The sequence below is a fragment of the Lysobacter sp. Root76 genome (genome assembly GCF_001428685.1).
Taxonomy (GTDB): domain Bacteria; phylum Pseudomonadota; class Gammaproteobacteria; order Xanthomonadales; family Xanthomonadaceae; genus Lysobacter.
The window spans coordinates 358,782-408,468 of the sequence record NZ_LMIK01000008.1; the positions used below are offsets into that span (position 1 = coordinate 358,782).

At 66.6% G+C, this 49,687-nt stretch carries 51 protein-coding genes; 20 read left to right on the forward strand and 31 right to left on the reverse strand.

Going from position 1 to position 49,687, the window contains the following annotated elements:
- Positions 1-522: 522 nt before the first annotated feature.
- The 3 genes from ASE10_RS17080 to ASE10_RS17090 all read right to left on the reverse strand — a co-directional run bounded on the left by ASE10_RS17080 (position 523) and on the right by ASE10_RS17090 (position 4,085).
- Positions 523-1,947: a pitrilysin family protein gene (locus tag ASE10_RS17080; RefSeq protein ID WP_055901218.1), complete on the reverse strand. Its 1,425-nt coding sequence runs from the start codon at positions 1,945-1,947 to the stop codon at positions 523-525.
- A 10-nt stretch (positions 1,948-1,957) separates the two neighbouring features.
- Positions 1,958-3,343 (reverse strand): pitrilysin family protein, encoded by a 1,386-nt coding sequence (locus ASE10_RS17085; RefSeq protein ID WP_055901221.1) that lies wholly within the window; start codon positions 3,341-3,343, stop codon positions 1,958-1,960.
- 127 nt (positions 3,344-3,470) lie between these two features.
- Entirely contained in the window at positions 3,471-4,085 is a 615-nt protein-coding gene (locus ASE10_RS17090) for a hypothetical protein (protein WP_055901224.1), read from the reverse strand.
- Between the two features lie 241 nt (positions 4,086-4,326).
- Between ASE10_RS17090 and bla the strand changes: the two genes are divergently transcribed.
- Both bla and ASE10_RS17100 read left to right on the forward strand, forming a co-directional pair.
- Positions 4,327-5,211, forward strand: coding sequence for a subclass B3 metallo-beta-lactamase (gene bla / locus ASE10_RS17095; protein WP_055901551.1), 885 nt, complete (start codon positions 4,327-4,329; stop codon positions 5,209-5,211).
- Positions 5,211-5,699, forward strand: a complete 489-nt coding sequence (locus ASE10_RS17100) for an 8-oxo-dGTP diphosphatase (protein ID WP_055901227.1) — start codon at positions 5,211-5,213, stop codon at positions 5,697-5,699. The genes bla and ASE10_RS17100 overlap by 1 nt, the downstream gene beginning before the upstream one ends.
- Before the next feature lie 48 nt (positions 5,700-5,747).
- Here ASE10_RS17100 and ASE10_RS17105 read toward each other — a convergent pair whose 3' ends face one another.
- From ASE10_RS17105 to ASE10_RS17115, 3 genes are read right to left on the reverse strand one after another with little or no spacing between them, the layout of a single operon-like run.
- Complete coding sequence (locus ASE10_RS17105; RefSeq protein ID WP_055901230.1) at positions 5,748-6,380, reverse strand: LysE family translocator; 633 nt, start codon at positions 6,378-6,380, stop codon at positions 5,748-5,750.
- 59 nt (positions 6,381-6,439) lie between these two features.
- Positions 6,440-6,904, reverse strand: a complete 465-nt coding sequence (locus tag ASE10_RS17110) for a GNAT family N-acetyltransferase (protein ID WP_055901233.1) — start codon at positions 6,902-6,904, stop codon at positions 6,440-6,442.
- Position 6,905: 1 nt separating this feature from the next.
- Positions 6,906-8,192 (reverse strand): dicarboxylate/amino acid:cation symporter, encoded by a 1,287-nt coding sequence (locus tag ASE10_RS17115; protein ID WP_055901235.1) that lies wholly within the window; start codon positions 8,190-8,192, stop codon positions 6,906-6,908.
- Between the two features lie 139 nt (positions 8,193-8,331).
- Here ASE10_RS17115 and ASE10_RS17120 point away from each other — a divergent pair, with 139 nt between their 5' ends.
- Positions 8,332-10,065, forward strand: coding sequence for an alkaline phosphatase (locus ASE10_RS17120; protein ID WP_055901239.1), 1,734 nt, complete (start codon positions 8,332-8,334; stop codon positions 10,063-10,065).
- A gap of 981 nt (positions 10,066-11,046) precedes the next feature.
- Here the strand turns inward: ASE10_RS17120 and ASE10_RS17130 are convergent.
- Entirely contained in the window at positions 11,047-11,469 is a 423-nt protein-coding gene (locus ASE10_RS17130) for a CopD family protein (protein WP_055901244.1), read from the reverse strand.
- Between the two features lie 102 nt (positions 11,470-11,571).
- On the opposite strand from ASE10_RS17130, the gene ASE10_RS17135 reads away from it, so the two are divergent.
- Together ASE10_RS17135 and phaZ are read left to right on the forward strand one after the other, a co-directional pair.
- On the forward strand, positions 11,572-12,165 hold the full coding sequence (locus tag ASE10_RS17135) for a class I SAM-dependent methyltransferase (protein WP_055901247.1): 594 nt from the start codon (positions 11,572-11,574) through the stop codon (positions 12,163-12,165).
- A gap of 100 nt (positions 12,166-12,265) precedes the next feature.
- Positions 12,266-13,510: a polyhydroxyalkanoate depolymerase gene (gene phaZ / locus ASE10_RS17140; protein WP_056305896.1), complete on the forward strand. Its 1,245-nt coding sequence runs from the start codon at positions 12,266-12,268 to the stop codon at positions 13,508-13,510.
- 101 nt (positions 13,511-13,611) lie between these two features.
- Here phaZ and ASE10_RS17145 read toward each other — a convergent pair whose 3' ends face one another.
- Together ASE10_RS17145 and ASE10_RS17150 are read right to left on the reverse strand one after the other, a co-directional pair.
- Entirely contained in the window at positions 13,612-14,529 is a 918-nt protein-coding gene (locus ASE10_RS17145) for a sensor domain-containing protein (RefSeq protein WP_055901250.1), read from the reverse strand.
- Positions 14,526-14,891, reverse strand: coding sequence for a PadR family transcriptional regulator (locus tag ASE10_RS17150; protein WP_055901253.1), 366 nt, complete (start codon positions 14,889-14,891; stop codon positions 14,526-14,528). Before ASE10_RS17150 ends, ASE10_RS17145 begins: the two co-directional genes overlap by 4 nt.
- Positions 14,892-15,060: 169 nt before the next feature.
- Here ASE10_RS17150 and ASE10_RS17155 point away from each other — a divergent pair, with 169 nt between their 5' ends.
- Together ASE10_RS17155 and ASE10_RS17160 are read left to right on the forward strand one after the other, a co-directional pair.
- Positions 15,061-15,522, forward strand: a complete 462-nt coding sequence (locus tag ASE10_RS17155) for a DUF1579 family protein (protein WP_056306802.1) — start codon at positions 15,061-15,063, stop codon at positions 15,520-15,522.
- Positions 15,523-15,657: 135 nt separating this feature from the next.
- Positions 15,658-16,527: a peptidylprolyl isomerase gene (locus tag ASE10_RS17160; RefSeq protein ID WP_235567575.1), complete on the forward strand. Its 870-nt coding sequence runs from the start codon at positions 15,658-15,660 to the stop codon at positions 16,525-16,527.
- Between the two features lie 24 nt (positions 16,528-16,551).
- Here the strand turns inward: ASE10_RS17160 and speG are convergent, their stop codons facing one another.
- On the reverse strand, positions 16,552-17,100 hold the full coding sequence (gene speG / locus ASE10_RS17165) for a spermidine N1-acetyltransferase (RefSeq protein ID WP_055901263.1): 549 nt from the start codon (positions 17,098-17,100) through the stop codon (positions 16,552-16,554).
- A gap of 115 nt (positions 17,101-17,215) precedes the next feature.
- On the opposite strand from speG, the gene ASE10_RS17170 reads away from it, so the two are divergent.
- Positions 17,216-17,512 carry a hypothetical protein gene (locus tag ASE10_RS17170; RefSeq protein WP_055901266.1) on the forward strand — a complete coding sequence of 99 codons (297 nt, stop codon included), beginning with the start codon at positions 17,216-17,218 and terminating at the stop codon, positions 17,510-17,512.
- A gap of 130 nt (positions 17,513-17,642) precedes the next feature.
- On the opposite strand, the gene ASE10_RS17175 is transcribed toward ASE10_RS17170, so the two are convergent.
- On the reverse strand, positions 17,643-18,458 hold the full coding sequence (locus tag ASE10_RS17175; protein ID WP_082586132.1) for a DUF4349 domain-containing protein: 816 nt from the start codon (positions 18,456-18,458) through the stop codon (positions 17,643-17,645).
- A gap of 299 nt (positions 18,459-18,757) precedes the next feature.
- On the opposite strand from ASE10_RS17175, the gene ASE10_RS17180 reads away from it, so the two are divergent.
- Complete coding sequence (locus ASE10_RS17180) at positions 18,758-20,587, forward strand: DUF885 domain-containing protein (protein ID WP_056305776.1); 1,830 nt, start codon at positions 18,758-18,760, stop codon at positions 20,585-20,587.
- 125 nt (positions 20,588-20,712) lie between these two features.
- Here the strand turns inward: ASE10_RS17180 and ASE10_RS17185 are convergent, their stop codons facing one another.
- The gene (locus tag ASE10_RS17185; protein WP_056305779.1) at positions 20,713-21,063 is read right to left on the reverse strand and encodes a GFA family protein; all 351 of its coding nucleotides are present in this window, start codon (positions 21,061-21,063) and stop codon (positions 20,713-20,715) included.
- A gap of 299 nt (positions 21,064-21,362) precedes the next feature.
- Here ASE10_RS17185 and fdhD point away from each other — a divergent pair, with 299 nt between their 5' ends.
- From fdhD to ASE10_RS17220, 7 genes are all read left to right on the forward strand, one after another.
- Positions 21,363-22,250: a formate dehydrogenase accessory sulfurtransferase FdhD gene (fdhD, locus tag ASE10_RS17190; RefSeq protein WP_056305780.1), complete on the forward strand. Its 888-nt coding sequence runs from the start codon at positions 21,363-21,365 to the stop codon at positions 22,248-22,250.
- Positions 22,247-24,598, forward strand: coding sequence for an FdhF/YdeP family oxidoreductase (locus tag ASE10_RS17195; protein WP_056305782.1), 2,352 nt, complete (start codon positions 22,247-22,249; stop codon positions 24,596-24,598). The genes fdhD and ASE10_RS17195 overlap by 4 nt, the downstream gene beginning before the upstream one ends.
- Positions 24,582-24,836 carry a hypothetical protein gene (locus ASE10_RS17200; RefSeq protein ID WP_157480995.1) on the forward strand — a complete coding sequence of 85 codons (255 nt, stop codon included), beginning with the start codon at positions 24,582-24,584 and terminating at the stop codon, positions 24,834-24,836. Before ASE10_RS17195 ends, ASE10_RS17200 begins: the two co-directional genes overlap by 17 nt.
- A gap of 94 nt (positions 24,837-24,930) precedes the next feature.
- Positions 24,931-25,356, forward strand: coding sequence for a VOC family protein (locus tag ASE10_RS17205; protein WP_056103161.1), 426 nt, complete (start codon positions 24,931-24,933; stop codon positions 25,354-25,356).
- Positions 25,353-26,240 carry a DUF72 domain-containing protein gene (locus tag ASE10_RS17210; protein WP_056305784.1) on the forward strand — a complete coding sequence of 296 codons (888 nt, stop codon included), beginning with the start codon at positions 25,353-25,355 and terminating at the stop codon, positions 26,238-26,240. Before ASE10_RS17205 ends, ASE10_RS17210 begins: the two co-directional genes overlap by 4 nt.
- Positions 26,241-26,363: 123 nt before the next feature.
- Complete coding sequence (locus tag ASE10_RS17215) at positions 26,364-27,347, forward strand: aldo/keto reductase (RefSeq protein WP_056305786.1); 984 nt, start codon at positions 26,364-26,366, stop codon at positions 27,345-27,347.
- A gap of 7 nt (positions 27,348-27,354) precedes the next feature.
- A complete protein-coding gene (locus tag ASE10_RS17220; RefSeq protein WP_056305788.1) occupies positions 27,355-28,677 on the forward strand; it encodes an MFS transporter in 1,323 nt (440 codons plus the stop codon).
- Between the two features lie 7 nt (positions 28,678-28,684).
- Here the strand turns inward: ASE10_RS17220 and ASE10_RS17225 are convergent, their stop codons facing one another.
- The 3 genes from ASE10_RS17225 to ASE10_RS17235 all read right to left on the reverse strand — a co-directional run bounded on the left by ASE10_RS17225 (position 28,685) and on the right by ASE10_RS17235 (position 31,735).
- Positions 28,685-29,317 carry a CatB-related O-acetyltransferase gene (locus ASE10_RS17225; protein WP_056305790.1) on the reverse strand — a complete coding sequence of 211 codons (633 nt, stop codon included), beginning with the start codon at positions 29,315-29,317 and terminating at the stop codon, positions 28,685-28,687.
- Between the two features lie 59 nt (positions 29,318-29,376).
- On the reverse strand, positions 29,377-30,939 hold the full coding sequence (locus tag ASE10_RS17230) for a tetratricopeptide repeat protein (RefSeq protein ID WP_056305793.1): 1,563 nt from the start codon (positions 30,937-30,939) through the stop codon (positions 29,377-29,379).
- A gap of 157 nt (positions 30,940-31,096) precedes the next feature.
- Positions 31,097-31,735 (reverse strand): NAD(P)-dependent oxidoreductase, encoded by a 639-nt coding sequence (locus ASE10_RS17235; protein ID WP_056305795.1) that lies wholly within the window; start codon positions 31,733-31,735, stop codon positions 31,097-31,099.
- A gap of 81 nt (positions 31,736-31,816) precedes the next feature.
- On the opposite strand from ASE10_RS17235, the gene ASE10_RS17240 reads away from it, so the two are divergent.
- Positions 31,817-32,719 (forward strand): LysR family transcriptional regulator, encoded by a 903-nt coding sequence (locus ASE10_RS17240; protein WP_200945822.1) that lies wholly within the window; start codon positions 31,817-31,819, stop codon positions 32,717-32,719.
- 57 nt (positions 32,720-32,776) lie between these two features.
- Here the strand turns inward: ASE10_RS17240 and ASE10_RS17245 are convergent, their stop codons facing one another.
- Both ASE10_RS17245 and ASE10_RS17250 read right to left on the reverse strand, forming a co-directional pair.
- On the reverse strand, positions 32,777-33,688 hold the full coding sequence (locus ASE10_RS17245) for a cyclase family protein (RefSeq protein ID WP_056305796.1): 912 nt from the start codon (positions 33,686-33,688) through the stop codon (positions 32,777-32,779).
- Positions 33,689-33,702: 14 nt separating this feature from the next.
- Positions 33,703-34,599: a DMT family transporter gene (locus ASE10_RS17250; protein ID WP_056305798.1), complete on the reverse strand. Its 897-nt coding sequence runs from the start codon at positions 34,597-34,599 to the stop codon at positions 33,703-33,705.
- Positions 34,600-34,843: 244 nt separating this feature from the next.
- On the opposite strand from ASE10_RS17250, the gene ASE10_RS17255 reads away from it, so the two are divergent.
- Positions 34,844-35,728, forward strand: a complete 885-nt coding sequence (locus ASE10_RS17255; RefSeq protein WP_055901308.1) for a LysR substrate-binding domain-containing protein — start codon at positions 34,844-34,846, stop codon at positions 35,726-35,728.
- A 650-nt stretch (positions 35,729-36,378) separates the two neighbouring features.
- On the opposite strand, the gene ASE10_RS17260 is transcribed toward ASE10_RS17255, so the two are convergent.
- From ASE10_RS17260 to ASE10_RS17270, 3 genes are all read right to left on the reverse strand, one after another.
- On the reverse strand, positions 36,379-36,741 hold the full coding sequence (locus ASE10_RS17260) for a TfoX/Sxy family protein (RefSeq protein ID WP_056305800.1): 363 nt from the start codon (positions 36,739-36,741) through the stop codon (positions 36,379-36,381).
- Between the two features lie 81 nt (positions 36,742-36,822).
- A complete protein-coding gene (locus ASE10_RS17265) occupies positions 36,823-39,237 on the reverse strand; it encodes a TonB-dependent receptor (protein WP_082559573.1) in 2,415 nt (804 codons plus the stop codon).
- Positions 39,238-39,422: 185 nt separating this feature from the next.
- Complete coding sequence (locus ASE10_RS17270) at positions 39,423-40,115, reverse strand: Pr6Pr family membrane protein (RefSeq protein ID WP_200949796.1); 693 nt, start codon at positions 40,113-40,115, stop codon at positions 39,423-39,425.
- A 105-nt stretch (positions 40,116-40,220) separates the two neighbouring features.
- On the opposite strand from ASE10_RS17270, the gene ASE10_RS17275 reads away from it, so the two are divergent.
- On the forward strand, positions 40,221-41,162 hold the full coding sequence (locus tag ASE10_RS17275) for a DMT family transporter (protein ID WP_056305801.1): 942 nt from the start codon (positions 40,221-40,223) through the stop codon (positions 41,160-41,162).
- Between the two features lie 84 nt (positions 41,163-41,246).
- On the opposite strand, the gene ASE10_RS17280 is transcribed toward ASE10_RS17275, so the two are convergent.
- From ASE10_RS17280 to ASE10_RS17310, 8 genes are all read right to left on the reverse strand, one after another.
- Positions 41,247-41,618 carry a VOC family protein gene (locus tag ASE10_RS17280; protein WP_055901318.1) on the reverse strand — a complete coding sequence of 124 codons (372 nt, stop codon included), beginning with the start codon at positions 41,616-41,618 and terminating at the stop codon, positions 41,247-41,249.
- Positions 41,619-41,708: 90 nt separating this feature from the next.
- Positions 41,709-42,053, reverse strand: a complete 345-nt coding sequence (locus tag ASE10_RS17285; RefSeq protein WP_055901321.1) for a hypothetical protein — start codon at positions 42,051-42,053, stop codon at positions 41,709-41,711.
- 999 nt (positions 42,054-43,052) lie between these two features.
- A complete protein-coding gene (locus ASE10_RS17295; RefSeq protein ID WP_055901328.1) occupies positions 43,053-43,475 on the reverse strand; it encodes a hypothetical protein in 423 nt (140 codons plus the stop codon).
- 444 nt (positions 43,476-43,919) lie between these two features.
- Positions 43,920-44,261 carry an excalibur calcium-binding domain-containing protein gene (locus tag ASE10_RS19765; protein ID WP_200944236.1) on the reverse strand — a complete coding sequence of 114 codons (342 nt, stop codon included), beginning with the start codon at positions 44,259-44,261 and terminating at the stop codon, positions 43,920-43,922.
- An 84-nt stretch (positions 44,262-44,345) separates the two neighbouring features.
- Positions 44,346-44,891 (reverse strand): hypothetical protein, encoded by a 546-nt coding sequence (locus tag ASE10_RS20380; protein ID WP_156087822.1) that lies wholly within the window; start codon positions 44,889-44,891, stop codon positions 44,346-44,348.
- A 767-nt stretch (positions 44,892-45,658) separates the two neighbouring features.
- Entirely contained in the window at positions 45,659-46,207 is a 549-nt protein-coding gene (locus ASE10_RS17300; protein ID WP_235565784.1) for a dihydrofolate reductase family protein, read from the reverse strand.
- A 140-nt stretch (positions 46,208-46,347) separates the two neighbouring features.
- A complete protein-coding gene (locus ASE10_RS17305; RefSeq protein WP_055901335.1) occupies positions 46,348-46,734 on the reverse strand; it encodes a hypothetical protein in 387 nt (128 codons plus the stop codon).
- A 121-nt stretch (positions 46,735-46,855) separates the two neighbouring features.
- Complete coding sequence (locus ASE10_RS17310) at positions 46,856-47,188, reverse strand: cupin domain-containing protein (protein ID WP_235565785.1); 333 nt, start codon at positions 47,186-47,188, stop codon at positions 46,856-46,858.
- 104 nt (positions 47,189-47,292) lie between these two features.
- Between ASE10_RS17310 and ASE10_RS21185 the strand changes: the two genes are divergently transcribed.
- Positions 47,293-47,739 (forward strand): hypothetical protein, encoded by a 447-nt coding sequence (locus tag ASE10_RS21185; protein ID WP_235565786.1) that lies wholly within the window; start codon positions 47,293-47,295, stop codon positions 47,737-47,739.
- A 215-nt stretch (positions 47,740-47,954) separates the two neighbouring features.
- Here the strand turns inward: ASE10_RS21185 and ASE10_RS20610 are convergent, their stop codons facing one another.
- From ASE10_RS20610 to ASE10_RS17320, 3 genes are all read right to left on the reverse strand, one after another.
- A complete protein-coding gene (locus ASE10_RS20610; RefSeq protein ID WP_157480996.1) occupies positions 47,955-48,407 on the reverse strand; it encodes a hypothetical protein in 453 nt (150 codons plus the stop codon).
- A 68-nt stretch (positions 48,408-48,475) separates the two neighbouring features.
- On the reverse strand, positions 48,476-48,808 hold the full coding sequence (locus tag ASE10_RS17315; RefSeq protein ID WP_157480997.1) for a hypothetical protein: 333 nt from the start codon (positions 48,806-48,808) through the stop codon (positions 48,476-48,478).
- A gap of 58 nt (positions 48,809-48,866) precedes the next feature.
- Positions 48,867-49,241 (reverse strand): ankyrin repeat domain-containing protein, encoded by a 375-nt coding sequence (locus ASE10_RS17320; RefSeq protein ID WP_055901344.1) that lies wholly within the window; start codon positions 49,239-49,241, stop codon positions 48,867-48,869.
- Positions 49,242-49,687 lie beyond the last annotated feature (446 nt).

Consider the following 49,687-nt stretch of genomic DNA (forward strand, 5'->3'; position numbering starts at 1 on the left):
AGCCCTTCTCTTTGGTTACTTTCTCTTGGGCTAGCAAGAGAAAGTGACCCGCACGCGCAGCGGGCGGAAGCTGTTGCTTAAGAACGAAACCAGCAAAGCCGCCGGAGGTCGCAATCGCGGCTCACGCCGCTCCCACAGAATGCGAAGCCAATCCGAATCGAAGCCAGCGCGCTAGCCGAAGGTCGCGGTCGCGGCTTACGCCGCTCCTACCCCAAGGCGAGAGCGGAACAGGCGCGGCCGCCGCACTGGCGATCGCGACTCACGCCGCTCCCACAGACAGCAGAAAGCGAAGCCGATCCGTATCGAAACTCACGCAGCAGCCGAAGGTCGCGGTCGCGGCTCACGCCGCTCCTACCCCGAGGCCAGAGCGGAACAGGCGCGGCCACTGCCTGGCAGAGCGGGGCGGACGAGCCAAGCGATCGCGGCTTACGCCGCTCCCACAGAAAGCGGAAGCAATCCTCCCTCCTTTCTGAAAGAGGGAGGAAAGTAGGCGCGGCGAACCCAAACCACCACCGCGCCGCCCTACTTCGCCGGCGCCACGAACTCTCCGTAAGCCTTCAACTGCTCGGCCACCGCCTTGCCGTCGCCGACCACCACAATCGACTGATCCGCGGGCACGAAATACTTCTTCGCGATCGTCTGCACCTGCGCGGCATCGACCGCACGGATTCGCGGCACGTACTGGCCGAGGAAATCCGAGGGCAGGCCCATCAGCCATTGGTTTGCCAGCGTCGCGGCGACCGAACCCTGCTGCTGATTGCCGATCATGTAGCCGCCGGCGATGTAGCGCTTGGTGTCTTCCAGTTCCTGCGCCGGCACCGGTTCCTTGCCCAGCCGCTCGAACTCGTGGAAGAACTCCTTGAGCGCCGCGCCGGTGACGTCGTTGCGCACGTCGGCGCCGCCCTGGACCCGGCCGCCGACGCGTCCGGTCTGCAGGCCCGCGCTGGCGCCGTAGGTGTAGCCCTTGTCCTCGCGCAGGTTCTGGTTGACGCGGCTGCTGAAGCCGCCGCCGAGCACGGTGCTGGCCAACTGCATCGGCACGTAGTCGGGGTCGGTGATCGGAATTGCCGGACGCCCCAGGCGCAGGGTCGACTGCACGCTGCCGTCGCGCTGGATCAGCACGAAGCTCGGCTTGGCCTCGCGACGCGCGGGTGCGGTGTCGGCGATCGGCTCGCCGCTGGCCTTCCAGTCCCCGAAGGAACGCTCAGCGAGCTTGAAGCCGTCCTCGGGCGAAACCCGGCCAGTGATGACCAGCAGCGCGCGGTCGGGGCGGAAGCGGCGCGCGTGCTCGGCGCGCAGCTTCTGCGGCGTGATCGCCGCGATCATGCCCTCGGTCGGCTGGGTGCGCGCGTACGGATGATCGCCGTAGCTCGCCGCCAGCAGCGCGCGCGAGGCCTTGAACGAAGGCTGCGCCTCGGCCGCCTTCAAGGCCTGCTGCGCGTTGGCCTGGGCCAGCTTGACCTCGCCGTCCGGGAACGACGGCGTGCGCGCGATCTCGGCCAGCAGGGCCAGCATCGGCGCGGCGTTGGACACCAGCGCGTCGCCATAGAGGTTGATGCCGTCGTTGTTGGCCGAGGCGCCGACGCTGCCGCCATAGCCCTGCGCGGCTTCGGCGATCGCCTTGGAATCGCGCTGCGCAGTGCCTTCGTTGAGCAAGCTCGCCAACTGCGCGGCGAAGCCGGAGGCATCGGCGGCATCGGCGGCGTAGCCGGCGTTGCGCACCGCCAGCACGTAGTCGACGCGCGGCATGCCGTCGCGCGGCAGCACCCACACTTCCAGGCCGTTGGACAGGGTCTTCTTGACGATATTCGGTACCGGCAGCGGCCTGTCGGGCGCGTACGGCGGCAATTGCGCGGGCAGCGCGGCCTTGGGGCCGGCGTGGGCGGCGCCGGCGACGGCGAGCGTCAACGAGATCGCGACGGCGATCAGGTTCGGATGCGTCTTCATCGTCGTCTCCTCAGTTCTTGGCGGCGGCGGGCGCGGCGGCCGGAGCCAGCATCGCTGCGGGCTTGCGGTCGATCACGATGCGGTTGGCGGGGGTCAGATAGGTCTTGGCCGCACGCTGGACATCGGCGGACGTAACGCCGTCGATCCAGCCCGGAATCTTGTTGACCACGGCGGCATCGCCCCACAGGGTCTGCAGCTTGGCCAGCGCGTCGGCGCGGTCGATGAAGGTCTCCAGGCCGTTGTACCAATTGGCCAACAGCTGTGTCTTGACCCGCTTGAGCGTGGCCTCGTCCACGCCTTGCTCGGCGACCTTGGCGATCTCCTCGTCGAAGGCCTTGAGCAATTCGTCGGCGCTGGACGTGGGCTTGTACAGCGCATTGACCACGAACAGAGTCGGGCCGTCGTATTCCCATTCGCTGGTCAGGCCGTACAGCAGCTCCATGTTGAGCGCGAGCTCGCGGCCCTTGACCGTGCCCTGGTAGAAGCGCGACGCGTCGCCGTCGGCGAGCAAGGCGCCCAGCACCGCCATCGGCGCCTGGTCCGGGCTGCCGCGGTCGGGCATCTTCCAACCGACCGCGATCGCCGGCACCTGGGCCAGCGCGTCGGACTGGACGATGCGTTTTTCCTTCGTGTTCAGGCCTTCGCGGTAATCGGGCGCGGCCGGGGCCTTGCGCGCCGGGATCCCGCCGAAGTACTTCTGCGCCAGCGCGAAGCCCTGCTCGGGCGTGATGTCGCCGGCCAAGCCGAGCACGGCGTTGTTGGGGCCGTAGTAGTCGCGGTGGAACGCGGCCACGTCCTCCAGGCTGGCGTTCTCCAGATCCTGGAAACTGCCGTAGCCGTCGTGGTTGTTCTCCCACTTCTGGAACGCCTGCTGGCCGATGTCGATCCACATGAAGCCGCCGTAGGGCTGGTTCTTCACGTTGACCCGGATCTCTTCCTTGACCACATCCTGCTGGTTCTTGAGCGTGGTCGGGTTGAAGTCCAGGGTCTTCATGCGGTCGGCTTCGAGCCAGAGGATCGGTTCCAGCGCCGACGCCGGCGCGACTTCGATGTAGTTGGTGAAATCGGCGCGGGTGGAACCGTTGTTGCGGCCGCCGCCGCCGGTGATCACGCGGTCGAACACGCCTTCCTTCGCGTTCGGCGTGCCTTCGAACATCAGGTGTTCGAACAGGTGCGCGAAACCGGTACGGTTCTTCGGCTCCAGGCGCATGCCCACGTGATAGACCACGCTGACGCCGACGGTCGGCGAGGTATGGTCTTCGGACACGACCACAGTTAGGCCGTTGTCGAGTTTCTTGACCGCGACCGGCAAGGTCCAGCGATCGGCGTCGGTCGCGAGCGCGGCCGAGGTCGTCGTCAGCCCGGCCAGCAGCAGCGCGATGTGGCGCAAGCGCATGGAAGTCTCCATTTTCCAGATAGAGACCCACCCTAACCTTGGGCCGGCGCCGGCATACCGGCCAGAAGTCACGTGAGGGCGCGATCGGGCGTAGCGCGCGGCCGCAGGGGCGGCCGCGCGCCAGGCATTACTTGGCGACGAACTTCAAGGGACCCTTGTAGTTCGGCCAGGCGATCGAGGCGTCGCCGCGTACGTTCAGCGCCTTCTCCGCGCTGGTGCCGGCCTCGGTGGTGACGCTGGCCATCATCGTCGGCATCCAGAAGTCGACCACGAAGGCCCCGTCGCGCTTGATGACCGGGTTGATGTGCAAGGTGGAGGTCTTGCCCGGCTCGACCTGGAACACGACCACGTCGTCGTTCACGAAAGCGCCGCGGTCGAGGATCTTCTGCACGCTGAAGCCGGCGGTCATTTCCAGACCGATGCCGGTGATGCGGTATTCGCCCGCGGGCAGTACCAGGGTTTCGCTCTGGCCGTAGCGGGTCATGTGGCTGATCGGGAAGTCCACGAACTGCTTGCCGACCATCGTGAACACCAACTGCCGGTCGCGGATGCCCCACTCCAGACCGCCGCTGCGCAATTGCTTGTCGACCTTCTTCGGCAGTTCCTTCTCGCTGGTGAAGGGCTTGATATCGACGATCAAGGTGCCCGTCGCCGAAGGCGATGCGACGGCGGCCTCCTGGGCCGAAACCGGCGCGGCGACCAGCGCCGCGGCGCACAGCAGCATGCTTGCGAAAAATTTCATCCTTCCCCCTGTTGCGGTTATGTGCGAATGCCCGCGCATTCTGGCTGCCGCGGCGGTCGCCGACAACGGCAAGCCAGCATTCGCCGCAAGGCTTGATGCGAACCGGTGCGCCGATGCGCGGGACCGCGGTCGTCGCCTCGCAAATCCGACTCGTTGCCGGCGCCGCCGGCCCTGGCTGCGCTGGCCCGAATCGCCGACACTTGCAGGCCCCCAATCCCCTCCATCGCCGCCCATGCCTTCACTGCGCCCCGCCCTGCTCGCCCTCGCCCTGTCCCTGATCGCCGCCAGCAGCGCCACCGCCGCCGAGCCCCTGCTGCCCGAAGCCCGCGCCTATTCGAGCCAGGACGCCTGGCGCCAGCCGGTGGCGCCGTTCCGCATCGGCGAACGCAGCTGGTACATCGGCACCGCCGGCCTCAGCGCGATCCTGGTCAAGACCGACGCCGGCGCGGTGCTGATCGACACCGGTCTGCCGCAGGCCGGCGACATGCTGCTGCAGCGGATGCGCGCGCTCGGCGTCGAGCCCTCGCAGCTCAAGCTGATCCTGCACAGCCATGCTCATATCGACCACATCGGCGCGCTGGCGCAGATCCAGCGCGCGACCGGCGCGCAGGTGGTCGGCAACGCCGAAGCCGCCGTGCTGCTGGCGCGCGGCGGCAGCGACGACATTCATTTCGGCGAGGGCATGCTGTTCCCGCCGGTGCAAGTCCAACGCATCGTCATGGACGGCGAGACGGTCGAGCTGGGCGGCATGCGCTTCACCGCGCATTTCACCCCCGCGCATACGCCCGGCAGCACTAGTTGGACCTGGGACGACCGCGTCGACGGCAAGACCGCGCACATCGCCTACGCCGACAGTCTCAGCGCGCCCGGCTACCAGTTGATCGACAACCCGCGCTATCCGCATATCGTCGACGACTACCGTCGCGGCTTCGCCACGGTGCGCGCCCTGCCCTGCGACCTGCTGCTGACGCCGCACCCCGACGCCAGCGGCTGGAACCCGGCCGACACCGCCGCCCCGCACAAAAACCCGCTCAGCTGTCGCGCCTATGCCGACAAGGCCGAAGCCGCGTTCGACAAGACCCTCGCCGAGCAACGCGCCAAAGCGGCGCCGCAGGAAAAGCGCTGATGCCTTACACCCCGATCGTGGCCACCTTGGGCTACGTACTCTCGGCCGACGGCCGCGAAGTGCTGATGGTCCATCGCAACGCGCGCCCGGACGATCACCAGCTCGGCAAGTACAACGGCCTGGGCGGCAAACTCGAGCGCGACGAGGACGTAGTCGCCGGCATGCGCCGCGAGATCCTCGAGGAGGCCGGCATCGACTGCGACGAGCTGCACCTGCGCGGCACCATCAGCTGGCCCGGTTTCGGCAAGCACGGTGAAGACTGGCTGGGTTTCATCTTCACCATCACCCGCTACAGCGGCACGCCGTACGCGAGCAATCCCGAGGGCACCCTGGAATGGGTGCCGCTGGAGCGCTTGCACGACCTGCCGATGTGGGAAGGCGACCGCGAGTTCCTGCCGCTGGTGTTCGACGCCGACCCGCGCCCGTTCCACGGCGTGATGCCCTACCGCGACGGCCGCATGCAGTCCTGGCGCTACGCTCGCGCCTGAAGCGTGCGGGCTTGGAGCATGCGCGCTTGCAGCGTACGCGCCGGAGTCTCAGCGTCGCGCTTCGGTCGCCATCCGCACCGCCAGCGCGGCCAGCACCGTGCCCATCAGCCAGCGCTGCACCGCCAGCCAGGTCGGGCGGCGGCCGAGGAACGCGGCCAGCGAACCGGCACTGATCGCGATCAGCGCATTGACCATCAGGCTGATCGCGATCTGGGTGCTGCCCAGCGCCAGCGACTGACCGAGCACCTGGCCCTTGGACGGGTCGATGAACTGCGGCAGCAGCGACAGGTACAGCACCGCCGCCTTGGGGTTCAGCAGATTGGTCATCAGCCCCATCGCGAACAGCCGGCGCGGGCTGTCCTGCGGCAGCTCGCGGACCTGGAACGGCGAACGCCCGCCCGGCTTCAGGGCCTGCCAGGCCAGATAAGCCAGATAGAGCGCGCCGCACAGGCGCAGTGCGTCGTAGGCGTACGGCACCGCCATCACCAGCGCGGTGATGCCCAGCGCCGCGCACAGCATGTAGAACACGAAGCCGAGCGCGACGCCGCCCAGCGAGATCAAGCCCGCCTTGGGCCCCTGGCAGATCGAGCGCGAGATCAGATAGACCATGTTCGGCCCGGGCGTGAGCACCATGCCCAGCGCGATCAGGGCGAAGGCGATCAGGTTCGAGGCTTCGGGCATGGTGCGGTCTCCGTGGACGTTCTACGTGGCATGACGTCGCGCGGCGCACGACGGACGAATCAGGCGTCGCGGGTTTCGCCCACGACGTATTCCATGTTGACCGCGTGCGGGGCGCTCTCGGCGAACCCGTATTTGGCGTACAGATGCTTGGCGTCGCCGTCGGCGACCAGGGTCACGAACGCCGACGGCTGCGCGTGCGCATGCAGCCAGGCGTCGAGCGCGTCGAGGATGCGCTTGCCCAGGCCGCGGCCCTGCAATTCCGGCACGACCGCGATATCGACCACGCTGTAGAAGCAGCCGCCGTCGCCGATGATCCGGCCCATGCCGACCACCGCGCCGTCGCGCAGCAGACTGACGCCGTACAGCGTGTTCGGCAGGCCCAGGCGCGCGGCCTCGCGCGTGCGCGGCGACATGCCGGCGACGGCGCGCAAGCGGCAGTAGTCGTCGACTCCGGGGAAGCGTTCGAGCAGCTCGATCGTGTCGCCGGCCGCACCCGCCGCACCCGTCCCGGAAGCCGCGCTCATCTCAGCCCGGGTCCTTAGCGATCGCTTCGGCGGACTCCAGGCCGACGTTGGTCGGCGCGGCCTCGTACACCGCGCGATCGAGCAGGCCGGTTTCCTTCGCCACCAGCACCGGCACCAGCATCTGGCCGGTGACGTTGGTCATGGTGCGCATCATGTCGAGCACGCGGTCGATCGCGTACAGATAGCCGATGGTTTCCAGCGGCAGGCCGGCGGCGCTGAGCACCACCGTCGCCATCACCACCGCCGTACCCGGAACGCCGGCGGTGCCGAAGCTGCCCAGCACCGAGGCCAGCATGATCACCAGGTACTGCGCCAGCGACAGGTCGAGGTCGGCGTACTGGGCGATGAACACCGCCGCCATCGCCGGATAGATCGCGCCGCAGCCGTCCATCTTGATGGTCGCGCCCAGCGGCAACGCGAACCCGGCGTAGTTCTTGTCCACGCCCAGGTTGTGGGTGACGCTGCGCAGCGAAGCCGGCAGCGCGGCGAAGCTGGACGAGGCCACGAACGCGACCTGCATGCCCGGGAACGCGCCACGGAAGAACTTCAGCGGGTTCAGCCCGTGCGCCAGCAGCAGCGCGCTGTAGACCACGGCGATGTGCAGGCCGCAGGCCAGGTACAGGGCGATCACGAACTTGCCCAGCGGCAGGAGTTTTTCGAAACCGTAGCCGCCGATCAGCGCCGCGATCAGGCCGAAGGTGCCCAGCGGGGTGAACTCCAGCACGAAGCGGGTGATCTGGATCATGGTGTCGCTGGCTTCGCCGGCGAGCTTGCGCAGGCCGGCGACGCGGTCGCCGAGCTTGACCAGCGCGAAGCCGACCAGCCCGGCGAAGAAGATCACCTGCAGCACCTTGCCCTCGGCCATCGCCTGGAAGGGATTGGCCGGCACCACGCCCAGCAGTACGTCGATCGGCGGCGGCACGTCCTTGGGCTGGTAGTCGCCGGCGATCTGCAGCGTGCCCACGCCCTCGCCCGGCGCGACCACGTGCGCGACCGTCAGGCCGACGCCGACCGCCAGCACCGCGGTGAACGCGAACCAGGCGAAGGTGCGCCCGCCGAGCGCGGCCACCGATTTCTGCCCATGCAGGGACGCGACCGCGTTGATCACCGCGAACAGCACCAGCGGCACCGCGATCATCTTGATCAGGGTCACGTAGAGCTTGCCCAGCGGACCGAACCACGTCTCCGCCGCTGGCCCCATCAGCCAGCCGGCGAGCGCGCCGAGCACGAAGCCGGCCAGCACCCGCTGCCAGAACGGGATCTTGAACCAGGCCGACACCAGCTTCATGCGGACACCTCGCGCCTACGAGTGGGCACCTTAGCCGAGGCGCCCGGCCGCGGCGACCCCCGCCGGTGCAACACCGGTATCCCATTCCAGCAACAACCACAGGTCATAATCGCGGTTTCGTCCGCCACCGGTCCCCACGATGTCCCGAACGCGCACCGCCTGCCTCGCCCTCGCCGTCACCCTGAGCCTGGGCGCCTGCGCCAGCACACCGGCAACGCGCGCCGCCGCGCCCGCCGCCAGCAGCTCCGCCGCCGCAGTCGCGGTCGACGTGCCGCAAATCCGCCACCCGCAGGACGAAACCCCGCAGTGGTGGTTCCGCGACGGCGCCGCCCAGGCCGCGCAGCGCGGCGCGATGGCCGGCAAGGCCAGGAACGTGATCCTGTTCGTCGGCGACGGCATGAGCCTGACCACGGTCGCCGCCGCGCGCATCTTCGAGGGCCAGAAGAAAGGCGGCCCGGGCGAGGAGAACCGCCTGAGCTGGGAGCGCTTCCCCTCGACCGCGCTCAGCAAGACCTACAACACCGATTCGCAGACGCCGGACTCGGCCGGCACCATGAGCGCCATGGCCACCGGCGTGAAGACCCGCGCCGGCGTGCTCAGCATCGGCCAGCAGGCCGCGCGCGGCAGCTGCGCCGGCGCCCTGGCCGCGCCGATCCTGAGCCTGTGGGAACTCGCCGCAGGCAGCGGCCTGGCCACCGGCGTGGTCACCACCACCCGCGTGACCCACGCCACCCCCGGGGCGACCTTCAGCCATTCGGCCGACCGCAACTGGGAGAACGACGCCGACCTGCCCGAGGACGCCAAGGCCGCCGGCTGCCAGGACATCGCCCGGCAGATGATCGAATCGCCCTACGGCACCGGTCCCGACGTGCTGATGGGCGGCGGTCGCGGCAACTTCATGACGGTCGAACAGCGCGACCCCGAATACGACGACAAGGTCGGCCAGCGCCTCGACGGCCGCGACCTGATCGCGACCTGGAAGCAGCGCCACCCCGGCGGCGCCTACGTCTGGAACGCCAAGCAGTTCGCGGCCGCACCGGCGGACAAGCCCTTGCTGGGCTTGTTCGAACCCGACCACATGCAGTTCGACCACGACCGTCCCCAGGACGGCGCCGGCGAACCGACCTTGGCCGAGATGACCCGCGCCGCGATCGCGCGCCTGAACCGCCTCAGCGCCGACAAGGGCGGCAACGGCTGGGTGCTGCTGGTCGAAGGCGGCCGCATCGACCACGCCCACCACTACGGCAATGCCTACCGTGCCCTGACCGAAACCGTCGCCCTCAGCGACGCGGTGCGCGCGGCCAGCGAAGCGACCTCGGCCGACGACACCTTGATCCTGGTCACCGCCGACCATTCGCATACGCTCAGCTTCGTCGGCTACCCGGTGCGCGGCAACCCGATCCTGGGCAAGGTCCGCGGCACCAGCGGCGAAGACGGCGACGCCGCCGACTACGCGCGCGATTCGCTCGGCATGCCCTACACCACGCTCAATTACAGCAACGGTCCCGGCTACGTCGGCGCCAGCGCCCAGCAGCCGGAAGGCCCGAAACGTTTCCTGCATACCGCCAGCGGCACTCAACAGGCCGAGCACGGCCGTCCGGACCTGACCAAGGTGGACACCGAGCAACCCGACTACCTGCAGGAGTCGCTGGTCCCGACCAGCAACGAATCCCACGGCGGCGACGACGTCGGCATCTGGGCGCGCGGCCCCGGCAGCGACGCCGTCCGCGGCAGCGTCGAACAGAACACGATCTTCCATTTCATGCTGCAGGCCATGCCGAAACTGCGCGGCGCGCTTTGCGCCAAGGGCGATTGCGACGCCCAGCAGGTCCCGGTGACCTTGCCGAAGCCGGACGATTTCAAGAACCGCTGAGTTAGGTCACCGCCGCATCGGAGTCCACCGCTTCGATGCGGCGATGGCGACCGGCCGCGCCGCCAAAACCAGAGCGATCCCAACGCCACCCCACACATCGCAGTTGCGCTGCGCAGCGATGCGCTGCGCTGCGATGCGTGGAGTGCCGTTGCCGTTGCCGTTGCCGTTGCCGCGGCATTGAAATCCAATGCGCCGCACTCGCCCAGCCCCACTCAGACCCGAAGGGCGGCGCGCAGGACGCGCGCCGTTTTTCGAGGAACAGGATGTTCCTTCGAAAAATCCCCGCGCACGCGCAGCGGGCGGAAGCTGTTGCTTAAGAACGAAACCAACGCAGCAAACGGAATTCGCAATCGCGGCTTACGCCGCTCCCACAGAAGGCGAGCCAATCCGAATCGAAGCCAGCGCGGTAGCCGAAGGTCGCGGTCGCGGCTTACGCCGCTCCTACCCCAAGGCGAGAGCGGAACAGGCGCGGCCGCCGCACTGGCGATCGCGGCTCACGCCGCTCCCACAGAAAGCAAAAGGCGGAAGGCGGAAGGCGGAAGGCGGAGCCATAGCGAAACCTCCGTCGGAAGACGAAGGTCGCGGTCGCGGCTCACGCCGCTCCTACCCCAAGGCGAGTGGCAAGAGAAAGTGACCCGCATGCGCAGCGGGCGGAAGCCTTTGACCTTCGCGCCGAAGTCAAAAACCTTTAAAAAATCCGCATGCGGGATAGCGCTGAAGTCATTGCGCCCCAGCCAGGACGCCGAGCGCCCGAGCGTTCGGGGGATGACGGACTGGAAGCAAAGCAACAGCATTTGCGCCTTTGGCGCTGCATCCCCTCACCCTAACCCTCTCGCGCAAGCGGGAGAGGGAACATGACGAGATCGGAGGGGGATGACTTCGGCGAGCGAGGCGCTTGCCTGGCAGCGACGTGCGCCGGGCCTGCGTCCGGCGTTCGAAGAAATTCATGCAGGACGCGCAGGAAAGCCTGCGCAAACCGACTCAGAACGGCTTGGCCAACACCAAATACACCACCCCGACCAACAGCAACACCGGCAGCTCATTGAACCAGCGCAACGCCTTGGAGCTGGGCAACGCCCGCCCCTTCTCCACACCCTTGAGCCACCGCCCCGACGCGATGTAATAGCCCAGCATCACCGCCACCAGGGTCAGCTTCGCGTGCAACCACTCCCCGCTGATGCCGAAATGCAACCACAAAGTCAGGCCCGCCAAGGCCGCCAGGCCGAACATGATGTGGCCGAAGCGGTACAGCCGCCGGCCCATCAGCACCAGCCGCGCGCGCACCGCCGGTTCGTCGCCCGCCTCCGCCAGATTGACCAGGATCCGGGGCAGGTAGAACACCCCTCCCATCCATGCCATCACGAATACGACATGGGCGGTCTTGGTCCAGAGATAGGCATTCATCGCAGGCTTCCTGTGGGTGGCGGTTGCGGGCCGGGGGCGCGGCCGCGCTAGGATGCCACGCCGCCGCCCGCGGCCGATGCCGACGACCGCACGCAGGACACGATGAGCAAACAGTACGACCGCGACTACTTCCAGCGCTGGTACCGCGACCCCGAGATCGGCGGCCGCGCGCGCCTGCAGCGCAAGGTCGCGCTGGCCGTGGCCAGCGCCGAATACCACCTGGAGCGCCCGATTCGCAGCGTGCTCGACGTCGGCGCCGGCGAAGCCGCCTGGCGTGCGCCGCTGCTGAAACTGCGGCCCAAGCTGCGCTATCTGGGCTTCGACAGCAGCGAGTATGCCGTCGCCCGCCACGGCGCGCGCCGCAACCTGCACTACGCCCGCTTCGGCGATTTCGAAGCGCTGCGGCCGTGCCCGCCGGTCGATCTGCTGATCTGCAGCGACGTGCTGCACTACCTCGACACCCGCGAGCTCGAACGCGGCCTGCCCGGACTGGCCGAGCTCTGCGGCGGGGTCGCGTTCCTGGAGACCTTCACCCGCGAGGACGGCGTCGACGGCGACACCGTCGGCTTCAAGCGCCGCCCGGCGCGGTTCTACCGCGAGCGCTTCGCCGCCGCCGGCTTCGCCCCCCTGGGCTCGCACCTGTGGCTGGCGCCGGCCCTGAGCGAGGGCGCCGCGGCGCTGGAAACCCCAGGCTGAACATCCATGCCGGCTTAACGCCGGCGCCCGCGCCATCGGCTATGCTGCGCCGCAGCAAACCGTCGTTAGCCAACCGTCGTTCCTTGGGATCCGCCCGATGCTGCTTTATCAGATGCACGAACTCGGCCGCGCCTGGCTGGCGCCGATGACCTACTGGGCCGATGCCGGCTCCAAGATGTTCGCCGCTCCCGGCAGTTGGCTGTCGACCGTGCCCGGCGCCTCGCGCGTCGCCGCCGGCTACGAACTGCTGTACCGGATCGGCAAGGACTACGAGAAACCCGAGTTCGGCATCCACTCGCTGGAGATCGACGGCGACACCTACCCGGTGATCGAGCGCGAGATGAAGCGCAAGCCGTTCTGCCGCCTACTGCGCTTCAAGCGCTACGCCGACGACGCCGACAACATCGCCGAGCTCAAGGACGATCCGCCGGTGCTGGTAGTCGCGCCGCTGTCGGGCCACCACAGCACCTTGCTGCGCGACACCGTCAAAACCCTGCTGCGCGACCACAAGGTCTACATCACCGACTGGATCGATGCGCGCATGGTGCCGGTGAGCGAAGGCGCGTTCACGCTCGACGACTACGTCGCCTACATCCAGGAATTCATCCGCTTGATCGGCGCCGAAAACCTGCACGTCATCAGCGTCTGCCAGCCGACCGTGCCGGTGCTGGCGGCGGTGTCGCTGATGGCCGCGCGCGGCGAAGCCACGCCGCGTTCGCTGGTGATGATGGGCGGCCCGATCGACACCCGCGAAAGCCCGACCCAGGTCAACGACCTGGCCGTGCACAAGCCGCTGTGGTGGTTCGAAGGCAACCTGATCCACCACGTGCCGGCCAACTACCCCGGCGGCGGCCGCCGCGTGTACCCGGGCTTCCTCCAGCATGGCGGCTTCGTCGCCATGAACCCCGAGCGGCATTTCCAGTCGCACTGGGATTTCTACCAGGACCTGCTCAAGGGCGACCTCGAAGACGCGGCCTCGCATCGGCGCTTCTACGACGAGTACAACGCCGTGCTCGACATGCCGGCCGAGTATTACCTCGACACGATCCGCGTGGTGTTCCAGGAACACCTGCTGCCGCGCGGCCTGTGGGACGTCGCCAGCGAGCGCGTGAACCCGGCCGCGATCGGCAAGACCGCGCTGCTGACCATCGAAGGCGAACTCGACGACATCTCCGGCCAGGGCCAGACCCGCGCCGCGCACCGCCTGTGCACCGGCATCGCCGAAGCCGACCGCCAGCACATCGAGGTCAAGGGCGCCGGCCACTACGGCATCTTCAGCGGCCGCCGCTGGCGCGAGCAGGTCTATCCGCAGGTGCGCGACTTCATCGCCAAGTACGCGGCTTAAGCAGCCTTACCCCAGCCCTCTCGCGCAGGCGCGCGAGCGGCTGAACGACGAAGGCCCGGCGGAGCGATCCGCCGGGCCTTCGCGTCTGCATGGCATCCCGCTCAGCTGTACTGCGACGACTTCACCAGCAGATGCTTGGCCAGCGCGCCGTGCAAGATGCCGACGCCGCGTGCGATGTGCAGGGTCACGAACAGCAGCACGATGCCCAGCGCCACCGCCAGCGGCCAGGTCCAGGGCGCCGACATCAGGTTGACGTCGTCGATCCAGAAGCCGGCGCCGAAACTGCCGAACAACATCGCGATCGGCGCCAGGATCAACGACAGCGACACGCTCAGCCCGGTCACCGCGATCGTGAAGTAGAGAATGCCCAGCGGCATCATCAGCACCATGTACAGCAGGGTGCCCCAGGTGCGCGGGTCGACGAACATGTCCTTGATGCGGTCGAACAGCGGCTTGCCGCGGCCGCTGTACAAGGGCCGGCGCGGCATGCGCTCGCCCAGCATCACCTCGATCAGACGCCCTTCGACCAGCGACAGCACCCGCACCGAACCCAGGAACAGGATCACGAACGGGATGCCGATGATCAGCACCGCCAGGCCGGCCGACAGCGAGGCGCCGGTGACCACCCAGGTGAAATAGAAGATGCCGGTGGCCAGCGACAGCAGCATGTAGAACAGCGCGGCGTAGGTGCGCGGCTCGGCGGCGACGCCGAAGAACTGCCCCAGCACCGACTTGCGCGGCCGCGGCGGCGGCGCGCGCAACGCGGTCTGCACGGTGACCTCGGTATCGCGGTAGATCTCGGCGACCTCGTCGGGCGCGCCGTAGCTGCCGGCGACGGCGGCGATCACTTCGGCCTCGCTCCTGCCGGGGTTCTCGGCCAGTTCCGAGCGCAGGTACTCCTCGGCGTCGTAGAGCGCGTCCTGGACCAGCGCCGGATCGGCGCCGGCCAGCGCGGCGCGCAGGCGGTCGAGGTACTCGGGGATCGAATGCGGCAGCGGTTTGTCGGTGGTGGCGTTCATGCGGTCGGCCCTTCAAGGACGGAATCGACGGAATCTCGGGTGGCCCGCCAGGCCGAAGTCCATTGCTGCAGGACTTCGCGGCCGGTGTCGGTGATGCGGTAGTAGCGGCGCGGCGGCCCGGTCACCGAAGGCTCGACATGACTGTCGAGCAGGCCCGCGGCGCCGAGGTTGCGCAGCACCGGGTAAAGCGCGCTCTGCTTGCCGCTGAGCACGCCCTCGCCTTCGCGCTCCAGGCGCTTGGCGATCTGGTAGCCGTACATCGGCTCGGCAGCGGCGCCGAGTACGGCCAACAGGGCCAGCGACACGGTGCCTGCGCTGAGCTCTTTCTGGAACTTTCTGAGGTGGCTTTCGATGTCGGTCATGGCCCGGTCCCGCTAGCTTGGAGACCACAGTAGTATTAAGTTCGCTATACCGCGCATGCCATTAGTAACTAGGCCGTACTACCGGGTCCCGACGACGAGGCTGCGGCCTGCACGCGCCCGCCCCAGGGGCCACGCTACGCTGCCGGTCCCACCGCAGCCGGAACTCGCCATGGATCTGCCCCGCCCCGGTCCCGCGCATGCGCGGTTGATGCGTTTCGCCGGCCGCTGGCAAGGCGACGAATGGCTTTCGCCTTCACCCTGGGGCCCCGGCGGCGCGGCGATCGGCCGCACCGTATGCCGGCCCTCATTGGACGGCATGGCCCTGATCCAGGAGTACGAGGAAGAGCGCGACGGCCAGGTTGTGTTCCACGGCCACGGCGTGTTCCTGATCGAGCCCGGCAGCGACACCGTGCTGTGGTGGTGGTTCGACAGCCTCGGATTCCCGCCCGAACCCGCGCGCGGCCGTTGGCAGGGCGAGGTGCTCAGCTTCGAGAAGGTCACCCCGCGCGGCGAAGCGCGCTATCGCTACGAATTCGACGGCGACCGCTATCGCTTCGTGATCGAGAACCGGTTCCCGGGCCAGGACGACTACACCGAGTTCATGCGCGGCGACTACACTCGCTCGACCTGAAGGGGAGATCCACCGATGCGTTCGAAGCCGTCCTCGTCCAAGCCGGCAGCATGGCTGTCGCCGCTGCTGATCGCCGCGACCTTGTTGTCGCTACCGCTGGCCGCCGCGGCCGCCGACGCGGCCAAGCCGCGCTCGATGCAGGAAATCCTCGACGCGACCAAGCCCGGCGACTGGCGCGCGCTCGACCCGCGCGACACCCTCTACCTCAGCCTGCCGCGCGGCCGGGTGGTAATCGAACTGGCGCCCGACTTCGCGCCCGCGCACGTCGCCAACATCCGCGCCCTGGCCCGCAACGGCTACTGGAACGGGCTCAGCATCAACCGCTCGCAGGACAATTTCGTGGTCCAGTGGGGCGACCCGGCCGAGGACGACAAGAGCCGCAAGCCGCTGGGCAAGGGCGCCAAGGCCAAGCTTCCCGCCGAATTCACGCGCAGCAGCGACAAGCTGCCGTTCCACGTCCTGCCCGATCCCGACGGCTGGGCGCAGCAGGTCGGCTTCGCCGACGGCTTCCCGGCCGCGCGCGACACCGGCGCCAAGTCGGCCTGGCTCGCGCACTGCTACGGCATGGTCGGCGCCGGCCGCGACGTCGCCGCCGATTCCAGCAACGGCACCGAACTCTACGTCGTGATCGGCCAGTCGCCGCGCCAGCTCGACCGCAACATCACCGTGGTCGGCCGTGTGGTCCAGGGCATGGAACTGCTGTCGGTGCTGCCGCGCGGCACCGGCGCCCTGGGCTTCTACGAGAACCCGGCCCAGCGCGTGCCGATCGCCTCGATCCGCCTGGCCGCCGACGTGCCGAAGAAGGACCGGGTCGCGATCGAAGTACTGCGCACCGACAGCGCCGCCTTCGACGAGATCATCGAATCACGCCGCAACCGCCGCGACGAGTGGTACAAGCAGCCGGCCGGCCATATCGACCTGTGCAACGTGCCGCTGCCCACGCGCGAAGTCAGCGAGAAGGCACCGGCCAAGCCGAGCAAGCCCGGCAAACCCAAGTCCAAGTAAGCGACGCGCCTGCCGCCGCGACGCTCAGGCGTCGCGGCGCTGAGCCAGCACCTGATGCTGGAACAGGCACATCCGCACCACGCTGTGGTAGCGGCCGTCGCTGAAGAACTCGTCCCGCAGCACGCCCTCGCGCTCGAAGCCCGCGCCTTCGTAGATCGCGATCGCGCGATCGTTGTCGACGTCGACCAGCAGATAGAGCTTGTACAGGTTCAACACCCGGAACGCGTAGTTGATCGCCAGCCGCGTCGCCGCGCGCGCATAGCCGCGGCGCTGCTTTTCGGGCGAAATCATGATCAGGAATTCGGCGCGCCGGTGCATGTGGTCGATCTCGACCAGCTCGACCAGGCCGACCCGTTCGCCGTGCATATCCTCGACGATGAAGCGTCGTTCGGACTGGTCGTGGATGTGCTTACGGAACAGTTCTTCCAGCTCGACGAAGGACTCGTACGGCTCCTCGAACCAATAGCCCATCACGCTGCGGTTGTTGTTGAGCTGATGGACGAAATGCAGGTCGCTGCGTTCCAGCGGACGCAGGGTCACGGTCGGCGCGGCGGCGGATTCTTTCGCGTTCATGCGCGCACCCTACTCCATGGTCGTGGACGCCGGATGACGTAGCCCGGCGCCGTCACATCGCCTTAGCTCCGGCCCGCCTAGCCTCGCTGCGTTCCCCCGCGATAGGCCCAAACCCATGCCCCTGCTGCGACTGCGCGTGACCGGTAGCGAAGACGATGCCCGCGCCATCGGCAACCTCCTGGTGAGCCTGGACGGCATCGAACACGTCGAGGAAGTCGCCGACCTGATGCCGCGCATGGACGACGACGATTCCAGCTCGGCCGGGCTGCCCGACGATCGCGGTCCGGGCACCCACGAAATCGAGATCGAAGCGCCCAACCGCGCCAGCGCGGAGAAGGTGCGCGAGGCGGTGGAAGCGCTGGCCTTCGATCTGGACGTGCTGGTCGAATTCGAGAACGAAGAGGAACGCTGAAACCCGGCCGGGGTGGGCGCCGCATTCAGGCGCCCCCACGTTCATTCGGGGAATCGCCTTCAGCGCCGCGGCCACGCCCGGCAGCAGCGCGCGCATGCGCGCGTCGCCGGTGGCATCGGCGCGGCGCGCATCAGCCGGCCTTACGGCGCCGGCGCAGCAGGCGCACCAACCACAGGCCGGCCAGCACCACCACGCCCAGCGGCAGCAGCACTGCGAACGCACGGATCAGCCAGGCGATCACGCCGGTGACGATGCTGCCGAAATCGCCCAGCGCCTGACCGATCTCGCTGCGGTTGGCCTGCGACTGCGGCGCGTTGAAGCTCAGGGTCAGCAATTGAGTGTCGACCCGGCGCTGGTGCTGCGCGCCCTCCTGCTGCGCGCCCTGCAACTGCGCCTCGATCTGGGCGATCTGGGTCGACAGGATCATCATGTCCTGGATCTTCAGATCGCGACGGGCCTGGAATTCCAGCAGCCGCTCGTGCTCGCGGCGCAGGCGGTCCTGCAGCAGGCCGTTGTCGCGCATCACCACCGCCAGGTCCTCGGCGTGGGTGTTGCGGCTGGCGATCTCGTCGCCCTTGCCGGCCAGCGCGATCAGCGGATCCACACCGGCGGGCACCACCCGCACCTGCAGCCTGGCGCTGGGGAAGTCGCCGCCCTGCTGCTGCAAACCCAACACCGCGCAGGGACCGAACTTGCCGCCGTTGCAGGCGTCCTGCGCCGCGCGCAGGCGCTTGGGAATCTCGGCCGCCTCGACCTTGAGGTCGACTTCGTGTTCGTAGGCCAGCTTGACGCCGAGGTCCGCGGCGGCGCCCTGCGTGCGCCCAGGCGCGGCAGCCGTGCTTTCCGCTGGTGCAGCAGCGGCTTCGTCGTGCGCGGTCTGTTTGCTGCAGGCGGCCGCGGCCGCCAAGGTCAAGGCCAACGCGGCCGTGGTCCAAACCCTGCGCATCGCGATTCTCCCCGAGCCCCCTGTGGGCTGGGCGGACTATGACACCGCCGCGACGGCGTCCACCAGCGGGGACGCCGTCGCGCGTTCAGCGCGGCGCAAGCCGGTCCTGCCATTGGACCGACCCTCTCTCTCGTCGCATCCGTTGCGAGCCCGCACCCCAAGGCCCGCGCCGAGCGGCAGTGCATTGAGGTCGACGAACGAATCGGCAGAGCGCCCGCGACCAACGGCCTATGCGGCCCGCCCCCGGCGCGCGATATCCTCCGCGGGTCGCGGCGTCCGCCGCCCCCATGAGATTCGTTATGCGCCTGTCGCGAAAGTCGCCGCTAGCCCTGGCCCTGCTGACCGTCACCCTCGCCGCCTGCCAGCCCAAGGCGGCCGACGCGCCGCAGGCGCCCGCGGCGACCGCCAGCGCCGCGGTGCCGGCTTCCGACGCCGCCACCGACGCCCGCTTCGCCGAACTGTCCAAGCAGTGGCTGGACGGCTGGCTCAAGCTCAACCCGGTCTCGGCGACCCAGATCGGCGAACACCGCTACGACAGCGAAGTCGACGACCTCAGCGAAAGCGGCCGCAAGGCCCAGGTCGATTTCGCCAAGAAGCTGCTGGCCGAGCTAGACACGGTCGACCTGAGCAAGCTCTCGCGCGAGAACCAGATCGACGCAGCGATCCTGCGTAACCAGCTGCGTTCGGACATCTGGGGCATCGACACCCTGCAGAGCTGGGCCTGGGATCCGCAGGTCTACAGCGGCCTGGCCGGCGGCGCGATCTACAACCTGATGGCGCGCGAGTTCGCGCCGATGCCGCAGCGCCTGAAGTCGGCGACCGTGCGCATGGAGAAGATCCCGCAGATCTTCGCCCAGGCCCGCGCCAACCTCGACCCGACCCGGGTGCCGAAGATCCACGCCGAGACCGTCGCCAAGCAGAACGCCGGCGTGCTCAGCCTGGTCGACACCTTCATCCTGCCCAACGCCGGCCAGCTTCAGGGCGCGGACCGCAAGCGCCTGGACGCCGCCGTCGCCGGCCTGCGCAAGGCCGTGGCCGAGCAGCAGAAGTGGCTGGACGAAACCCTGGTGCCCAACGCCAAGGGCAACTTCCGCATCGGCCAGACCCTGTACGACGAAAAGCTGCAGTACTCGCTGAACTCGTCGCTGTCGCGCGCCGAAATCAAGCAGCGCGCCGAGGCCGAGCTGGGTCGCGTGCGCGGCGACATGTACGCGATCGCGCAGAAGGTGCTGAAGGACAAGCCCAACGCACCCGCCTTGCCGGACAAGCCCAGCGCCGAGGAACAGCAGAAGGCGATCGAAGCCGCGCTGGAACTGGCCTACGCCGAGAAGCCCGCGCGCGACAAGGTGGTCGACTTCGCCAAGCAGACCCTGGCCGACGCGACCGCGTTCACCCGCGCCAAGGACCTGGTCACGGTGCCCAACGATCCGGTCAAGATCATCCTGATGCCGGAATTCCAGCGCGGTGTCGCGGTCGCCTACTGCGATTCGCCCGGCCCGCTCGATCGCGGCCTGGATACCTACTACGCGATCTCGCCGATTCCGGACGACTGGAGCGACAAGCAGGTCGACTCCTTCCTGCGCGAATACAACAACCGCATGATCCACCTGCTGTCGATCCACGAAGCGATGCCGGGCCACTACCTGGAAGGCGCGCATTCGGCCAAGTCGCCGTCGACCCTGCGCGCGGTGCTGCGTTCGGGCCTGTTCGCCGAAGGCTGGGCGGTCTACACCGAGGACATGATGGCCGACGCGGGCTATCTGGATAACGATCCGCTGTTCCGCCTGGTCCAGCTGAAGTTCTACCTGCGCACCATCGCCAACGCGATCCTCGACCAGGGCGTGCAGGTCGACAACTGGACCAAGGAACAGGCGATGGAGCTGATGACCAAGCAGGCCTTCCAGCAGGCCAGCGAGGCCGAAGGCAAGTGGGTGCGCGCGCAGCTGACCTCGGCCCAGTTGCCGACCTACTTCGTCGGCGCACAGGAGCACTTCGACATGCGCAAGGCGGTGGAGAGCAAGCTCGGCGCCCAGTTCAACGCCAAGGCCTACCACGACCAGGTGCTGTCCTACGGCGCGCCGCCGGTGCGTTTCGTGCGCCAGATGATGCTGAACGAGCCGATCAAATAAGGCAGCTTCCGCATCGCCAGCTAGACCCGGACCGGCGCATCACGCGCCGGTCTTTTTTGGCGCCGATCACAAACCAGAATCGCAGACCGGGATCGCGGACCGGGACGCGCGCCGGAATCGGTCGATCAATGATCGCGCCCATTCCAGGGCACGATCTTCAGCGCCGCCAGATCGACACCGTCCAGGCAGCGCACATTGATGCAGCCCATCGGCGAGCCGTCCGGCCCGGTGCCGTCGCTGAAAGGCGAAATTCCGCAGTTCGGGCAGAAATGGTGAGCGATCACGCCGCGGTTGAAACGGTAGGTGCCCAGGTCCGCCTCGTCCGTGGTCAGGCGCAGCGCCGCGCGCGGCACGAACCACAGCAGGCCGCCGCGCCTGCGGCACATCGAACAATTGCAATCCAGGGCCTGATCGATCTCGCCCTCGACTTCGTAGGCGACCTTGCCGCAGTGGCAACTACCGGTATGCGTCGTCATCCTCAGCCTCGTTGGTGTCGGCGCGCCGCGATCGGCGCGAGCGGAGCTTAGCGCGGCGGCGGCGCCGGCGAGTAGCGGCGACGTGCGGCCGCTTTCGCGGAACGTCGGCGCTTCCACTGCGGGCAGGCGCCGCGGCCATAATCGTAACGAGGAACTTCACCCACAATAGGCGGGGAGTAGCCGACTATCGGATAGACCGGAGCCATTGACCCAGCCACGAAAGATCGGCCTTGCCGGTACTTGCGGACGCCCTGTTCATAGGCTCCGAAGTACATACTGGCCGGTACGAGCGAATCCCCATGAGCCAGCTGCCGCCCAAACCTAAACCCGAGTCCGCCGCCGTGCAGCGCCGCGTGCATCGCCGCCGTGGCGCGCGCGTGAGCGAGGGCCTGGATGCGATCGCCGCCGAAGTGCCGATCGCCTTGGTCTACAACGGCATCTCGTTCGCGGTGATGATGGCCACGCCCGAGGACCTGGGCGACTTCGCCCTGGGCTTTTCGCTCAGCGAGGGCATCGTCGCGAGCGCGGACGAACTGCGCATCGATGAGATCGCCGCATCGCTGGAAGGCATCAGCCTGCAACTGACGATACCCGAGCCGCGCGCCGCCGCGCTCGAACAACGCCGGCGCAATCTGCAAGGGCGCAGCGGTTGCGGCGTATGCGGCACCGAGAGCATCGAAGCCGTGCTGCGGCCGCCGCCGCGAGTCGGCGGCAGCGCACCGATCAGGGTCGACGCCCTGCACCGCGCCCTGCGCGAATTGCAGGGACGCCAGCCGCTCAACGCCCTGACCGGCGCCACCCACGCCGCGGCCTGGGCCGACGGCGACGGCCGCGTGGCGCTCGTGCGCGAGGACGTCGGCCGCCACAACGCGCTCGACAAACTGATCGGCGCACTGGTCGCGGCCGGACACGATCCGCTGCAGGGTTTCGCCGTGGTCACCAGCCGCGCCAGCTACGAAATGGCGATGAAAGCCGCACAGGCCGGCATTCCGCTGCTGGCCGCGATCTCCGCGCCGACCGCGTTGGCGATCGCGCTGGCGGAATCGGCCGGCCTGACCCTGATCGGCTTCGCCCGCGACGACGGGCATGCCGTCTACACCCATGCGCAGCGTCTGATCGAAGGCGAGGCGCAGCCAACGCAGGCCGCGCGCCCACACGCACGCAAAGCCACGGAATCGAAGTCATGAGCAAGAAAACCATCCGCCCCTACGATGGCCCGGCCGGCGGCTGGGGCGCCTTGCGCAGCGTCGCCAAGCACCTGCTGGAACAGGACGTGCCGGTGCACGGCGCGCGCACCCTGCTGTCGGCCAACCAGCCCGACGGCTTCGACTGCCCCGGCTGCGCCTGGCCCGACCGCGACCACACCTCCACCTTCGAGTTCTGCGAGAACGGCGCCAAGGCCGTCGCCGCCGAAGCCACGCGCCATCGCGCCACACCGGAACTGCTGGGCGGGTACACCGTGGCCGAGCTGGCCGGCTACAGCGATCAATGGCTGGAAAACCTGGGCCGCCTGACCCATCCCATGCGCTGGGACGCGGCCAGCGACCGCTACCTGCCGATCGGCTGGGACGAAGCCTTCGCCCGCATCGGCGCGCACCTCAACGCGCTGGACTCGCCCGACCGCGCGCTGTTCTACACCTCCGGGCGCTGCAGCAACGAGGCCGCGTTCCTGTATCAGCTGTTCGTGCGCGAGTACGGCACCAACAACTTCCCCGACTGCTCGAACATGTGCCACGAGCCCTCGGGCACGGCCATGAAGGCCCAGCTCGGGACAGGCAAGGGCACCGTGCAGCTGCGCGATTTCGAAATCGCCGAGGCGATCCTGATCTTCGGCCAGAACCCGGGTACCAACCACCCGCGCATGCTCGGCGAGCTGCGCAAGGCGGCCAAGCGCGGTGCCGCGATCGTATCGTTCAACCCTCTGCGCGAGCGTGGGCTGGAGCGATTCGCCGACCCGCAGGACAAGCTGGAGATGCTGCATAACGGCTCGACCCGGATCTCGTCGGATTATTTCCAACTGCGCATCGGCGGCGACCTGGCCGCGGTCAAGGGCATGATCAAGCGCACCCTCGAAGTCGACGCGCAGGCGCAACGCGAGGGCGGCGAGCGGATCCTCGATCTCGATTTCATCGCCGAACACACCCAGGGCTTCGAAGCGTTCGCGGCCGAAGTCGCCGGCGAGTCCTGGCAGACCATCGAAACCGAATCCGGCCTCAGCCGTGCCCAACTCGAACGCGCCGGAGATATCTATCTGCAGGCCAAGAGCGTGATCTGCTGCTGGGGCATGGGCATCACCCAGCACAAGCATTCGGTCGCGACCATCCAGATGCTCTGCAACCTGCTGCTGTTGCGCGGCAATATCGGCCGGCCCGGCGCCGGCCCCTGCCCGGTGCGCGGCCACAGCAACGTGCAGGGCGATCGGACCATGGGCATCTACGAGAAGCCGGCGCCGGCCTTCCTCGACCGGCTGCGCGAGGTGTTCGGCTTCGAGCCGCCGCGCCAACACGGCCACGACACCGTCGGCGCGATCGAGGCCATGCTCGACGGCCGCTGCAAGGCCTTCTTCGGCCTGGGCGGCAATTTCGCCACCGCCACCCCCGACACCGAGGCCACCCATCGCGCGTTGCGTGGCTGCGACCTGACCGTGCACGTGACCACCAAGCTCAACCGCAGCCATCTGGTGCACGGACGCGACGCCTACATCCTGCCCTGTCTGGGCCGCACCGAGATCGACATCCAGGACGGCGCACCGCAGGCGGTCACGGTCGAGGACTCGATGAGCATGGTCCACCTCTCGGCCGGCATCAACGCGCCGGCCTCGGACAGCCTGCTGTCGGAGCCGGCGATCGTCGCGCACCTGGCCGCGGCGACCCTGGGCGCGCGCAGCAAGGTGCCGTGGCTGTGGCTGATCGGCGACTACGACCGCATCCGTAACCGCATCGCCGCGGTGTTCGACGACTTTCACGATTTCAACGAGCGCGTGCGCGTGCCCGGCGGCTTCCATCTGCCCAATCCGGCCGCCGAACTGCACTGGACCAACCCCGAGGGCAAAGCTCTGTTCAAGGCCCACGCGGTGCCGACCGACCTGCCGCTGCACCGCGCCCGCGCCAGCCGCGAGCAACCGGTATTCAACCTGGCCACCACGCGCTCGCACGACCAGTACAACACCACGATCTACGGCAGCGACGACCGCTACCGCGGCGTGTTCGGCGAGCGCCGGGTGCTGTTCATCCATCGCGACGACATCGCCGAACTGGGCCTGCAGGCCGGCGACTGGGTCGATCTGGAAAGCCTGTGCGAGGACCAGGTGCGGCGCATCGCGCGGCGCTTCCTGCTGGTCGAATACGACATCCCGCGCGGCTGCCTGGCCGCCTACTACCCCGAGACCAACGCGCTGGTGCCGCTGTCGAGTTTCGCCGACGAAGCGCGCACGCCGACGTCCAAGTCGATCCCGGTGATCGTGTACGCGCATCAGCCGCAGCCGGCGCAAGGCCTGCAATCGGCGCGGGACATCGGCTTTGTCCGAGCTGACTGAGCCGCTGCTGGCGGCGCTGGCCGGCGAGCCGGCCGGGGTCTCGCTGCCGCGCCTGTGCAAACGCCTGCGTGTGCGCATGAGCGTGCTGCTGCGCGAGCTCGCCTGGATCGGCGAAGACGCGATCGGCGGCGAGGCCGGCCCCGGCTGGGTGCGGGTGGAAACACAGGGCGAAAGCCTGGTGGCCATCCTGACCGAGCGCGGGCGCGAACGCCTGACTCAGGGCGACATCGGGCGCTGACCGCGTCGCGCGCAATTCGAGTCCACGGACGCTTCACCTCGCAAGGCTATGCTTTGCCTTCATACCCGCTGAAGCAGCACCGCTGGAGCAGGCCATGGCCGTCGAAGGCAGCACCGTGATCCCGTCCCTGCGCTACCGCGACGCCGCCGCGGCGATCGAGTGGCTGTGCGCAGCGTTCGGTTTCGAGAAACACGCGGTCTACGCCGACGGCGCGACCGTGCATCACGCCGAACTGAGCTACGGCCGCGGCATGATCATGCTCGGCTCGGTCGACGACCACAGCGAGTGGGGCCGGCGCATCGTCCAACCCGACGAGATCGGCGGCCGCGAAACCCAGGCCTGCTCGGTGATCGTGGCCGACGCCGACGCCCACTACGCTCGCGCCAAGGCGGCCGGTGCCCGCATCGAAGTCGAACCCGCCGATCAGGACTACGGCGGTCGCGCCTACACTTGCCGCGATCTCGAAGGCCGGATCTGGTGGTTCGGCACCTACAACCCATGGATGGCCAAGACCCAATGAGCCCCGCACGCCGCAGTACCGGTTCCGCCCCCGCGGACCTGTTCGCCACGCCCGCCGCGGCCGACAGCGCCGGCGTTCCTTCCGTGCACGGCATCCGCATCGGCATCGGCGGCTGGACCTATGCGCCATGGCGCAACAACTTCTACCCAGCCGGACTGGTGCAGCGGCGCGAGCTGGAATACGCCAGCCGTCAGCTCAGCAGCATCGAGATCAACGGCACCTTCTATAGCGCGCAGAAGCCGGCGACCTACGCCAAATGGGCGGCGGAAACGCCGCCCGCGTTCGCGTTTTCGCTCAAGGCGCCGGGACGGATCACCCAGTCCGGCGCACTGGCGCGCAACACCAAGGCGGCGCAGGCCTTCGTCGACGGCGGCCTGGCCGAGTTCGGCGAACGCCTGGGACCGATCCTGTGGCAGCTAGCGCCCAGCCGCAGCTTCGACCGCGACGATGTCGCCGCCTTCCTCGACGGCCTGCCGCGCGAACTGGAAGGACGTGCGCTGCGCCACGTGCTGGAAGTGCGCCACGACAGTTTCCGCGATCCGGCCTACCTGCAGCTCGCGCGCGAGCGCGGCGTCGCCACGGTATTCACCGATTCGACCGAATACCCTTCGCTGGCCGATATCACCGGCGATTTCGTCTACGCGCGGCTGATGCGCTCGCGTGCCGACATAGCCACCGGCTATTCCGAGGCCGAACTCGACGACTGGGCGCGCCGCGCGCGCGAATGGGCCGGCGGCGGCGATCCCGCCGAATTGCCGCATGTCGCCGCTGCCGGCGAAGCCGGCGCACGGCCGCGCGAGGTCTATCTGTATTTCATCAGCGCCGCCAAGGCCCGCAATCCGGCCGCGGCGATGGCGCTGCTGCAGCGCCTGGGCGCGCGCTGACTCCGCCTCTGCGGCCAGGCGCGAGCGTCCGCACGGCGGGCATGGCTAACGGCACTGTCCCTCGCCCGCCGCGCGGGCGAGGCTGCGGCACTCCACGTCTTCCCCGCAACGCGAGAACGCGCCATGGTCAGCCGTCGGGATTTCCTCGCCACCACCACCCTCACCGCCACCGGACTGGCGCTCGCGCCGCTGGCGGCCTGCAGCCAGGATACGCCGCGTCCGCTGAGCGTCGACCCGAAAAAGCCGGCCGGCGCGCTGACCGCGGAGCAACCGTTCCGCGGCACCCTGCTCAAACGGGCGATTCCCTCCAGCGGCGAACAGCTGCCGGTCATCGGCATGGGCACCTCGGGCAGCTTCGAAGTAGGCGCCGGCGCGGATGCACGCGAGCCGCTGCGCGAAGTGCTCAAGCGCTTCGTCGATGCCGGCGCCAGCGTGATCGACACCGCGCCGACCTATTCCAGCGCCGAGGACGTGCTCGGCGATCTGCTCGCGCAGGCGCAGGCGCGTCCCAAGCTGTTCCTGGCCACCAAGCTCTCCGGCGTGAGCGGGCGCGAGGAAGGCCTCGCTCAGTTCGGCGAGTCGCTGCGCAGGCTGAAGACCGACAAGATCGACCTGCTGCAGGTCCACAACCTGCGCGACACCGCCACCCAGCTGGCGCTGGCGCGCGAGCTCAAACAGCAGGGCAAGGTGCGTTACGTCGGCCTGACCCATTACCGCGACGACGCCCAGGCCGAGCTCGTGGCCGAGATGCGCGCGCGCAAGCCGGACTTCGTCCAGATCAACTACTCGCCGGTATCGCGCGGCGCCGAACGGACCATCTTCCCGCTCGCGCGCGAGCTCGGCATCGCGGTGATGGTCAACCGCGCGTTCGAGGACGGCCGCCTGTTCGCGCAAGTTCGCGACAAGCCGGTGCCGGATTGGGCCGCCGAGGTCGGCGCCGATTCCTGGGCGCAGCTGTTCCTGAAGTTCGTGCTCAGCGAGCCGGCGGTGACGGTGGTGATCCCGGCCACCTCCAAGCCCAAGAACCAGACCGACAATCTCAAGGCCGGCGTCGGCGCCCTGCTGGACGCAAAACAACGCACAGCCCTGATCGCGGCGATCGGCTGAGCCGCGCATGAGCCGCGCCGCGACGCTGCGCCACCTCGCCCGCCTGTTCGGCGTCGACGAGCGCGAGACCGCACCGGCGCTGGCCGGCGCCGCGCTGTTCTTCCTGCTGTTCGCCGGCTATTTCATGCTGCGCCCGGTGCGCGAGACCATGGGCATCGCCGGCGGCGTCGACAACCTGCAGTGGCTGTTCACCGGCACCTTCGTCGCCACGCTCGCGGCCATGCCGCTGTTCGGCTGGCTGGCCACGCGCGTGCGGCGCCGGCACGTGCTGCCCTGGACCTTCGGCTTCTTCGCCCTGAACCTGATCGGTTTCGCGATCGGCTTCCATTGGGCGCCGGACAATCTGTGGTTCGCGCGCAGCTTCTACATCTGGCTGTCGGTGTTCAACCTGATCGCGATCTCCTTGGCCTGGAGCGTGCTCGCCGATCTGTTCCCGACCTCGCAGGCCAAGCGCGTGTTCGCCCTGATGGCCTCCGGCGCCAGCCTGGGCGGATTGGTCGGCCCGCTGCTGGGCGTGATCCTGGTCGGCCGGATCGGCCATGCCGGATTGCTGTGGCTGTCGGCGGCGCTGCTGATCGCCGCGATCGAGGTTGCGCGACAGCTGCAGGCGTGGCGCGACGCCCACCCCTTCCATGCCGACTCCAGCGCCGCGGCGCGGGCACGGCCGCTGGGCGGCAGCCCGTTCGCGGGCTTCACCGACGTGCTGCGCTCGCCATTCCTGCTCGGCGTCGCGCTGTTCGTGCTGCTGCTGGCCAGCGTCAACACCTTCCTGTATTTCGAACAGGCGCGGCTGGTCGAATTGACCTTTCCCGACCGCACCGACCAGACCCGCGTGTTCGGCACCATCGACGTCGTCGTGCAGAGCCTGGCGATCGGATCGCAGCTGTTCCTGACCGGGCGCCTGGCGCAGCGGCTGGGTGTCGGCGTGCTGCTGGTCGTGGTGCCGCTGGCGATCGTGTTCGGCTTCTTCTGGCTGGCGCTGGCGCCGACCTTCGCGGTGCTGGCGGTGGTGATGGTGGTGCGCCGCGCGGGCGAGTACGGACTGGTGCGGCCCGGCCGCGAGATGCTGTTCACCGCGGTGTCGCCGCAGGCCAAGTACAAGGCCAAGAACTTCATCGATTCGGTGGTCTATCGCGGCGGCGACGCGGTCAGCGGTTGGGCCAAGGCCTTGACCGACGCCGTCGCCCAGCAGCCGGCCCTGGCCGCGCTGATCGGCGCGGCGCTGTCGCTGGCCTGGGCCTGCACCGGCGCGGGGCTCGCGCGCTCGCACGCGCGGCAGGCCGCCGCACAAGAGTCCCCGATCGGCGAAGCCGCTGCGCGCGCGAGCTAGCTTGCGCTCACAGCGCCGCCTCCAGCGCGTCCAGGTCGGCGCCGACGATCAGTTCCAGGTTGCGGCTGACCTTGTCCGCATCCCAATCCCACCAGGCGATGCGCAGCAGCCGCTGCACTTGGATCTCGTCGTAGCGCATGCGCACCACCCGCGCCGGATTGCCGGCGACGATCGCATAGGCCGGCACGTCCGAACTCACCACCGAACGCGCGGCCAGGATGGCGCCGTCGCCGACCCGCACGCCGGGCATCAGCATGGCCTCGTAGCCGATCCAGACGTCGTTGCCGACCACGGTGTCGCCCTTGTACGGCAGTTCCTGCGGCAGGGGCGTGCTGCCTTCCCAACCGTTGCCGAAGATGTGGAAGGGATAGGTCGAAAACCCCGACATGCGGTGGTTGGCGCCGTTCATGACGAAAGTGGCGCCGCGCGCGATCGCGCAATAGCGACCGATGATCAGGCGGTCGCCGATGAACGGGAACAGGTACAGCACGTTGCGGGCGAAGCCCTCGGAATCCTCGGGATCGTCGTAGTAGCTGTATTCGCCGACCTGGATCTGCGGGTTGTCGATCGTGTTGCGGATGTAGCAGATCTGCGGAAAGCCGCGCATCGGATGCGGGTCGTTGGGATCGGGGCCGTGCATGCGGGCTCCTGCGTGCGTGACGAGCCGCAAGTATGCCAGCCGCCCGCGCCGCACCGGATTCACTGCATTTCGTTGACGCCGTAGATGTCGTAGCGCCCGATGCGTCCGACGCGCGCGACCGCGTCCTGCACCGGCTTGCGCGCGATCAGTTCGGCCTTGCGCGCGCGCCAGGCCCGGTCCTCCGGCAAAGGCTCGGCGACGCGGAAGATCTGCAGCCACTCCAGTACGCCGCTGCGCTCCGTCGGCGATGCCAACAGCTCCAGCAGCGCCGACTCGGCTTCGTCCAGGCGTGCGGACACCAGCAGCGCGTCCAGATAGATTTCCTGTGCATCCTTGCGGTGCTCGCGCAGATAAGCCAATGCGCGCCCGGTGCCATCGGCGTCGTCCTTCAGCAAGGCGCCGCGCAGTTGTACGAAGGTCTGGGTCATCCGTCCGTAGCCGGTCATGTCGTCGCCCGCGCGCGCGGCGGCGACCAAGGCTTCATCGGCGCGCCCCAGGGAGGTGTAATAGCTCCCCAGATTCAGGGCCTGACTGACATTGCCGGCGCCGCCTTCCTTGTATCGGCTGGCGCGTTGGAGCTCCAGCAGCGCCTCGTCGAAACGGCCGAGCCGGCGCAGGGCGATGGCGCGGTTGTTCATCAACCAGACCTCGTAGCCCATGTCCCTGTAGGGCGCTCGATCGGCGGGCGCTTCGGCGATGCTCGCCAACACTCGATTGGAATAGGCCAGAGCCTCTTCGAAGCGGCCTGCGGTCAACAGGGCATAGCTGAGGTACATGCTCAGCTCCAGCGAGTCGGGCCGCGTGTCCACCAATGAACGGTAAAGGTCCACCTCACGCGCGGCGGCATTCTCGACGTCGTAGTCGGAGGCACTGCAGTCGACGATCGCATCGAAACGTTTGTCGGCGCGCAGCTTGACCAGTTCCATGGGCGTGGAGATGCGGCGGATCGCCACGCGCGCGGCGTCGGTTTCGCCGCGATCCATGCGCATCAGCGCCAGCTCGTACCAGATCGCGCTCACGCCCTGCCCTTTGCGCCACCAATTCGCATCCAGCAGCGCTTGCAACAGATCCAGACGCAGCTGCGAGCGCGGCTCGAGCCGATAGATCAGCTGAAAGATGTGGCTATCGTCGAGATTGTCCAACAGCTCCGGCCAATGCTCGATCAAGTGGATCAGCGATCTGGTAGCCGCCTCATGGTCTTCCCGCATGCGTTCCAGGTTGGACAGCATGTACCAGTCGTCCGGATCGCCGGGATCGGTGGCGATGGCGCGCCGATACAGCTCGAGTGCGCGCTGGGTCTGATCCAGGCGCCAGGCGTTGGAGCCGGCCGCCGACAAGGTACGGCGCTGATCGTCCACGGACAGGCGGGCGAAGCGGGGATCTTCGATGGCCGCGCTGAGCGCCCGATCCGCCTCCTTGCGGTAGGCGCATTCGGCCAGGGTCAACGCGACCAGCCGGCGCTGATCGTAGGTCCGGAACAGGAAGGGCTTACGCGCGCGCTCCGCGGCGACGGCCAGCGCGCCGAGGTGCTCGCAATCGACTCCGGCGTCCGCGAACGCCGTTGGGCTGAACCCTATAACCAGACTCAGGGCGATGCTCGCCCCGACAAGCTTGCCGCGCATGCCGTCCCCTGCCGGCGCATCGCGCCGGTCCTACCCCAGATGCGGGCAGGTTAACCGAACCGCCACGGCCCGTAGCGTGTTCCGGCGCAAGGCGAGCCGTTCTAGTGCTAGCCCGCGCGACGACGCGCGGTGGCTGTCCACCGCGCGCCGCCCCGGCTCAGTAGGCGATGCTGAAACGGCGGCGGCTGTGCGCCGGGTTCTCCAGCTCGTCGATCATCGCCACCGCGTAGTCCTCGACCGAGATCTTGCTGTCGCCCCGTTCGTCGACCAGCAGTTGCTCGCCACCGATGCGGAAGCGGCCGGTGCGTTCGCCGGGGGCGATCAGCGCGGCCGGGCTGAAGAAGGTCCAGTCCAGCGACGGCTCCGCGCGCAGGGATTCGAGCACGTCGCGTCCGGCCAGTGCGGTGTCCTTCCATTGCGCCGGGAATTCCGGGGTATCGACCAATTGCAGGCCGGGCGCGACCTCCAGGCTGCCGGCGCCGCCGACCACCAGCAAACGCGGCACGCCGGCATGCTTGGTCGCGGCGACGATCGCGGCGGTGCCGCGATTGTGGTAGCCGCGCACGTCGTCCTGGGCGTGGCCGCTGAAGGCGCTGATCACGGCGTCGTGGCCGGCCAGCTGAGGGGCCAGGCGTTCGACATCGAGCACGTCGGTGCCGAGCACGGTCAGGCCCGCGGCGGGCTCCAGCCGCTCCGGGCGGCCGACCAGGGCGGTGACGCGGTGGCCGCGCGACAGGGCTTCGTTACGCAGCGCAGAGCCGATGAAGCCGCTGGCGCCGATCAGGGCGATGTTCATGGGATTGCTCCGGGTGGGTTGAGTGGGTTTAGTATTCCGAATACAAGACCACCCGATAATCCCTCGAATTTCGCTATCACTATGAAGCTGGACTTCACGATAGACCGCCTCAAGCGCATGGCCCTGTACGCCCGCGTGGTCGAACTGGGCTCGATGAGCGCGGCCGCGCGCGAGCAGGCCATGACCCCGTCGGCGGTCAGCCAGCAGCTGCGCCGGCTGGAGGAGGAGATCGGCGTGGCCCTGCTCCACCGCTCCACCCGCAAGCTCACCACCACCGAAGCCGGGCAGGCCTACTACGAGGACTGCGCGGCGATGCTGCACGCCGCGCGCGCGGCCGAGCGCCGACTCGGCGACCTGCGCGACGAGCCGCGCGGCGAATTGCGGATCGCGGTGCCGGTGGGTTTCGCCAGCCACCTGGCCGGCGCGCTGGCGCCGCTGCTGCACGCGCATCCGGCGCTGTCGCTGCGCCTGTTCGCCGAGGACCGCCAGATCGACCTGATCGGCGAACGCATCGACCTGGCGGTGCGGGTGGGCCGGCTGGTCGATTCCAACCTGGTCGCGCGCCGTCTGGCCGAGTGGAACTACCTGCTCGCGACCACGCCCGCCTACGCCCAGGCGCACGGGCTGCCGCGCACGCCGGAGGAACTGGGCCAGCATCCGATGCTGATGCTGAGCGTGATCAATCAGCCCGAGTACGTCGAACTGCACCGCCCAGGCGAACCGATGCGGCGCGTGCGCGTGGGCGGCCGCATCGTCGGCAACAGCGCCGAGGCGCTCAAGCAGATGATGCTGCAGGGCCTGGGCATCATGCGTTTGCCCGGTCCCGACGCGGCGCCGCTGCTGGCCGACGGCCGTGCGGTGCGCGTCCTGCCGGACTGGTCGATGGCGCCGCTAGGCGTGTATGCGGTCACCGCCCAACGCGAGTCGCAGCCGGCCAAGGTACGGCTGGCGATCGCCGCGCTGCAGGCCTACCTGGCCGACTGAGTCACGCCCACTGGGTCATGCCCCCTGGGTCATGCCGACTGAGGCATGCCCACCGAATCAGCCCAATCGCGCCAGTGCGCGCACCGGGAAGGTGCCGGCGCCGCACACCTTGGGCGGGATCGCGCTGAACGCGAAGCCTTCGTCCGGCAGCGCGGCGAGGTTGCGCAGATGCTCGACGATCAGAATGTCGGCGCCGAGCAAGGTGCTGTGCACCGGCCGCGCGCGGCCGCGGGTGTCGTCGATGTTCATCGAGTCGATGCCGACCAGCTTGGCGCCGCAGTCGCGCAGATAGGCCGCCGCGTCTTCGGTCAGGAACGGATGCCCGACCGCATAGCTGGGATCGGCCCAGTGCGCGTCCCAACCGGTGTGCACCAGCACCGCGCGGCCGCGGATTTCCTTGTCGCGGAACCAGGACGCGTCGATGGCCTTGACCTCGCGGTGGTCGGCGCGCACCACGATGCCGTCGAGATCGGCGAAGGCTTCGGCTTCGATCTGGGCCAGGTCGTGGCCGTGCTCGTAGCGGTGGAACGGGCAGTCGAGATAGGTGCCGGTGTTGGCGACCATCTCGATGCGCGCGATGTGGAACTCGGTGCCGGCCTCGTAGACCTCGCGCGAGGCCTCGCGGCTGAGGTAGTCGCACACGCGCGCCGCCGGCAGGCCCGGGTAGGTGACCAGGCCGTCCTCGATGGTGTGGCTGAGATCGACGTAGATCCGCCGCCCCGGCCCGGCCGCATCGGCCTTGCGCTTGTGCGCCTCGACGATGACCGCCTTGTTGAGGATGCGCGCCTGCCCGACCATCAGCAGGCGCAGATCGCGGACGATGTAGTCGACCAAGGCGGAGTCGGCGATGTCGTCGCCGTCGATGTCGAGGCGGAAGTCCTGGCCCTGGATGCCGCCGCCGTTGGTGAACTCGATTTCGAAGTCGAAGCGGACGCGGTGCTGCACGGGATCGCGATGGGTATCGTTCATGGGTCCGTGCTCTCTCAGCGACCGCTGCGCTGGCTCAGCGCGACGCTGCCCAGGATCATCGCGCCGGCGATGCCCATGGTCAGGGTCAGCGGTTCGTCCAGCAGCAACCAGGCCCAGGCCACGCCGAACACCGGGATCAGATAGGTCACGGTCGAAGCGCGGTTGGCGCCGATGCGCGCGATCAGGCGGTAGTACATGACGAAGGCCGCACCGGTGCAGAGCACGCCCAGCATCGCCGCCGACAGCCACGACTTCATCGGAATCGCCTGCGTGGGCCATTGGTTGAGCGCGAACGGCAGGGTCAGCAGCGCCGAGACGCCGAGCGTGGCCGAGGCGACCGCGGCCGGCGGCAGACCGGTCAGGTGACGGCGCACCAGGTTGATGCCGATGCCGTAGAGGAAGGCCGCACCCGCGCCCGCCGCCACCGCCCAGCTGATGCTGGCGCCGGCGGTCTTGCCGCTGGCCAGCACCACCACGCCGAGAAAGCCGACCAGCAAGGCCACGCCGCGGCGCGCGCCGATCTTCTCGCCGAAGAACAGGAACCCGACCAGCGCCGTGAACAGCACCGTCATCGCATTGGCGATCGCGCCGATCCCAGCCGGCGCGCGTTGCGCGGCCCAGGCGAACAGCATGAAGGGCACCGCCGAGTTGATCGCGCCGATCAGGGCGATCTTCGGCCACAGCTTGGCCGGGAACTGTGCGCGCGCGCGCCACAGGAAAGGCAGCAGCACCAGCGAGCCCAGCGCCAGACGCACTTCGACCAGCGGCATCGCGCCGAAGTCGTGGACGGCGATACGCATGAACAGGAACGAGGCGCCCCAGATCGCGCCCAGCACGCCCAGTTCCAACGGCGTCATCCAGGCCTGCGTCGCAGGCGTCTCCAGGGGTACGGCGGTATCGATCGAAGGCATGACGGGACTCGCATGGGGGCGGTGGGGTGGTGCGGTCTTGCGCTGCGATGCGCTGCAGGTGGAGGCCGATCGGGTGCTGCCGGTTTCGCTGCGCGAGCATGGACCCGGATCGGCAGGCCGCGGTCGCACTACGGGCCGGCTTTGGCAACAGCCAGATTTCTGGCTGAGACCATTGTCCTCACCCTAGCCGGCATCACAAGCGCATACTTTGGAGGTCAGGCACAAACTGGATTTGAGGCTAGCCATGGCCCTGCGTTCCGACCTGTTACCGGCGTTGGCGGCGTTCGAAGCCGCCGCCCGTCACCAGAATTTCGCCCACGCCGCCGAGGAGCTGCACCTGACCGCGAGCGCGGTCAGCCACCACGTGCGCAAGCTGGAAGCGCGGCTGGAAGTCAGCCTGTTCCAGCGCCACGCGCGCGGCGTGTCGCTGACCACCGAAGGCCGCCAGCTCGCCGACGCCGCGGGCTCGGCGATGGCGGACATGGAAGGCGTGCTGCGCAGCCTGCGGGCGGCGGGCGCCGAGCACGACCGTATCCGCATCACCACCCTGCACTCGTTGGCCTACACCTGGCTGCTGCCGCGCATGCCCGGCTTCGTCGCCGCGCATCCGCAGCTGTGCTTGAGCGTGGACACCGAGATCGCCCTGACCCGTTTCGACGAGGGCGGCCCCGACCTGGGCATCCGCCACGGCCCCGGCCACTGGCCGGGCCTGACCGCGCACCACCTGATGGACGACTACCTGTTCCCGGTCGCCTCGCCCAATTTGCCGGGCGTGTCCGAACTCGGCGAAGCCGCGCACGTCGCGCGCCTGCCGCTCATCTCCGACCACGCCCGCCAGGGCTGGCACGACTGGTTCCGCGCCGCCGAAGTGCATGGTGTCAAGCTCAACGAACGCTACAGCTTCAGCGATACCACCGATGCGCTACAAGCCGCGGTGTACGGCCTGGGCGCGGCCCTGGCGCGCGAACAGGTCGCCGTACCCTACCTGCGCTCGGGCCATCTGGTGCGCCTGCCCGGCCCCTCGGTCAAGGCGCGCTGGGGCTACTACGCCGTGTACCCCGCGCACCGCCGCCTACGCGCTTCGGCGCGACTGTTTCTGGATTGGTTGCTGGCGGTGGAGAAAGACTGAAGCAACGCCTGCGCTTCGGGGCAGGAGCGGCGTAAGCCGCGACCCGGAACCCTGCCTGCCATCGTTGGTTTCGTCGCGCGCGAGGATTCGCGGTCGCGGCTTACGCCGCTCCTACCCCAGCCTCCACGAGGCATGGCATCCACACGCTGCGCTTTCTGTGGGAGCGACGTAAATCGCGATTGCATGCCAACGCGGCGATCAGCGGGATCGATCGCGACTTACGTCGCTCCCACCATGAACCCGGTCGGCATCGTAATTTCTGAATCGCGGGCGGCCGGTTGAGGAGAATCGACGTGCTACCCGGCACTCCGATGGCTTCACCCATTTTTCGAGCGCATCGGACCAGAGGCTAGCGTCGAGGCCGATGTCCGGCCGCATGGAGAATCCGGGCTATCCCTGCGCTTCAAGGCCGGCGACCGTATCGTCGCGCTCGGCGAGGCCGGCTATTTCGAAGGCGGCGGGATGTACAAGGTCGCGATCGAAGTGCGACCGGACTTGTCGGCCCAGATCGATGCGGGCTTCAAGAGCGCTGCCTCTTACTGAACCGCCCCGCTTCGGGGTAGGAGCGGCGTAAGCCGCGACCGCGAATCCTCGCATGCGACGAAACCAACGGCGGCCGGCGTGGTTCCGGGTCGCGGCTTACGCCGCTCCTACCCTTGCTTGCGTCGCGGCTTCTTCTTCGCCGGCGCATTCGCCTTGCGCAAAGCCGCCGCGTAGGCCAGGTCCAGCCACGGCCGCAGGTCTTCGGCGGAGTCCAGCGCCGATTCCGGCACCGACCAATAGCTCAACGCGATCGGCTCTTTCTGTTTGAGGTAGACGAACGGCGCGCAGCCCGCGGCTTCGAACTGCGCGCGGCTGACCTCGTCGACCTTGAGATACAGCGCGTCGTCGTCGACCAGGGCGAAGAACACGCCGTCGCGGTACAGGCCGTGACAGCCGAACATGCGCCGTACCGTGACCGTGCCGATGCCGGTCATCAGATCGCGCAGGTAGTCGAGGTAGTCGTTGCTCATGCCTGCTGCTCCTTCCGGCGCGGACGCCGGAAGGATACGCGCATCCATTGCGATCGGACCGTACCGATCAGGCCGCGCCTCTTAGAAGCGATGCCACAGCCTGACGAAGTAGGCCGCGCCGTTGAGGCCGAACTGGACGCTGTCGAAGACGTGGCCGTTGTCGGTTTCGTTCGGGTCCTGACGGGTCGGCTTGACGTCGAACACGTTGGCGCCGCCGACGGTGAGCTTGGTGTTCTCGCCGAAGGCGTAGGTCACGCTGATGTCGGCCGAGGTCTTGGCGTCGTAGCGCGCGTTGGGCACGCCCGCGGCGGTGCCGGAGAAGGTGCCCAGGGTCTGCGGACCGAAGTAGATCACCTTCAGGTCGCCTTCCCAGGCGCCGCGCGAGTAGTCGAAGCCGACCACGGCCTTGGACTTGGGCGCGCCCTGCTCGATGAACAGCCGCTCGCGTTCGGACAACAGCACGTCCTCGCGGCCGACCAGGGCCGGCGGCGCATGGATGCCGGTGACCTTGGTGCGGTTGAGGTTGAGCGCGACGAAGGTGCCGAGCTTGCCGCCGCCCCACTCGGCCTCGTGGTTGAAGGTCAGGTCCAGGCCCTCGGTCTTGGTGTCGACCGAGTTGACGAAGAACTGCGCCTGGCCCACGCCCAGCGAATCCAGGATCGGTCCGATGGTCGGATCGGTGGTATCGAAGCGGCCGCTGAGCACGATGCGGTCGTCGATGTTGATGCGGTAGGCATCGAGGGTGAACGAGGTGTTGGCGGTCGGCGACCAGGTCAGGCCGAGGGTGTAGTTCTTCGAGGTCTCGTCCTTCAGCAGCGGCAGGCCCGCGGCGTTGGCGATGGTGCCGCCGTTGGGCGCGATCACCACGTCGACCGGTTCGCCGTTGATGAAGTCGGTGATGGTCGAGGAGAAGAATTTCTGCTGCAGCGACGGCGCGCGGAAGCCGGTGCTGGCCGAAGCACGCAGCATCAGCGTATCGGTGGCGCGGAAACCGGCGGCGAGCTTGCCGGTGAGGGTGTCGCCGAAATCGCTGTAGTCCTCGTAGCGCAGCGCGAAGGCGGTGGTCAGGCGATCGGTGAAGTCGGCTTCGAGGTCGACGTAGGCCGCCCAGCTGTCGCGCTCGTGGCTGCCGGCGTCGCTGGGCTGGAAGCCCGGGAAGCCCTGGCTGCCGGCGTTGCCGCCGTTGCCGACGCCGTCGGCATCGATGTAGGAGCCCGGTTCGCCGGCGAAGATGCGGTAGCGCTCGTCGCGGCGCTCGGCGCCGAAGGCGACGTTGAAACCGTGGAAGACGCTGTCGAAGTAGCGGCTGACGTCGAAGTTGTAGGTGTTCTGGCGGAACGAGAAGCCGCCGGCGTCGAAGCTGCTGGCGCTGACGCCGCGGCCGCCGTTGAGCAGGTCGAGGTTGGCGATCGAAGCGTTGAGGGTGTGGTTGATGTCGTAGCGCAGCTCGTTGTAGCCGTAGGTCGCCGACAGGTCGGCCTGCCACTCGCCGATGTCCCAGCGCAGGCCGAGGGTGCCGAAGCGGTCCTCGAGATCGCCGTCGATGAAGGGCACGAAGCCGTTGGGGTACATGGCTTCGGAGTTGCGCGACGGGATGTCTTCCGAACCGATGCCCTCGCGCGCGAACGCAGCCGAAGACGCATCGCGGTTCTGGAGGCCGGCGGTGAAGTACAAGGTCGCGTTCTCGGTCAACGGCTTCTCGCCATTGAGGAACAGGGTCTGATTGCGGATCTTGGAGTCGCCGATGATGCGCGGGCTGCCCTTGGGTTCGGAGCGGTCGGAGCGGCCGCGGTCCTGGTACTCCAGGGTGATGCCGAGCACGCCGTCGCTGCCCAGGCCGACGCCGCAGTAACCCGAGGCCAGCCAGTTCTCGCCGTCGCCGCGCGAGTACTGGCCCCAGCCGGCGACCGCTTCGCAGCCCTTGCGCTTCTTCAGGCTGATGTTCATCACGCCGGCGATCGCGTCCGAGCCGTACTGGGCGGCGGCGCCATCGCGCAGGATCTCGACGCTGTCGATCGCCATCAGCGGCAGGGTGTTGAGGTCGGTGCCGGTGTTGCCGCGGTTGCGCGCGCCGAACAGGTTGACCAGCGCCGTGGTGTGGTGGCGCTTGCCGTTGACCAGCACCAGGGTCTGGTCCGAACCCAGGCCGCGCAGCGCGGCCGAGTCGATCAGGTCGGCGCCGTCGGCGCCGGTCTGGCGGGTGGAATTGAACGAGGGCGCGGCGTATTGCAGCGACTGCGCCAGATCGAACTGGGCGCCTTCCTCGGTGGCCTGCGCCATCGGCAGCACGTCCACCGGCGAGATCGAGGCGGTATCGGACGATCGCTGGCTGCGGCGCGAGCCCAGCACCGACACGGTGTCCAGGGTCTTGGCCTCGCTGGCCGGCTCGGCCGGCGCTTGGTCCTGAGCGAGGACCGGAGCGCTGACGGCGAGGCCGCCGGCCAGGCAGAGTGCGTAGTGGACGGCGCGGAACAAACGGGTGCGGTGCTGCGTCATTGGCCTAACCCCAGGGACCGGAATTGGCGCCTAGCCTAAGCCGACTCGCCCCCGAATGGCCAAATTTCGTGAAGGTTTCGCTAAAAATCTGCAAAGTAGTTCCGGTATAAGCGGGCCGGTCCGCTCTCAGCCGGTCCGCTCTCAGCCGGCCCGCTTTCAGCCGGCCCGATCTTAGCCCGCCCGTCTCAGCCCGCCCGCCGGCCCCGCCCCAGCAGGCGGTCGATCCCGAGCAGGCCGGCACCGAACGCCAGGAACAGGACCAGCACCCCGACCGCGTTGCGCAGCACGGCCAGCCAGCCCAGCACGCCCACGTCCAGGAACGGATACGGGTATTCGTGCGCGACCGCCCCGCGCAAAAACACCCAGACCACGTACAAGGCCGGAAACAGCAGCCAGCGCCACAGGTCGCGCCGGCCCAGCGCGCCGTGCGGCACCGCCAGCAGCCACCAGGCCAGGTACAGCGCCGGCACCGCGTAATGCAGGCCCGAATCCACCCACCACTGCGCGCCCTGCGGCTGCCAGAGGTGGCGCAGGACGGTGACGTAGACCGTGCCGGTGACGCCGATCGCCAGCGCGATCCCGCCGCGCAAGCGCGCGCTCGCCAGCCAGCGCGCCAGGCGCGAGCCGCCGCCGGACACCGCCACGGCGCAGGTCGCGGCGACCAGCAGGTTGCTGAGGATGGTGAAGTAGCTCAGATACCGCACCGTCGCCAGCGCCGGCCCGATCGTGTCCAGGGTCAAACGCACCAGCAGCCAGTACTGGCCGATCAGGGCCGCCAGCGAGACCGCGGCGACCAGGGCGGCGAAGGCGCGGCCGAGCGGACCGACAGGGTTCGCTGCGGCGGATCCGAATGCGGAAGGGGCATCGCTGACTGGCATGGCCGTGCGCTCTCCTTGTGCTTGCGGCGCAGCTTCGCACGCGCCGGCACACGGCGCATCGCGACCACGGGCGATAATGAGGCTCCACCCGCGACCGCCGAACCGATGACCCCGACCACGAAGGCGCAAGTCCAGATCCACTTCTGCGTGCTGTTGTGGGGCTTCACCGCGATCCTGGGCAAACTGATCTCGCTGCCGGCACTGCCGCTGGTGTGGTCGCGCATGCTGATCGTGGTGGTCGCGCTGGCCCTGTTGCCCAAGGTCTGGCGCGGGCTTCGGGCGATGCCGGCGCGGCTACTGTGGTCCTACGCCGGCATCGGCGTGCTGGTGGCGCTGCACTGGCTGACCTTCTACGGCGCGATCAAGCTCGCCAACGCTTCGGTCGCCGCGACCTGCATCGCTCTGGCGACGGTGTTCACCGCCCTGATCGAACCCAAGCTGGCCAAGCGCCCGTTCTCCAAGCGCGAACTGGCCCTGGGCGTGGCAGTGCTGCCCGGCGTGGCCCTGGTGGTCGGCGGGGTGCCGCACGAGATGCGCGCGGGGATCGCGGTCGGTGCGCTGTCGGCGCTGCTGGTGGCGCTGTTCTCCTCGCTCAACAAACGCCTGGTCGAACACGGCGACCCGCTGACCGTGACCGCGCTGGAACTCGGCGCCGGCACCCTCGCCCTGACCGCGCTCGCGCCGGTCATGCCGCTGCTGTTCTCGGCCTTCGCCGGCGAACTGCTGGTGCTGCCGGGCCTGCGCGACACCGTGCTGCTGGTGATCCTGTCGCTGGTCTGCACCCTGCTGCCGTTCGCGTTGTCGCTGGTCGCGCTGCGCCACATGACCGCGTTCGCGGCCCAGCTCGCGATCAACCTTGAGCCCGTGTACGCGATCGTGCTCGCGATCGCCCTGCTCGGCGAGCAGCGCCAGCTCACCGGCCTGTTCTACTTCGGCGTGGCGATCATCCTGTCGGCAGTGTTCGTGCATCCGCTGATCAGCCGCCCGCGTGCGGTGTCGCAGCCGGAGCTGCTGGGGACGGCGGAAGCCAAGAGCGTGTCCGAGTAGGAATCGCCGACACCACTGGACGTGCTGCCGTTCGTGCGAGCCCGTCGAATCAGGAATGAGGATTCCGGTTAACGCCCCGCAAGCCTAGACGTGCTGATCGAGCATGATCACATTGCCGTCGGGGTCCGAAAGGATAATGTGCGCCGGTCCGACGGTGTCCGGGTCTGCGCGAGTGGTGATCCCGACGCCTTGCTCATCCAGCGACTTCTGCATATCGCGAACATCCGCAAAGGACGCCAGCGGATTCGCGCTCTGGTCCCAGCCCGGATTGAAGGTCAGGATGTTCTGGTCGAACATGCCCTGGAACAAACCGATGACGGTCGATCCGTTCTTGAGGATCAGCCAACCCTGCGATTGATCGCCGCCGAAGACGGAGAAGCCGAGCTTCTCGTAGAACGACTTGGAGACCTCAATGTCTTTCACCGCGAGGCTGACGGAAAACGCGCCGAGTTCCATAAGTCACGCTCCACGTGGTTTGAGACCGAGGCCAGCCTAGCACCCGAGCCTAACCACCTAGCCCCCCGGCATGGAGCAACGGACTAACCGCTAGAGCTGCCACAAACCGTGATCGTTTCCGCCCTGGAGATAAATGGCGAAAGTCCCGTGCCCGGGAATCGGCGTGGGCTCCACCGCGATGAAACCGCCCGCCTGCACCACGGCAGCGACGGCCGCCTCGATGTCCTTCACCAGCCAATACGGCCGCACCACCGGCTCCTCGGTCGCACGCAAGGGCGCACGCACCCCTACCCATCCGCCTCTGGCCAGCAGCGCGGTACGCGCGTGGCCCAAGCCGGCATCGGGCTCGCCGAACTTCACTCCGTTAGCTGCTTCGTATGCGGCGCACACCGCATCCACGTCCTTGGTCACGACTTCGAGATACTGGATCTGCATGCGCTATACCTCCGACATTGCGAATTGGGCCGGGCGATACATCGCTGGCCTCCAGAGCGCCTCGTCGGGAACGGGCGCGAGCTTTTGTAGATGACGGCCGATCGAATTGAACTAAGCAAAGCCGCGAAGCGGCTTCGGCTTGAATGAATTATTAAGCCCCACGCACTGCCGTGTAAATGACACTACCGACGAGACCGAGAAGACTAACTATGAAGCCAGTGCCAGAAAGCCTGGCAATCCAAACAATCGCGCGGGTGGGAAGGGAGTAGCTCTCGACAGATTGGATTGGCACCCACGGAAGGAAGAGGCGAGCACGCATGAGGTGCGGGCGGCGCGTAAGAAGTTTTCCGAACGTGGAAAAGCCAAAGACCTCACCAAGGACGTGCTCGTCCGAGCGCATTGCAAATCTAACGATCCAGCCCAAGGCCAGATGCACGCCCATGCAAAGGCCGGCCAACGCAAAGAATAGATCTGGTGCGAATGTTTCCATGGAGCTTAACGCCTGAATTAAGCCGAGCCGCGAAGCGGGTTCGGCTTGAATGAATTGTTAGGGCGCGGAGCAGACATACCCACGCGCCGTTGACCACTTCTTGCCGAAATGACCCAAGAACTTCTCCGAGATTGCCCTCGCGGCAACAAAGTCACTTGAGTCTGACCTTACGTAGGAGACAAAGCTGACGCAATTGGGAGAATAAGTGTCCAGCCCTACAAAAGTAACGTTGTCTTTTTGATACCTACGATGCTCCGGATGGTCGCTGTGCAGCTTGTATCCACGGCTCTCAAGGAAAGCACCCATTTCCAGTAAGGCCTCCCTCTCACTCGTTCAAACAAGTACCTGGGCTTGTACTACCGGCGAGTAGCTTTGCTGGGAGTACGTGCAAGCTACCGCTAGCGAGATGATTGCCACAGCGAGCATATGACGCTTCATAGCGGCCTAACACCTGAATTAAGCCGAGCCGAAAAGCGGCTTCGGCCTGAATGAATTGTTAGGCCGCATCGCTAGGGCGGTGCGACCAGTGTGATGCCAGGCTCGTCACTGAGGATAGCGCGCAAGTCGGCGTCGAGCTTTGCTACTGAAGCAGCAGTGTCTGGATTTTTGAAGATGCGTTTCCAGAAAGGAACCTCTGCCATTGGGAAGCAGTACCAGATGAGGTTCTCGTTGGGAGGTGGCGGGTCACCAGGCTGCGCGGTGCCATAGTCCACCATGCTGCCGCAGCCGACCCAGAGCATGAATGGATCGCGGGAGCACATGAGGCAACGGCCCCAGTCCTCAGCGATGATTGGCTCAATGTCGTAGCCACGCCTCTCAAATTGCGATTTGAGCCATTGGGCAAGCTGACGGCCATACATCCGAGGGTTGATCTCCTCATCCTCGCCGGGCTCGACCTCGAATAAGGTTGACGTGAAGTGATAACCGTCCATGCAGCCTAACGCCTGAATTGAGCCGAGCCGCGAAGCGGCTTCGGCTTGAATGAATTTTTAGAGCCCGCCAAGACGCCGGCAAGCTCGCCACTAAGTGCACCCCAGACTGCCGTGACAGTGGACCGGCCCACCTGAGCCGCTTGAAACAACGCCAGCCCCGACGGGCTGAGGGTATAGAACTTTCCTTGAGCTTCAACTAGGCGGCAAGCTACAAGTTGCTGCAGCGCCCCACTGAGCTCTTGCTGCGTTGGAACAGCATGGTTGATCGCATCGGCAGCTGTAGAGATATCCGCGCGGGATGCGGGAACCCTGCTCGCTGCAATAGCAACGGAGTACAGGATCCAAGCTAGGGTTCGCGGATCAGTTGCCAAGGGCTTTAACGCCTGAATTAAGCCGAGCTGCGACGCGGCTTCGGTTTGAATGAATTGTTAGGCATTGCCCTGTTTAGTTGCACCACTGCTGCTCGCATGGCTCACCGTCATTATTGCCGTCCATTTGCGTGTTTGGGCAATGCTGAAGAAAGAATGTTGCCTCCGCACAGGATGTCATTTGAGCGCAGTGAGTGCGGCCATCGCATTTGAACTGCGCAGTAGCTGGTCCGGTTGCAGCATTCTCCGCACGATTGGAGCGCCAAGACTGATCCTCTTGAGCAGGTGCGACATGACCAAGCGTTTTTGCAACAGCTTGCAGGTCCGCCGGGCCTGCATTTTTTGCCTTGAACTGATTGTAGGCAAATAGGCCAGCGCCAGCCAAGGCGAGAGGTAGAAAGAGATCTTTGACTTTCACGGGATGCTCCCGGCAAGACCCAACGCCTGAATTAAGCCGAGCCGCGAAGCGGGTTCGGCTTGAATGGACTGTTAGGCGGCAGCATCAAGGCTGGCATGCCACCGTGATAGATACTACTTCCTCGCCCTTGGCTGGGATTTGAAGCCAACAGGTTGCGTCCGGCGGATAGTACTCATAGAAGCGTCCTGTCTCTCGGTCCGCAGCAAGTGGCGCCCCGTACAAGGAGCGCATCTTGTCCAGGCGATCTCCGGGGCACAGATGCTTTGGAGTGCACCCGTCAGGCTTGTCCGAGAAAAGCCCAGCCACCACTCCGTCGCTGAACGAGACGGTTACGTGTGGATAGTAGTAGTGAAGGTTGAGAAAGTCTGATGCCTCCACTTTGCGCATAGGCTGGCCGAGCCTGGACGCAACTGCGCTAGGGGTCTCGCCGATCGCCACTCCGCCGAGCGAAATCTCGCGCTCGGGGATAACGCCCTCTCCGGCAAACGCTAGCGAAGGGATTGTAAGAAGAAGGATGTGTAGAAGTTTCATGCCGCCTAACGCCTGAATTGAGCCGAAAACAATCGCGTAGCGATTGGTTTTCGGCTTGAATGAATTGTTAGGCCCCTCGCCACGGAGGGCGAATGCCATGTTGACTCACCACAGAAGCATAGTAGTCCGCCATATCAGATAGGGACTGATGGACGTAGAGCAGGCCCTCTTGTGCCTCGTCGGACAGGTTGGAGGTCTCGATCTCGGCCACGGCGCGCGCGAGCCATGAAGCTAGATTTGAGATTGTGTCGCCCTGCACGAGCACGCCAGGATATTGCCGACCAGGATGCCGCATGACCGGCGAGTTGGGTGCGTCCGAGTAGATCTCAACTTGTTCTAACCGCATAGCAACCTACCTTGGGGGGCCTAACGCCTGAATTAAGCCGAGCCGCGAACCGGCTTCGGATTGAATGATTTGTTAGGTGCCATCACGCACCTCCGTTGAACACGACGCTGATGTATATCTGGTCATTGGGGTCCCAGTAAGCCAGGAAGTAGCACGGGCCGCCGTCAAAAACCATCACCATCTGTGACGTTGCATATGGAGGGGGTGGGCTGCAGAAAGCATTGACGAGAACGACTCGTCTGCCACGGAGCTCTCGCCCCTGATACTGGAAGGTATAGCTGTCCCAATTTGGGAGGTTCCTTTTGTCCTCTCGGGCCTCCCGTGACACATAAGGCTCAAGTTGTGACTTAGCCGCGGCCACGTCCAAAGCACTCGGTTCCCATGAGCCGCCCGGGACGGCGAGCCAGCTGCCGATTGCAATTGCTAGAGCTGCGAAATATTCCATATGGCACCTAACGCCTGAATTACGCCGAGCCGCGAAGCGGCTTCGGCCTGAATGAATTGTTAGGCGTCACCCCACTCACCGACGAACGCGATAGCGGATATGTGTGGCCTCTGGCGTATCGATTACCCGAATGATCTCCAACTCGACTCGCGACGGCAGCACATCAAACATCCGACGACCACCACCGAACAGCACTGGGATCTGGTGTATCTGTAACTCGTCCAGTACGCCGGCTTCAAGCGCTCTCTGAGCCGTATATGCGCCATGCATGAGTACGATGCGGTCCCCAGCGGCTGCCTTGGCCTGCGACATGGCACTCTCGATTCCGTCAAGCACGTACGTCACCAGTGGATAGTTCGCCACCGAAGGGCCCGGTGGGCGGTGACTGGGCACGAAAATCGGGACACCTTGATTGTCCCCACCCCAGTGATCGACCTGCTCCACGGTGCGCCGACCCGCTACGATTGCACCCGGCGGGTTCCATTCGTCCCACATTTCTCCGACCGCCCCGGCTGGACGCGAGAAGTCCCCGAACCACTCGTGCAGCCGCATAAAACCGTCGCCGCCTGGGTTGCTCGGTTCGTCGTTCGGGCCCGCGATGTATCCGTCGAGCGACATGGACATGAATAGTAGCGATGTAGCCATTTGAGTCTCCCGCGATCTAAAAGTCACAGACTCGCGACACCATTGGATGAGGTCTAACGCCTGAATCAAGCCGAGCCGCGATGCGGCTTCGGCTTGAATGAATTGTTAGGCCGCGGCCGTTAGCCAGCCATCTTGCCCAGCATGTGATCTATGACCTCGCTGTGCTCGTGCTGTGGACTGAACAAGATGACCTCGGCGTCTTGGCCGACTTTGACTGTGTGCCCGGGCGGCCAGTAGAACAAGTCGCCGCCGTTGATCTCTTCCCTTGTGCCGTCCGCATAGGCGACAGTCAGTTCACCCTGTAACACGTAGCCCCAATGCGGAGATTGGCAAAGATCGTTCTCCAACCCCTGAAGTAACGGCGCGATATCGGTACCGGCGCCGAGCGAAAAATACTCGCCGCTGATCTTGCCATATCCGGCGGCGTCGCCAAAATTAAGCTTTTGGCGGGCCACAGCGCCCGGCACATTAATTCTGACGGGTATATCTTGCTTGGCTATGCGCATCGTTTTGTTCCTCCGTCGTGACGTTGAGGTTGAACAAGCGGCCTGACGCCTGAACTAAGCCGCGCCGTGAAGCGACTTCGGCTTGAATAAATTGTTAGGCCCGGCCATTTGCCGCCGGAGCCTAGTCCTTTCGGACGATATCAACTGATATCTCCACCGCTGGAACCGCTCCACGGTTCTCGAGCCAGTGTGTGGTGTTCCTGTCCTCAGGCCAGCCAACTCCGGGACCATAGTCCGTAGCAATTCCATCCCGATGGTCGGTGATCGTTCCTTGCAGCACGTAGACGATGCCCGGCCTGTCTTTGTGGTCGTGAACCGGACCGAAAACACCACCCGGCTCGATAGTGACCATGCGCATCCGTAGCTGGCGCCCCGCCATCCCCTCGATCTCAGGACCGAGGTCCATCGCGGAAAGCAATTGAACCGAGACGCCTTTCGTTGTTGGGACGCTCACGTTGCCTCCTGGTGCCCTCCGGGGCCTAACGCCTGAATTAGGCCGAGCCGCGAAGCGGCTTCGGCTTGAATGAATTGTTAGCTGCGCGCCTACGCAGTGCCAAGATGATCAAGTTCATTGGCCTCAAGATGGTCCAGATAGCCAGACACACCCTCTTGCTTAATCAAGTGGCTCTCACGGTCAGACAGTGGAACCATATAAAGGAACCTCACTGTCTCGCCATCGGCTATGAGTTCACCTTTGGACTCGGAAGAGAACGGCGGGCGGAACAGGATGGTGCTGGCGTTGGGAAAATGAGGGACGTGCCCAGGATTGGTGAGGCGATGCCACCAATCGAGGCATTGCCCATAGTCGAACGGATACTCGGCCACATTTGCCAAGAACGCGGCGACAGCATACGCCTGACGCTCGTCGAGATGTCTACGAAGAGCCCAGTGGAGCTCAATGTATCGGGTAGTGCACTCCAACCCGAGCGCGACGTTAGAAAGACCAATTGTTACGCACGATGTGACGTCACACTCATCGTCAGCGGACCAAATTGCCACGTCTAAGCGAGGTAGTCTCCCGGGCTTAGCCATTTCAAGAGAGTCAAATGTAAAGAGGTAGGTCGGCTCACCCCAATCCTCGATTAGGTCGTTGTAGATCTCCCGGGCTCGTGCCGTCGGGTTTGTCTTTGTCTCAGTTGCCATGAGGCTGCCTCGCGCAGCTAACGCCTGAATTACGCCGAGCCGCGAAGCGGCTTCGGTTTGAATGAATTGTTAGGCGGCTACTCGACGAACCGATAGGAGAGCCAGCCCGGGCGACCACCTGTTTGCAATGCTTCCAGTAGTGCTTGGAAGGCCCGATCCTTGTGCACGCACTCACTTGCTGGGTGAGGCAATAACTCGCCATGAGCGATTTGGGTGCGTGTGGCCTCTGGTGGAACAACTGGCTCCTTTGCATCTAACGCCCGGTATTCGCTCCAATTGTCATCCAGGAAGATCAAGCTGGCGAAGTCGTCTGCCCACTCCAGCGCAGCAAAGCCCGAAATGTAGCGAGGAGCTAGCCCTAGGAATCGTTGCCATCTTGGCCTTGGACCATCGTCGTAGGAAATGGACAGCCGTCCCTGGTCGCGATCTAGGCAAGCCCGTACCGCTTCAGCTACCTCCTTGGACGAGTCAAGGACATGGTCCTCATCGTTGAGCTCGAAATACCATGGGGAGATTGCGGGAATGTCCATATAGCCGCCTAACGCCTGAATTAAGCCGAGCCGCGAAGCGGCTTCGGCTTGAATGAATTGTTAGGCCGCTAGCGGTACGAGTGGAACCCGACCTGCGACCCGTAGATACGCTCGCCATTCTTGACGCGAATTTCCAATGCGTCCAGTTGGCGCGAGATGCTTCGATAGTGCCGAAACCAGTGCATGAACTGAGGGACAGCAAGTAAGGCAAAGATGCCCGCAGCGATGTAGCCGAGGTCCAAGCGCTCCTGGCCGTACAAGAGATAGACAACCGCGAGCACAATGAGCCCGGCGGCTGGGCCGACTAGAGCAGCAACAAGCAAAGTTCGACGTGCGGTTCGCGAAGTAGCCGCCCGCACGGCAGCTAAATCTTCTAGGCGGACGATGTCGTTGTCTTCCATAGCGGCATAACGCCTGAACTAAGCCGAGCCGCGAAGCGGCTTCGGCTTGAATGAATTGTTAGGCCGCGCCATAGCCAAGCGAGACCATTAGGTCGGCAATGTGTAGCTTTCCGCAGGAGCGTGCAAGCTCAAGTGGCGTCTCCCCTGCGTGATCTGTAATTGTCCAGTCAGCGCCGGCCCGTAAGAGCACCCGGACTAGATCCGAGTTGCCCCGATACACAGCACAGTGCAACGGGGAAAAACCAAACTCGCCTTGCCAATTGAGGTCGGCGCCCAGCGCAATTAGGTGTTGAACAGCGTCAATAATCTGATAGTTGCAGGCGACAATCAGTGGACTGTCCTGGACCAGGTTGGTGCAGTTGACGCCCTGGCCGAGCTGCTCCTCTGTGAATGAATCAGTTCCGAGGAGAAATTCGTGAACAGCATGTTTCATAGCGGCCTAACGCCTGAATTAAGCCGAGCCGCGAAGCGGCTTCGGCTTGAATGAATTGTTAGGCCGACCGCCCGCGCTTGAGAACTGAGGTGCCGACCCATGACCAGTATGCAAGTACGGCGGCTAGCCAAGCAAAACCGAAATTGAGGCAGCTCTTGATGGGGCCAAACCACTCGAAGGAGTTCCCGGGTTGCTGCCCCAGCAGGTGGGGCCACGCCTCCATTTGCCAGAAGTCGGCGAACAGCCAGGCGGCCAGCCACAAAGGTGCGAGCCACCCAATTGAGAAAGCTGCGACAAGTACTTGTTTCAAGTAGCGCATGAGGTCACCGGCGGCCTAACGCCTGAACTAAGCCGAGCCGCGAAGCGGCTTCGGCTTGAATGAATTGTTAGACCTGTACCACCTAACCGAAGGCGGCAAGAACATGAGCCCAAGAGTCGCCAACTGA

Excerpts from the sequence above, each read along its gene's own strand:
- ASE10_RS17080 (WP_055901218.1), bottom strand. The coding sequence starts at position 1,947 with ATGAAGACGCATCCGAACCTGATCGCCGTCGCGATCTCGTTGACGCTC.
- ASE10_RS17085 (WP_055901221.1), bottom strand. The coding sequence starts at position 3,343 with ATGCGCTTGCGCCACATCGCGCTGCTGCTGGCCGGGCTGACGACGACC.
- ASE10_RS17090 (WP_055901224.1), bottom strand. The coding sequence starts at position 4,085 with ATGAAATTTTTCGCAAGCATGCTGCTGTGCGCCGCGGCGCTGGTCGCC.
- ASE10_RS17100 (WP_055901227.1), top strand. The coding sequence starts at position 5,211 with ATGCCTTACACCCCGATCGTGGCCACCTTGGGCTACGTACTCTCGGCC.
- ASE10_RS17105 (WP_055901230.1), bottom strand. The coding sequence starts at position 6,380 with ATGCCCGAAGCCTCGAACCTGATCGCCTTCGCCCTGATCGCGCTGGGC.
- ASE10_RS17110 (WP_055901233.1), bottom strand. The coding sequence starts at position 6,904 with ATGAGCGCGGCTTCCGGGACGGGTGCGGCGGGTGCGGCCGGCGACACG.
- ASE10_RS17115 (WP_055901235.1), bottom strand. The coding sequence starts at position 8,192 with ATGAAGCTGGTGTCGGCCTGGTTCAAGATCCCGTTCTGGCAGCGGGTG.
- ASE10_RS17120 (WP_055901239.1), top strand. The coding sequence starts at position 8,332 with ATGTCCCGAACGCGCACCGCCTGCCTCGCCCTCGCCGTCACCCTGAGC.
- ASE10_RS17130 (WP_055901244.1), bottom strand. The coding sequence starts at position 11,469 with ATGAATGCCTATCTCTGGACCAAGACCGCCCATGTCGTATTCGTGATG.
- ASE10_RS17135 (WP_055901247.1), top strand. The coding sequence starts at position 11,572 with ATGAGCAAACAGTACGACCGCGACTACTTCCAGCGCTGGTACCGCGAC.
- ASE10_RS17145 (WP_055901250.1), bottom strand. The coding sequence starts at position 14,529 with ATGAACGCCACCACCGACAAACCGCTGCCGCATTCGATCCCCGAGTAC.
- ASE10_RS17150 (WP_055901253.1), bottom strand. The coding sequence starts at position 14,891 with ATGACCGACATCGAAAGCCACCTCAGAAAGTTCCAGAAAGAGCTCAGC.
- ASE10_RS17155 (WP_056306802.1), top strand. The coding sequence starts at position 15,061 with ATGGATCTGCCCCGCCCCGGTCCCGCGCATGCGCGGTTGATGCGTTTC.
- ASE10_RS17160 (WP_235567575.1), top strand. The coding sequence starts at position 15,658 with ATGCAGGAAATCCTCGACGCGACCAAGCCCGGCGACTGGCGCGCGCTC.
- speG (WP_055901263.1), bottom strand. The coding sequence starts at position 17,100 with ATGAACGCGAAAGAATCCGCCGCCGCGCCGACCGTGACCCTGCGTCCG.
- ASE10_RS17170 (WP_055901266.1), top strand. The coding sequence starts at position 17,216 with ATGCCCCTGCTGCGACTGCGCGTGACCGGTAGCGAAGACGATGCCCGC.
- ASE10_RS17175 (WP_082586132.1), bottom strand. The coding sequence starts at position 18,458 with ATGCGCAGGGTTTGGACCACGGCCGCGTTGGCCTTGACCTTGGCGGCC.
- ASE10_RS17180 (WP_056305776.1), top strand. The coding sequence starts at position 18,758 with ATGCGCCTGTCGCGAAAGTCGCCGCTAGCCCTGGCCCTGCTGACCGTC.
- ASE10_RS17185 (WP_056305779.1), bottom strand. The coding sequence starts at position 21,063 with ATGACGACGCATACCGGTAGTTGCCACTGCGGCAAGGTCGCCTACGAA.
- fdhD (WP_056305780.1), top strand. The coding sequence starts at position 21,363 with ATGAGCCAGCTGCCGCCCAAACCTAAACCCGAGTCCGCCGCCGTGCAG.
- ASE10_RS17195 (WP_056305782.1), top strand. The coding sequence starts at position 22,247 with ATGAGCAAGAAAACCATCCGCCCCTACGATGGCCCGGCCGGCGGCTGG.
- ASE10_RS17205 (WP_056103161.1), top strand. The coding sequence starts at position 24,931 with ATGGCCGTCGAAGGCAGCACCGTGATCCCGTCCCTGCGCTACCGCGAC.
- ASE10_RS17210 (WP_056305784.1), top strand. The coding sequence starts at position 25,353 with ATGAGCCCCGCACGCCGCAGTACCGGTTCCGCCCCCGCGGACCTGTTC.
- ASE10_RS17215 (WP_056305786.1), top strand. The coding sequence starts at position 26,364 with ATGGTCAGCCGTCGGGATTTCCTCGCCACCACCACCCTCACCGCCACC.
- ASE10_RS17220 (WP_056305788.1), top strand. The coding sequence starts at position 27,355 with ATGAGCCGCGCCGCGACGCTGCGCCACCTCGCCCGCCTGTTCGGCGTC.
- ASE10_RS17225 (WP_056305790.1), bottom strand. The coding sequence starts at position 29,317 with ATGCACGGCCCCGATCCCAACGACCCGCATCCGATGCGCGGCTTTCCG.
- ASE10_RS17230 (WP_056305793.1), bottom strand. The coding sequence starts at position 30,939 with ATGCGCGGCAAGCTTGTCGGGGCGAGCATCGCCCTGAGTCTGGTTATA.
- ASE10_RS17235 (WP_056305795.1), bottom strand. The coding sequence starts at position 31,735 with ATGAACATCGCCCTGATCGGCGCCAGCGGCTTCATCGGCTCTGCGCTG.
- ASE10_RS17240 (WP_200945822.1), top strand. The coding sequence starts at position 31,817 with ATGAAGCTGGACTTCACGATAGACCGCCTCAAGCGCATGGCCCTGTAC.
- ASE10_RS17245 (WP_056305796.1), bottom strand. The coding sequence starts at position 33,688 with ATGAACGATACCCATCGCGATCCCGTGCAGCACCGCGTCCGCTTCGAC.
- ASE10_RS17250 (WP_056305798.1), bottom strand. The coding sequence starts at position 34,599 with ATGCCTTCGATCGATACCGCCGTACCCCTGGAGACGCCTGCGACGCAG.
- ASE10_RS17255 (WP_055901308.1), top strand. The coding sequence starts at position 34,844 with ATGGCCCTGCGTTCCGACCTGTTACCGGCGTTGGCGGCGTTCGAAGCC.
- ASE10_RS17260 (WP_056305800.1), bottom strand. The coding sequence starts at position 36,741 with ATGAGCAACGACTACCTCGACTACCTGCGCGATCTGATGACCGGCATC.
- ASE10_RS17265 (WP_082559573.1), bottom strand. The coding sequence starts at position 39,237 with ATGACGCAGCACCGCACCCGTTTGTTCCGCGCCGTCCACTACGCACTC.
- ASE10_RS17270 (WP_200949796.1), bottom strand. The coding sequence starts at position 40,115 with ATGCCAGTCAGCGATGCCCCTTCCGCATTCGGATCCGCCGCAGCGAAC.
- ASE10_RS17275 (WP_056305801.1), top strand. The coding sequence starts at position 40,221 with ATGACCCCGACCACGAAGGCGCAAGTCCAGATCCACTTCTGCGTGCTG.
- ASE10_RS17280 (WP_055901318.1), bottom strand. The coding sequence starts at position 41,618 with ATGGAACTCGGCGCGTTTTCCGTCAGCCTCGCGGTGAAAGACATTGAG.
- ASE10_RS17285 (WP_055901321.1), bottom strand. The coding sequence starts at position 42,053 with ATGCAGATCCAGTATCTCGAAGTCGTGACCAAGGACGTGGATGCGGTG.
- ASE10_RS17295 (WP_055901328.1), bottom strand. The coding sequence starts at position 43,475 with ATGGACGGTTATCACTTCACGTCAACCTTATTCGAGGTCGAGCCCGGC.
- ASE10_RS20380 (WP_156087822.1), bottom strand. The coding sequence starts at position 44,891 with ATGGCATTCGCCCTCCGTGGCGAGGGGCCTAACAATTCATTCAAGCCG.
- ASE10_RS17300 (WP_235565784.1), bottom strand. The coding sequence starts at position 46,207 with ATGTCCATGTCGCTCGACGGATACATCGCGGGCCCGAACGACGAACCG.
- ASE10_RS17305 (WP_055901335.1), bottom strand. The coding sequence starts at position 46,734 with ATGCGCATAGCCAAGCAAGATATACCCGTCAGAATTAATGTGCCGGGC.
- ASE10_RS21185 (WP_235565786.1), top strand. The coding sequence starts at position 47,293 with ATGATCAAGTTCATTGGCCTCAAGATGGTCCAGATAGCCAGACACACC.
- ASE10_RS20610 (WP_157480996.1), bottom strand. The coding sequence starts at position 48,407 with ATGGACATTCCCGCAATCTCCCCATGGTATTTCGAGCTCAACGATGAG.
- ASE10_RS17315 (WP_157480997.1), bottom strand. The coding sequence starts at position 48,808 with ATGGAAGACAACGACATCGTCCGCCTAGAAGATTTAGCTGCCGTGCGG.
- ASE10_RS17320 (WP_055901344.1), bottom strand. The coding sequence starts at position 49,241 with ATGAAACATGCTGTTCACGAATTTCTCCTCGGAACTGATTCATTCACA.